Below are 57421 nucleotides of genomic sequence, written 5' to 3'. Positions count from 1 at the left end.
CGGGGTCGGACGGGTTGAAGCCAACCTCCCACGACCTCCACCAGGTGTCGGCGTCCTCGCCCATCAGCAGCGGTGCGCTCACGCCAAAGTGCGCCCGGACGTACTCACGCCATGGTTCGGGCACCGGCGTGTGCAGCGGCACCGGCCCGCCGGCCACGACGGCCATCAGATGCGACCACACCCGGGGCACCACGCTGACAATGTTGTACCCGCCGCCGCCGGTGGCGATCCACCGGTCCCCGCATAGCCGCGCCGCCAGCCCGGCTATGGTGAGTGCGGCCTCGCGCTGGGCGTCCACGCTGGTGTTCAGATTCGCCAGTTCGTCGTCGCGGTGCGAGTCGCAACCGTGCTGGCTGACAATGATGTCGGGGGCGAAGGCCTGCACCAGGGCCGGCACGACGGCGTGGAAGGCCCGGAGCCACCCGGCATCGGAGGTGCCGGCCGGCAGGGCGACGTTCACGGCGCTCCCCTGCGCGCCGGGACCGCCGATCTCGTTGGCGAAGCCCGTGCCGGGGAAGAGGGTCAGCCCCGACTCGTGCAGGGAAATGGTCAGCACCCGGGGGTCGTCCCAGAAGATGTTCTGGGTGCCGTCGCCGTGGTGGGCGTCGATGTCGATGTACGCGACCTTCCCCACCCCGGAGTCCAGCAACCGGCGGATGGCGAGGGCGGCGTCGTTGTAGATGCAAAAGCCGCTCGCCTTGTCCCGGGAGGCGTGGTGCATGCCGCCGCCAAAGTTGACCGCCCGCGGCACGGTGCCGGAAATGACGGCGTCGGCGGCCTCCAGCGACGCTCCGGCCAGCCGCGCCCCGGCCTCATGCATGCCGGCAAAGGCGGGGTCGTCCTCGGTGCCCAGTCCGCGGTCGGGATCGGACCGGCTGGGGTCCTCGCCCACCCGGCGCACCGCGGCAATGTACTCCCGGCTGTGGACGGTGGCGAGTTCGTCGTCGCCGGCCACCCGGGAGGCAAGCATCCGCACCTGCGGCCGGTCAAAAATACCCAGCTCACGGGCCAGCCGCGCGGTCAGCTCCAGGCGCTTTGGCGACATGGGATGGTTCGGGCCAAAATTGTACGCCGACATGGCCGCGTCGCAGACTATGCTTGTCGGGACGGCGGCCGGCCCCGGGCTGGCGAATGATGACATCCATCACAGGCTACCCAACTCGGGGCGCCAATGCCGTATCGCGGCTTGCACAAGACATTTACGGGCAGGAGGGGCAACACGGCGTTGGCCACTACAAATACCCTCCCGGCACGGTTCCTGACTCCGCGGGCCGTGGTCGTCACAATCCGCGACTTTGTGGACCGGTTCGCCAACAGCTCCCCCGCCCGGCTTGCACTGATCGTCTTCGCGCTGGTCATCCTGGCGTTCACGCTCACGCTCTCCCTGCCGGCGGCCGCCACCGACGGGAAGGTCACGGCCTTCCACGACGCCTTGTTCACGGCCACGTCCGCCGTCTGCGTGACCGGGCTGACCACCGTCTCCACCGCCTTGCATTGGTCGTTCTTCGGCCAGCTGGTGATCCTGATCGGCATCTTCGTCGGCGGCCTGGGCATTCTCACGCTTGCCTCCCTGATGTCCCTGATGGTCAGCAAGCGCCTGGGCGTGCGCGGCAAGCTGATCGCCCAGGAGGCCATGAACGCCGGCCGCCTCGGGGAGGTCGGTACCCTGCTGCGGATCGTGATCACCACCTCCGTGGCCATTGAGCTGGTCCTGGCCCTGGCCCTGGCACCGCGCTTCCTGATCCTGGGCGAGAGCCTGCCCGAAGCCATCTGGCATGCCGCGTTCTACTCCATCTCCTCCTTCAACAACGCCGGTTTCACACCCCATTCCGACGGCGTTGTCCCCTACGAGGCGGACCTGTGGATCCTGGTCCCGCTCATGATCGGCGGGTTCATCGGCTCGCTCGGCTTTCCGGTGCTCATGGTGCTGCTGACCGTCCGCCACCATGTCCGCCGCTGGACGCTGCACGCCAAGCTGACCATCCAGGTCTCCTTCGTGTTGCTGGTGGCCGGAGCCGTCCTGTGGGGCGCCTTCGAATGGACCAACCCGGCCACCATCGGCACCATGAGCGTGGGCGACAAGGTCACGCACTCCATCTTTGCCTCCATCATGACCCGCTCCCTCGGCTTCAACCTGGTGGACATGAATTCCATGCACACCCCCACCATGCTGCTCACGGACGCGCTCATGTTTGTGGGCGGCGGATCCGCGTCCACGGCCGGCGGCATCAAGGTCACCACGCTGGCCGTCATGTTTTTGGCCATCGTGGCCGAGGCCCGCGGCGACTCGGACGTGAAGGTGTACGGGCGCACCATTCCCCAGGGCACCATGCGCGTGGCCATCTCCGTCATCATGATGGGCGCCACGTTCGTGATGGTCGCCGTCGGGCTGCTGCTGGCCATCAGCGGCCAAAGCCTGGACCGGGTGCTCTTTGAGACCCTCTCGGCCTTCGCCACCGTGGGGCTGAGCACGGGGCTCAGCGCCGAGCTGCCGCCGTCGGGCGTGTATGTCCTGAGCGCCATGATGTTTTTGGGCCGCGTCGGCTCCATCACGCTGGCCTCCGCGCTGGCGCTGCGGCAGCGCCGCCAACTTTTCCACTACCCGGAAGAAAGGCCGATCATTGGCTGACAAAACGAGCTCCAACAACCGCCCGCCGCACAACTCACCGGTCCTGGTGATTGGGCTGGGCCGGTTCGGTGCGGCCACCGCCGACCAGCTGGTCAAGCAGGGCCGGGAGGTCCTGGCGATCGAGCGGGACCCGGCGCTGGTGCAAAAATGGGCCGGCGTCCTGACCCACGTCGTGGAGGCCGACGCCACCAACATCGACGCGCTGCGCCAACTCGGGGCTCAGGACTTCGCCTCCGCCGTCGTCGGGGTCGGCACCTCCATCGAATCCAGCGTGCTGATCACCGTCAACCTGGTGGACCTGGGCATCGCGCACCTGTGGGTCAAGGCGATCACGCAGTCGCACGGGAAGATCCTCACCCGCATCGGCGCCAACCACGTCATTTATCCGGAGGCCGACGCCGGTGTCCGGGCCGCGCACCTGGTGGGCGGGCGCATGCTGGACTTCATCGAATTCGACGACGACTTCGCGATCGTGAAGATGTATCCGCCCAAGGAGACGCAGGGGTTCACGCTGGCCGAATCCAAGGTGCGCCAAAAGTACGGCGTGACCATTGTGGGCGTGAAGTCCCCGGGCGAGGACTTCACCTACGCACAGCCGCACACCCGGGTCTCCAGCCGCGACATGCTCATCGTCTCCGGCTACGTGGACCTGCTCGAACGCTTCGCCGCCCGGCCCTGACCTCACGTTTTTTGGCCGGCCGGCGTCTACAGGGCAGGGAGGTAATGTTCACATGAGTTTGTACACAGTATTTGACTCACCCATCGGCCCGCTCACCGCCGTGGCGAACGACGCCGGGCTGGCGGCCGTGTACATGGCGGAGCACAGGCGCCGCCCGGCCTGGGAGACGTTCGGGAACCGGGTGGCCGGCTCCGCCTCGCCCGTGCTTTCTGCGACGGTGGAACAGCTGGGTGAATACTTTGCCGGCGAACGGCGGGAATTTTCCGTGCCGCTGGCCCCGGCCGGGAACCCGTTCCAGCGCCGGGTATGGGACGCGCTGCGGGAGATTCCGTACGGTGAACTGCGCAGCTACGGGGACCTGGCGGCATTGTTGGGCGACCGCTCCATGGCGCAGGCGGTGGGGTCGGCCAATGGTCGCAACCCCATCAGCATCATCGTCCCGTGCCACCGCGTGGTGGGCGCCGACGGGTCCCTGGTGGGGTACGCCGGCGGGCTGGAGCGCAAGGAGTTCCTGCTGGAGTTGGAAAACCCGTCCAGGACACACACCGAAGCGTTGTTTTGAGCGCGGCACGGCGGGGCCCGGCGGACTCGCTGCCGCCGTTTGAGGTGGTGGTGACCACCCACGGACCGGCCGTGCTGCGTGTGTGCCGGGCGCTGGTGGGCATGCAGGACGCCGACGACGTATGGCAGGAAACCTTCCTGGCGGCGCTGCGGGCCTACGAGCCGTCCGGCGGAATCGGCAACCTTGAGGCCTGGCTGGTGACCATTGCCCGGAACAAGGCCATGGACCACCACCGTCGGTCCGCCCGGCTGCCTGTCCCGGCCGGCTTCGCCGGCGACCGCGACGCTTTCGGCCCCCACGGGGCGGGCGAGGCGGGGGGTGCGGACGACGTCGTGGGCGCCGTGGAGGCGGGCGAGGACGCGGCCCTGGTGTGGGGCGCACTGGGCGGGCTGCCGCCAAAACAGCGCGAGGCCGTGGTGTACCGCCATCTGGCCGGCCTGTCGTATGCGGCCGTGGCGGGACTGTTGGGAAATTCCGAGGCCGCGGCGCGGCGGGCGGCCGCCGACGGGATGAAGGCGTTGCGGGCCCGCCTGGCGGGAACGGGTGCAGGGCACATGGCGGAAGGGATCGGGCAATGATCACGAACGTGGGCCTGCCGGCCGAGCTTGCGGCGGCGGCGGCGGATGAGGGCGAGGCGGTGGCGCGGCTGCGCCGCTCGCTGGGCGCGGCGGCACAGGCCGAGGGGCTGGTGGACGTGGCGTACCGGCTCATGGATTCGCCGGTGGGCACGCTGCTGCTGGCCGGGACCGAAGCCGGGCTGGTGCGGGTGGCATTTGCCGTGGAAGGGCACGATGCCGTCCTGGCGCAGCTGGCCGCGACCGTCAGCCCGCGCATCCTCGCCGCCCCGGCCCGGTTGGACGCCGCGGCCCGCGAGCTGGACGAATACTTTGCGGGGCGACGGCGCGGCTTTGACCTGCCGCTGGATTTCCGCCTTGCCGCCGGATTCCGGCGCGAGGTCCTGGCCCGGTTGCCCTCGATCGGCTACGGGCACACGGCCAGCTACGCGGCCGTCGCGGCCATGACGTCCAGCCCGCGGGCGGTGCGGGCCGTGGGGACGGCGTGTGCCCGGAATCCGCTGCCCCTGGTGGTCCCGTGCCACCGGGTGATCCGCTCGGACGGCAGCCAGGGGGCGTACTTGGGCGGCCCGGCGGCGAAGGCACTGCTGCTGGCGCTGGAGGCGGGCGGAGCCCCCGCTTCTTGAGCGGGCGGCCGAACCGGACATTCGCGGGCGTTATTTTCCCCCGCGAATGTCCGTACCGGCCGCGGAACCGCTACTGGCCGGCGAGTTCGGCCGTGATCTGCGCGGCCCGGGCGGCGGCAGCCTGCGCGCCGGCCGAGACAATGGCCGCCAGTCCCTGGGCATCGAAGGTGGCGATGGCCTGTTCGGTGGTGCCGTTGGGGCTCGTCACGCCGCGGCGCAGCGTGGCCGCGTCGGCGCCCGGCTCGGCCAGCATGAGCCCGGCACCGGCCACGGTTTCCCGGGCCAGGATCCGGGAAATCTCAGCGGACAGGCCAAAGTTCTCCGCCGCGGCCGCCATGGCCTCGGCCAAGTAGAACGCATAGGCCGGACCCGAGCCGCTGATTGCCGAGACCGCGTCCTGCTGGTCTTCCGGGACGTCCAGCACCACGCCGGAGCCGTCAAAAATTTCGTGCGCGGCGGCGAGGCTGTGCTCATCCACCGAGGTGCCCGGGGACAGCGCGACGACGCCGCGGCCCACCTTCAGGGGCGTGTTGGGCATGGCCCGGACCACCGGCTGCCCGGGCTTCAGGGCGCCCTGGAGCTGCTCCAGGGAGACGGCGGCGGCGACGCTGATGACCACGGCCGACGGGTCCAGGTCCCCGGCAATCTCGCGGCAGAGTTCGGCCGTGCCAACGGGTTTTACCCCGAGGATCACGGCGCCGGCTCCCAAGACGGCCTGCGAGTTGGCCCGGGGTTCCTCGTTGGAGGCCAGCGCCGTCACCCCGTGGCGCTGGGCCAGCTCCTCGGCCCGTTCGGTCCGCCGGACGGTTACGGTGACGGACTGTGGGGCGGTCCCGGCGGCAAGGAGCCCGGTCAGTATCGCCTCACCCATGGACCCGCAGCCTAGAAATACTATCTTTTTGGTCATGTCCCCATCCTTTCCTGCCCGGCAGGTGCCACGCAACCGCGGAATCGTCCGGCGCTCCGACGCCGGCGGGAGGCTGGCGCACCGGCGGCACGGTACCGGCGCGCACTGCCAGAGAATTCCCAGCCGGGCGCAAGACTTCGCTCAGGATGGGTCCCTACAGTTCTAACTACCTCATATAGGTGCAAGTGATGGCGGACCGGCTGTTGTATCCGGCAGGCGGTCCGCGCGCCGGAGGCGGCCTGGATTTTCCCCCAAGATCCAGCTTCCGCCTCCGGCGCCTTGCTTTAACAGCCCTGTTTTAACAGCCAATGCCCAGCCCGCACTCCGGTTGCTCCCAACGTCGGCTTCTAGAGTTGCATTACCTCATAAGGGTGCGAGTGATGATCGGACTGGACCTGTCCTGAAGGCCAGTCAAATCGCCGAAGAACCTGGCCAGCGTTCCCCCCGTCCGCCGGCCACGTTCTTCGGCGATTTCGCATTTAAGGCCGGTTCCGCCCCGGGCCCCGGGTTTCGCCACCGCCTACGGCAGGGTTTGGCCCAGGCTACGGCAGGGTTTGGCCCAGGTGGACGCGGGCGAATTCCAGCGATTCGGCCAGCCATTCCTCCCGCTGCCCGGCACCCTTGGCCTTGCGGGTGGAGATCTCGGCCACCACGGCGCCGTCGAACCCGTTATGGGCGATGTGGTTGAGGACCTCGACGCATTCCTGGTTCCCGTGGCCGGGAATCAGGTGCTGGTCCTTGCCGGTGGAGGTGCCGTCGGTCAGGTGCAGGTGCCGCAGGCGACCTCCCAGGGCCTTGACGGCGTCCAGGCTGGAGGCCTCGGCGGTGGCCGCGTGGGAGAAATCCCAGGTGACGTCCACATAGTCCTGCGGCACCGGGTCCCAGTGCGGCAGATAGGCCAGCGCCTCCCGGCCCCGGACGCGCCACGGGTACATGTTTTCCACCGCGATGCGCACGCCGAACGCATCGGCGATGTCCCGCACCCCGTGGGCGAAGGTTTCGGCGTAGTCGTTTTGCCAGCGGAACGGCGGGTGCACCACCACGACGTCGGCGCCCACGTCCACCGCCATCTGCGCGGAGCGCTGCACCTTGTTCCATGCACTGCCCCAGACCTGCTGGGTGAGCAGCAGCGTGGGCGCGTGAATGGCCACGATGGGCTGGTCGTACCGCTCGGCCAGGGCCATCAGGGCCCGCGCGTCCTGGCTGACCCCGTTGTGGGTGACGAGGATTTCCACGCCGTCGTAGCCCAGGTCGGCGGCCACCGCGAAGCCGTCGTGGACGGACAACGGGTACACCGAGGCCGTGGACAGGGCGACGGGGATGTGCCGGCCCGTGGGCGGTCGGCCGGGTCCGGCCGATGCGGGCCCGGGGGCCGGTGGGGTGCGCGAATCCGACGAGGAGGGTGTCATGGCTGCCTAAACTGTTGCCGAATTCGTCAGTTTACCAACGTGCGCCGGCGGGTCCAGCGGGCCGTCAAAGACGAGCTGGTCCAGGCGGCGCAGGATCAGGCCCTCGCGCAGCGCCCAGGGGCTGATCTGAAGGGACTGGACCTTGAACATCTCCAGCGCCGCCTGCGCCACGAGCGCGCCGGCGAGCACCTGCCTGGCCCGGGCCTGGGAAACCCCCGGCAGGTGCAGCCGGTCGGCGGAGGACATCGCGGACAGCCGCTGCGTCCAGAGCCCCAGGTCGGTCAGGTGCAGTTCGCGCTTGACGTAGGGCCCCATGGACGACGGCGCCGCCCCCGTGATGCGCGCCAACGCCCGGAACGTCTTGGACGAGCCCGTGACGAGGGTCGGCGGCCCCAGCTTTTGGGTGGCGGCAACGGGTGCCTTGAGCGTGGACTTGATGTGCCGGCGCAGTTCCTTGACGCTCTTGGCCGTGGGCGGGTCCTCGCTCAGCCAGTCGCGGGTGAGCCGCCCGGCACCCAGCGGCACCGAGTGGGCCAGGTCCGGAAGTTCATTGGAGCCCTGGGCGATTTCAAAGGAGCCGCCGCCAATGTCGAGGTTCAAGAGGGTGCCCGCGTCCCAGCCGTGCCAGCGCCGCACGGCAAAGAACGTCATGGCCGACTCCTCGTCGCCGGTCAGCTCCGTGAGCCGGACGGTGGTTTCATGGCGCACCCGCTCCAGCACCGCGGCACCGTTCGTGGATTCCCGGATGGCCGAGGTGCAAAAGGCCAGCAGGTCCTTGGCCTTGTGCTTGGCCGCAAATTCCCACGCCTCCAGGACAAACTCGATCAATTCGGTCTGGCCCTCGTCGGTGATGTTGCCGTCGCCGTCCAAATACTGCACCAGGCTCAGCGGCCGCTTGTGCGACGCATAGGCCTCCGGCTTCGCCCCGGGGCGGGCATCGACCAGCAGCAGGTGGACCGTGTTGGAACCAATGTCGAGCACGCCTAATCTCATGTGCCCATTATCCCGCGTTGCCCCCGGGAATACGTTCCCGTCCCCGCCGGAGCTCGCGGGGGCCCCGCGCGGGGACGCCCCGCGAGGGGCGCGCCCTATTTCTTGGCCGCGGCCTTCCGCTTCGCCGGGGCCTTCTTGGCCGGCGCCTTGGCGGTGCGCTTGACCGGCCCCCGTTCGCGCTTGTCCGCCAGCAGTGCGACGGCGGTCTCCCGGGTCAGCTCCTGGACGTCCGTGTCGCGGGGCACGGTGATGTTGGTGACGCCGTCGGTGATGTACGGGCCGAAGCGGCCCTCCTTCACCACGATCTTCTTCCCGGAGACCGGGTCCTCGCCGAATTCGGCCAGCGGGGGCACCGCGGCCCGGGCGCCGCGTTGCTTGGGCTGGGAGTAGATCGCCAGGGCGTCCGCGAGGGTGATGGTGAAGATTTCCTCCTCGGTGCCGATGGAGCGGGAGTCCGTGCCCTTCTTCAGATACGGGCCGAACCGCCCGTTCTGCACGGTGATCTCCACGCCTTCGGCGTCCGTGCCCAGCACGCGCGGCAGGCTCATGATGGCCAGCGCCTCGTCCAAGGTGACGGTGTCCACGGTCATGTTCTTGAACAGGGAGCCGGTGCGCGGCTTGACCTTCACCGGCTTCTTGGCCGGCTTCGGCTTGCCGTTCTTGTAATACTCCACCGGCTGGTTCGCGAGTTCCTCCTCGGTCGGCTCGGGGATGATCTCGGTGACGTAGGCGCCGTAGCGGCCGTTCTTGGACACGACGGTGCGCCCGCTGGCCGGGTCCACGCCGAGCACCCGCTCCTCGGGCGCGGCGGTCTCCATGAGTTCTTGCGCCTTGGCGGGCGTGAGCTCGTCGGGGGCCAGGTCCTCGGGCACGTTGGCCCGGGCGGACTCAATGATCTCCCCGGTCTTCGGGTCCACCGTGGGCACGGTGCTTTCCAGGTACGGGCCAAACTTGCCCACGCGCAGCACCAGCGTGTCGGTGATCGGCACCGAGTTGATGTCCCGGGCGTCGATCTCCCCGAGGTTGTTCACAATGCTCAGCAGGCCGTCGTCGCCCTCACCGCCAAAGTAAAAGTGCTTGAGCCACTCGGAGCCCTTGTCCTGGCCGTTGGCGATCCGGTCCAGGCCGGTCTCCATGCCGGCGGTGAACTTGTAGTCAACGTAGGACGTGAAGTGCTGCTCCAGGAGGCGGATCACCGAGAAAGCCACCCAGCTGGGCACCAGGGCGGTGCCCTGCTTGCGCACGTAGCCGCGGTCCATGATGGTGGACAGCGTGGACGCGTAGGTGGAGGGCCGGCCGATGTCCCGCTCCTCCATCTCCTTGGTCAGGGACGCCTCCGTGAAGCGCGGCGGCGCGGACGTCTCGTGCCCGGCGGCAACGACGTCGGCGGCCGTGAGCCCGTCCCTGGCCTGCACATTGGGCAGCCGGCGGTCCGAGTCGTCCGCGTCGTTGCGGGACTCGTCGCGGCCTTCCTCATAGGCGGCCAGGAAGCCGCGGAACGTGATGACGGTGCCGGAGGCGGAGAACTCGGCGTCCCGCCCGTCGGCCGTGACCGCCCCGAGCTTGATGGTCGCCGTCGAGCCCTTCGCGTCGGCCATCTGGGAGGCGACCGTGCGCTTCCAGATCAGCTCGTACAGCTTGAATTCATCCCCGCGCAGCGCACCGGCCACCTGCGCCGGGGTGCGGAAGGCGTCCCCGGCGGGGCGGATGGCCTCGTGGGCTTCCTGGGCGTTGGAGCTCTTGTTCGCGTAGACGCGCTTGGCGGCCGGGATGAACTCGGGCCCGTACAGCTCGGAGGCCTGGCGGCGGGCGGCGTTGACGGCCTCATCGCTGAGCGCGGACGAGTCCGTACGCATATACGTGATGTAGCCGTTTTCATACAGGCGCTGGGCGATCTGCATGGTCGACTTGGAGGTGAAGCGCAGCTTGCGCCCTGCCTCCTGCTGGAGGGTTGAGGTCGTAAACGGCGCGGCGGGCCGGCGCGTGTAGGGCTTGTGGTCAACGGAGCGGACGGCAAAGTCGGCCTGCTGCAGGGCCGCGGCGAGCGACGTCGCGGCGGCCTCGTCCAGGTGCGCCACGTTCCGGCCGGTCAGGGCGCCGGCGTCGTTGAAGTCCCGGCCCGTCGCGACGCGCAAGCCGTCGACGGCGGCCAGCTTGGCCTTGAAGGAGTCCCCCGCGGCCGCGGCCGGGGTGAAGGTACCGGTGAGGTCCCAGTATGACGCGGACCGGAAGGCCATGCGCTCGCGTTCACGTTCGACGACCATCCGGGTCACCACGGATTGGACGCGGCCGGCGGAGAGCCCGCGGGAGACCTTGCGCCAGAGCACCGGGGAGATCTCGTAGCCGTACAGGCGGTCCAGGACCCGGCGGGTTTCCTGCGCGTCGACGAGGTCGGTGTCCAGCTCTCGCAGGTTGCCCAGGGCGCGCTGCAGGGACTCCTTGGTGATTTCGGCAAATGTCATCCGGTGCACGGGCACCTTGGGCTTGAGCACTTCCAGCAGGTGCCACGCGATGGCCTCGCCCTCGCGATCCCCATCGGTTGCGAGGTAGAGTTCGTCGGCGTCCTTGAGCTGCGCCTTGAGCTCGGCCACCTTTTTCTTCTTGTCCGGGGACACCACGTAGTACGGCTTGAAGCCGTTTTCCAGGTCGACGGCGAACTTGCCGATCGAGGACTTTTTCAACTCAGCAGGCAGGTCCGAGGGCTGCGGCAGGTCACGGATGTGGCCGATCGAGGCCTCGACGACGAATCCCTCGCCAAGGTACTTGCCAATGGTCTTGCTTTTGGCAGGGGACTCGACGATGACGAGCTTCTTGCCGGTTTTCGGCTTGCTGGCTGCTGCCTTGCTGGGCACGGTACTCCTACATGGAATGAGAGGTGGGCGGACGGCGCCCCCAAGAGCCTAGTTCACCATATTTTTACCGCGAACGCGTATTGGGCAAGAAACCGGGACCGGATTCCGCCCCCGATTCCGGGCCCCGGCCTGGCCGCCTGCCGCACATGGCACCGGCGGCCAAACACGTTCAGGCGTGACGGCCCTGGGAGACCGGAGCGCCGCCGGGAGGTCGGCGATAGTGACGAACGTCGCAGGCGGGCCGCGCGATTCATGGCAGGCCGGGGAGGCCCTCAACCGGCAGCAGGAACCCGTCCCGCACCAGGTTGCGGATATCCCGGGACAACGCCGCGGCAAAGTCGGCGTCCTCGCGTTCGAGCAGGGCCGCGAGCGCGCCGACCAGCGCTCCGACGGTCAGCTCGCCGTCGCTGGCCGAGACAAAACCGGCCAGCTCGGTGCTGAGCAGGTTGGTGCGGCGCAGTCCGGCGCCCTGGCGCAGCAAGATCACGCCGGGATGCTCGGCGCCGGGTTTTTGGTGGCGTTCCTCCGTGACGTCATCGGCCACCACGAGCCGTTCATCCAGAAGGGAGGGGTGGGCCTCCAGCCAGTCTTCCCGGTCCAGGGCGGCCGCCAGGTGCGGGCCCACCGGCTGCTCGATCGGGTACAAGATCTCCTCGAACCGTGTCCGGCCGGCGTCCGCGGCGGGGACGAACGGAACCGGCCGGCGCAGCAGGATGTAGCCGAATCCGATCCCCGCCACGTCCCGGGAGGCAAAGTCGTGCAGGTAGTCGGCGTAGGCCAGCGCATAGCTCTCCGCGTCGCGGCCCTGCGAGGCGTCCTGCAGCCAGGTTTCGGCGTAGAGGCCGGGGCTGACCTGTTCGCGCTGGATGAACCAGGCCTCGATGCCCTCCGGCACCCACCGGCGGGGGCGCGCCGACCACGCCGCCGGGGTGCCGGCGTCGTCCGTGCGGCCAGGGGCGTGCGCCGCGATCTCCCAGTTGCCCAGCATCTGGGCGATGCCCCCCGCTGCCAGCACGTCGGGGAGCCCGCGGACCAGGGTCTCGACGATGGCGTCCCCGGCCAGTCCGCCGTCGCGGTAGGTGAACTGGTCCCGGGCCCGCTCGCCGCGGTGCCGGGGCGTGATGACAAACGGCGGGTTGGAGACCACCAGGTCAAAGGTCTCGCCCCGCACGGGGGCCAGCAGGCTGCCCAGGCGCAGCGAGACGCGCGCGCCCGGGTTGGCCGGGTCGAAATCCGCCGGGACCAGACCCAGCGCGGGGGCGTTGAGCACAAGGTTGAACCGGGTGAAGGCCAGGGCGCGGACGGAGATGTCGGTGGCCACCACGGAGCGGCAGTGTTGGAGCAGGTGGAAGAGCTGGATGCCGCAGCCGGTGCCAAGGTCCAGCGCCCGCCCGGCCGGCCGGCGGATGGTGGCCTGTGCGAGCGTCAGAGACGCCTGGCCGATGCCCAGCACGTGGTCCGGGCGCAGCACGCCGGGGCGCTGGTGGGCGCCGAGGTCGCTGGCCACCCACAAATCCGTGCCGGTCCGGTCGGGGGCCTCGGCCGGCCAGCCGTAGGGGCGCAGGTCGACGGCCGCGCGCACCGTGCCGGTCATCCCGTCCGGCCCGCCCTCGAGGAGCCCGAGGGCGGCAAGGGCCTCGAGCCCGATGCCGGGCAGCGCCGCGGCGAGCGCGGCCGCCGTGACGGGTTCGGCCAACAGCCACAGCCGGACCACGGTGGCCAGCGGTTCGGCGCGCTCCCGCAGCGCCAGCGACGCCGGGACGGTCTGGTCCCGCTCCAACGCCTGGTGGGCCTCGGCACCCAAGAGTGCCGCGACGCCGTCGACCGTGTAGTCCACGGCGGCGAAGCCGGCGGCGAGCGCGGCCAGCAGGGCGGGCCGGTCGCTGCGGGGCGCGTCCAGGACGGCGGCGAAATCGGTCATTGGACCAGCCTAGCGATTCCGGCCGCGGCCGGCTGGCCTATGATGGAGCCATGCACACCATCCAGCGATTTACCTGCCCTCGGCCGCATCCGGCCGCCTGGGCTGCTTCGCTGACGCGCTGAGTCCATCCGGTCGCGGCTGAGGGTCCCCCGCCCACCGCACCCGGACTTGAAGGATTCACCATGCACACCCACCTTTCCCTTGCCGAACTTAATGCCGCCCTGGGCATCGTTGACCTGAGCGACCCCGCCGCCGGCCACGCCCTGTCCACCCTGCTGGCCAACGTCACCGGTGCGCTGGCCTCCCGCTGGGGCGTGCCCGTTGCCGAGCACCGGCACAACCCGTTGGTGGCCACGCGGGACAACTATGACCGGTTGGGGTACGCCCCCACGGACATCACCCGGGACGCGCGCTATTCCCGCCATGTCAGCCCGACCGTCATGTTGCGCAGCCACACCTCCGCGGGCGTGCCGGCCGTGCTGGACGCCCTGCGCCCCGAGCTGGGCCGCTACGACACCCTGCACGTGCTGCCCGGGCTCGTGTACCGGCGCGATGCCGTGGACCGCACCCACGTGGGCACCCCGCACCAGGTAGACCTGTGGCGGCTGCGCTCCCGCGCGCCGCTGGGCGTGCCGGAGCTCATGGACATGCTGGGCACCGTGGTCGAGGCCGTCCTGCCGGGCGCGCGCTGGCGGGCCGTGCCCACCACGCATTCCTACACGACGGCCGGCGTCCAGCTGGACGTGCAGGTCCGCGGGGAGTGGCTGGAACTGGCCGAGGCCGGGCTGGTGGCGGCCTCGGTGCTGCGGGCGTCCGGGCTTGACCCGCGGCGCTGGGGCGGGCTGGCGCTGGGCCTGGGCCTGGACCGGGCGCTCATGCTGCGCAAGGGCATTGACGACATCCGCCTGCTGCGCTCCGCCGATCCCCGCGTGGCCGCCCAGATGGCCGACCTCGCTCCGTACCGGCCGGTCTCCGCCATGCCGCCCGTGCGGCGGGACCTGTCCCTGGTGTGCGCGGACGACGTCGATGCCGAGGTTTTGGGGGACGCGGCCCGGTCCGCCCTGGGTGCGGACGCGGAGGTGCTGGCCGGGCTGGAGGTGCTGGCCGTGACGCCGGCCGCCGAGCTGCCCGCCGCTGCCGCCGCCCGCCTGGGCCTGGTGCCGGGCTCCGGCCGGGCGAATGTGTTGGTGCGGCTGACGCTGCAGTCGCTGGAGCGGACCCTGACCGCCACGGAGGCGAACCGGCTGCGCAACCGGGTCTACCTGGCTCTGCACGACGGCCCGGCACGGGAGCTGATTGCGGTGTGAGGCCGGGCCCCGCCCGCCCGGCTCCCGGGACAACGGGCAGTGGGGCCTAGTCCGTGCACCCCTGGGGGCACTGCAGGGTCCCCGGGTCCGCGGCACAGTCGGCGCAATACAGGTTCAGGTTGCGGCAGCTGAGGTTGGAGCAGTTTTCAAACTTGTTCGTGGGCGCTGCGCAACGGACGCAGCGGCCGATCGTGGCGGCCGCGTCGCTGAATTCCATGTGCATGCGCTTGTCAAAGACGTAGAGAGACCCCTCCCACAGGCCGGCATCCTTGAAGGTTTCGCCATAGCGGGCGATGCCGCCGGCCAGCTGGTACACCTGCGTGAAGCCGCGGTTGACCATCAGCGCGCTGAGCACCTCGCAGCGGACTCCGCCGGTACAGTAGGTGACCACCGGCTGGTCCTTGAGACCGTCATATTTGCCGGAGTCCAGCTCGCCGATGAAGTCGTGGGTGGTGGCGACGTCCGGGACGACGGCGTTCTTGAACTTGCCGATCTGCGCCTCGAAGGCGTTCCGGCCGTCAAAGAACACCACGTCCTCCCCGGCGGCCTGCTTGGCTGCCACGAGTTGGTGCAGTTCCTCCGGCTCGAGGTGCCTGCCGCCACCGACGACGCCGTTCGCATCCACCACCAGTTCCCCCGGTGCGCCGAAGCTGACAAGTTCCTCACGCACCTTCACGCTCAGGCGCGGGAAGTCCGCCGCGGAGCCGTCGGACCACTTGACGTCGATCCCGTGGAACCCGGCGTATTCGCGGGTGGTTTTCACATACTGCTTGAGGGCGTTGAGCTCGCCGCCCACCGTGGCATTGATGCCGTCCGGCGAGAGCAGGATACGCCCGCGGAGCCCGAGTTTTTCACACAGGGCGCGCTGCCACAGGCGAACGGCCTCGGGATCCGGCAGGGGGGTAAAGCCATAAAAGAGCACGATTCGATTCAGGGCCACGTATTTAAGCCTACGGGGTGGCGCCAAATGCCCGGCCACCTTCGGACCGCCTTCCGAGCGCCGACCGGTTGGAAGCGGGTTGGGAGCCCGCGCGGCGGGACTTCGGGGCATAGGCTTTGACCATGACAACAGGTTCGACCGAACTTGAGGAACTTTTGGCGGCCTGGTTTACCGGGTGGACGGCGCTGCGCAGCTACAAAACCTCATTTGACACCGGTCATCCGGCCGCCTTGCGCCTTGATCGCAGCGGCGACTGGGAATACTTCATCTGCGACCCCCAGCCCGCACCGTTTGCCGCGCTGGCCGCCGTGGTGGCGCGGGCGCCGCGCCGGGCCATGAGCGTGTTGGGCCCGGACATCCACCGGTACGTCGCGCAGGCGCACCTGGCGGGGCTGGGCATGCTTTCCGCCTCGGAGCAGTTCATGGTGGTGGGCATGGAGACCCAGGACAACCAGGATCCGTTTCTCGGGGACCCCGAGCTGTCCCTTCGCGTGACCCCCATGGACGGGCGGCACACCGCCTCCGCCTGCCAGGCCCGCTATGCCATGGCCATAGTGCGCGGCGATGCCGTGCTGGCCAGCGGAACGGTGGCCATTTACGGCGACTACGCCGTGTTCGACCAGATCGAGACCAAAGCCGCGCACCGGCGTCGCGGTTACGGGCGGCTGCTGATGCAGTCCCTGTCCGCCCGCGCCAAGGAGCACCCGGTCGCCACCGGGCTGCTGCTGGCGAGCACCGACGGGCAGCGGCTCTACTACAAGATGGGGTGGCGCAGCATCAGCCCGGTGACGGTCCTGGTGCCGCGCGCCCGGCTGGAAGCGATCATGAAGGGGCGGTGACACAATGATGCAAGTGTCCGCCAACAACTCGCTGATTTCGCTGCTGGGCCGCGGCGACGCACCGGCCCAGCTTCAGCACGTCCGCCGCATCCCGGCCCGCCAGGCGGTGACCGTCCCGTGGCCGGCCTGGGCGCATCCGGATCTGCTCGCCGCCTATGCGCTGCTGGGCGTGGACGCCCCGTGGCGGCACCAGATCGCCGGGGCCGACGCCGCCCACGCCGGCGGGCATGTGGTCATTGCCACCGGGACGGCGTCCGGGAAGTCGCTGGCCTACCAGCTGCCCGCCGTGGACGCGGTTCATCGGGCCGAATTGCGGATCCTGGCCAACCCGGGCCGGCTGGAGGACGACGGCGCCGTGGCGCTGTACCTCTCCCCCACCAAGGCGCTGGCCGCCGACCAGCTGGCCGCCCTGGCGTCCCTGCACCTGCCGACGCTGCGGGCCGCGACGTACGACGGTGACACGGAGCCGGGCGACCGGCGCTGGGTGCGCGACCACGCCAATTTTGTGCTGTGCAATCCGGACATGCTGCATTTTGGCATCCTGCCCAACCACACCTGGTGGGCGCGGTTTTTTCGGCGCCTGAAATACGTCATCATCGACGAAGCGCACAGCTATCGCGGCGTCTTTGGTTCCCACGTGGCCAACCTGATGCGGCGGCTGCGCCGGATCTGCGCCCACTATGGTGCCAATCCGGTGTTCATTGGCGCCTCGGCGACCTCCTCCGATCCCGGCGCCTCCTTTTCCCGGCTCATCGGCGCCCCCGCCGTCACGGTGCAGGAGGACGAATCACCCCACGGGGCCACCACGGTGGCGTTTTGGGAGCCGGAACTGACCGACGCCAAGGGCGAGAACGGGGCCAGGTCCCGGCGCACCGCCATCGCCGAGACGGCCGACCTGATGGCCAACCTGGTCTCCGCCCACGTCCGCACAATTGCCTTCATCAAGTCCCGGCGCGGCGCCGAGACCATCGCCGCCACCACCAAGCGGCTGCTGGCGGAGGTGGATCCGAGCCTGCCGGGCCGCATCGCCGCCTACCGCTCCGGCTACCTGCCCGAAGAGCGACGGGCCCTGGAAAGGGCGCTGCGATCCGGGGAATTGCTGGGGGTCTCCAGCACCTCCGCACTGGAATTGGGCATCGACATCTCCGGTCTCGACGCCGTGCTGGTCGCCGGCTGGCCGGGCACGCGCGCCTCCCTGTTTCAGCAGATCGGGCGGGCGGGCCGGGCCGGCCAGGACGCCGTGGCCGCGTTCATCGCCAGCGACGACCCGCTGGACACGTACCTGGTGCACCATCCCGAGGCCATTTTTGACGTCCCCGTCGAGGCCACGGTCTTTGACCCGGCGAACCCCTACGTGCTGGGCCCGCACCTGTGCGCCGCCGCTGCGGAAATGCCGCTGACCGCCGCGGATCTGGAGATCTTCCCGCACTCCGCCGCCAAGCTGTTGGACCGCCTGGTCGCCGACGGGTATCTGCGCAAACGCCCCGCCGGATGGTTTTGGACCCACCCGCAGAGCGCGGCGGCCATGGTGAACCTGCGGGCCGACGGCGGCGGGCCGATCAACATCATCGAGGCCGACACCGGCGCGCTCCTGGGCACCATGGATTCGCCACAGTCGCACTACCAGGCACACCAGGGGGCCGTGTACGTGCACCAGGGCGAGTCCTATGTTGTGGCCGAGCTGAACGAGCAGGACCACTGTGCGCTGGTCCGCCGCGGCAACCCCGACTACTACACCACGGCCCGCGACGTCACCCAGATTGCCGTGCTCGAATCCCTGCAGCACGAGCTCTGGGGGCCGGTGGAGGTCCACTTCGGCGAGGTGCAGGTCACCACCCAGGTGGTCTCCTTTCAGCGCAAGGCCTTCATCTCCAACGAGGTCCTCGGCGAGGAACCCCTGGAGCTGGGGGCCCGGGACCTGTTCACCAAGGCCGTCTGGTTCACCATGGACAACGCCACCTTGCTCCAGGGCGGCCTGGTGGAGCCGCAATTCCCCGGGGCGCTCCACGCGGCCGAGCACGCCGCGATCGGGCTGCTGCCCCTGGTGGCCTCCAGCGACCGCTGGGACGTCGGCGGGGTGTCCACGGCCATCCATGCGGACACCGGCCAGCCAACGATCTTTGTCTATGACGGGCACCCGGGCGGGGCCGGGTTTGCCGAGCGCGGGTACGCGATGGCCCGCGTGTGGCTCACGGCAACCCGGGACGCCATCCGGGCCTGCGAGTGCGAGTCCGGCTGCCCGTCGTGCGTGCAGTCGCCCAAATGCGGCAACAAGAACAATCCGCTCGACAAGGCCGGCGCCGTCAGCCTGATCAACGTGCTGCTCAAGAACGCGCCCTGACCGCGGGGTCGGCGCCCCTACCGGCTGGCAGCGGCCCCTGCTCCGGCTTCGGGGCCCACGGTAGCCGGCGGCGGTCCGGCCCGGGCCCGGCCCCGGGCCGGCCACGGCAGCCCGGCACTCCGGACCTCGACCGCCACCTCCACGGTGTCCCGCGCCGCCCCGAGGACGGCGCATCGGCTCAACGTGGCGTGTTGGCGGGCGGCGAGTTCGGCTGCCCTGCGGCACGGTTCGCCGTCGGCCAGGCCGCGGGCGGTGTCCGCGGCGGCCAATGCGGCCATGTCGGCCGCCGTCGCGGCCCGGCCGGCCGCCACCACGGCCTGGCCCAGCCACACCGTGGCCAGGACGAGGAGCAGGAGTGCGACGGCCAGCCCGGCGGCCAGCACCGTTCCCGAGCCCGCCTCGCGCCGCCCCTTAGGCGCCGGCATGCGCGACGTCTCCGGGGACGGGGGACGGACGGGTCGCGGCGCCGACGCCCCGGGAAAGCGCGGCACGGGTCTCCTCGACAAACACCCAGCGCCATGGTCTCGCATCGGCGCGCAGCGGGGCCGTACACGGTGGGTACGGCCCCGCCCGCGCCACCGGATGCGACCCGGGCCGGCCGGGACCCGGCCCGCTCGGGCGGCAGGCCGCCTCTGCCGGCGCCACCTCAACCCGGGCGTCGGCCCGGGCCGATTGGCGCCACGGCACCAGGCCGGCCAGCGGGCCGGACAGCGTGCCGGTCACCGTGACGGTGGCGAAGCCGCCGGACACGCCGAGGGAGACGCTCACCTGCTCCCCGGCGGCCCGGGTGGCCAGCTCCACGGCCAGGGCGGATTCTTCGCCGCGGGCCAATGCCCTGACCCCGGCCCGGGCACCGTCCTCCAGCCGGAGCTGGAGGATCGCGGCGCCTGCCCCCAGGAACAGCAGGGCCAGCAACACCGTCAGGGCGGGCAGGACCACCGCCAGTTCGGCCGTGACGGAGCCGCGAACGGCTGTCCCGCGGCCCGGCCGAGGGCGGATTTTCCGACCGATTTGCCGCACGCGGCCGGGCCGGCGCTGATCGTGGCACACGATGCGCCGCGGCTAAAAGCTCAGCGCCGAGCGGATGATGTTCAGCAGGAATCCGCGAACCTCGTCGCTCTTGAGGATCACGACCAGCAGGCCGGCAAATCCCACGGCGGCCAGCGTGGCAATCGCGTATTCGGCCGTGGCCATGCCGGCGTCCGGGCCCCACCCGCCGCGGCGGGACCCCACGGGCGGCCAGGCGCTGGCACCGGGAAAAATCTCCCGGACGTTCTCCCGGCCGGCCTCGGGTGCGGCGGCGTCCGCCCCGCCCGCACTTCGGGAGGGTTCGATGATGTTCATGCCAACTCCTTTGGGGTTGTTCCTTGGCCGCCGCAACGGCGGCTATGGACGACTCTTCCGGCCCGCCTCCCGGCAGGAAAGAGCCCCTGCCCCATTGGTGGATCGTCCGGCGGCCGGGTACGCCTGTGGAGGGGGCGCCGCGCGAAATCCGGCCCCGGATCCCCTGCAGTCGGCCCATCTTGCCGGAACGGGGAACCGTCGCTAGAAGGTGGGGATCATGGCCAGCACCACGGGCACGACGCCGAGGCAGAGGAAGGCCGGCAGGGAGCACAGCCCCAGCGGCACCACCAGCTTGACGCCCAATGCCGCGGCCCGTTTTTCGGCGCCCCGCTGCGCCTGCCGGCGTCGTTGGGCCGCCTCCGCATACAGCAGGGGCGCCGCCGGGGCACCGGTCAGGGCCGCAAAGCCCAACGCAGCGTGCAGCTCCGCGAGTGCCTCCACGTGCCGGACGCCGGCCCACGAGTGTTCCCACGAGGCGCCGATCTGGAGCCCCGCCACCACCCGTGCCAGGTTGACCCGGATGGTCGGCGTGGCAACACGGGCCACCAGCTCCAGGGCCCCCGACAGGGACAGGCCGGCGTCCAGGGCCGCCCCGAGCAGCTCCAGCAGCAGCGGGACGTCGTCCACCGCGGCCTCCGCGAGCGCACGCGGGTCTCCGTCGCCGGGCGGGGCCCCGGCGCCGCGCCYGGGCGTGCCCGCACGGTCCCCGCCGGCCCGCCCCAGACTCTGCCAGCGGCCGGCACCGTCCGGCGCCGCGAAGCTGACGGCCGCCAGCGCCAGCAGGCCGAAGATCGCAACGGCGCCCATCACGGCGCCGGAAACCATGCGACGCCGGGCGTCCGCCCGGCCCGGCGGACCCCAAACGGCCTCCGCGTGGCGGTGCCCCGGGTGGCGGCCGCAATCAGCGTCGTGGACCACCAACGCCCCAGCCACACCAGCACCAACCCCGCGCCGAGACACCCCCAGCCCACGGGACCGCCCACGAGTACGCCGACCGGGTCCACGCCCATGGCCGTGCCCAACGCCAGTCCCACAAATGGCAGCCAGGTGAGTAGGCGGACGGTGGCCCGCGGGCCGGCCAGGGCCGTTTCCCTCAGGGCCGCCGCATCGGCCATCGCTTCCAAGCGGTCGGCCAGCCGCCGCAGGACCGCCGCCACGGGGGCCCCGCTGACCTCGCAGATTTCAAAACAGGCCGCCAGCTCCAGCCAGGTGTTCCATTGCGCGTTGGTCAGCTCGCCGGGTCGAGACCTGCCTCCGCCGCGTGGGTGTGACCCCGCTTCCTGGCGGCAGGCGGTGCGCAGGGCCGCCGCGGTGGGCAGGCCAAGCCGGCTGGCCCGCTCCGTGGCCGCCACCAGCCGCAACTCCGGCCGATCCCGTGCCCGGGGACCCTGCGGCCCGGCAGCACCGTACTCATTGTCCGCAACGACCGCGAGCGCCGTCCACAGCGCCGGCCCCGTCCGTCCGGAGGCCAGCAATGCGGCCAGCTGCCGGATCAGGCGCGGCATGTCCACGCCCGTCATCTCGCGGCTCCCCCGGCGCAGCAAGGAGCGGTACGCCGCGGGTCGGTGCGCCGCGGGCCACGGCCGCCCGGGCCGGATCAAGAGCCGGCATGCGCCGGCGGCCAGCAGGAAAATCGCCAGGGCCGTCACGACGAAGCCGGGCCCTGCGGCGGGGCGGCGATTCCGAGGCGGGCCGCCAGGGTGGGCCAGCCGGGTCCCCGGACCAGGGCGGGCTCTCCGGTTCCCGGCGGCGGCGCCGACACCGCCGGCACCACCTGCAACCCATCGGCCGGCATCCCGCCGGCGGTCGCGGCGACGACACCAATTTCGGCCACCCGGCGCCCGGCGGCGGAGCGCTCCACATGGATCACAACATCCAGGGCGCTGGCGGCCTGCAGGGCAACCGCCTGCGGGGTGAGCCCGGCCAGGGCACCGAGCGCGGCCAGCCGGGCGGGGACGTCCCGGGCGCTGTTGGCGTGGATGGTGCCCCCGCCGCCGCTGTGCCCGGTATTCAACGCCGTGAGCAGTTCCCGCACCTCCGGTCCGCGGCACTCGCCCACGATCACGCGGCCGGGCGTCATGCGCAGCGCCTGGCGCACCAATTCCGCCAGGTCCACCACGCCGGTCCCCTCCGTGTTGGCGTGGCGGGCCTCCAGGGTCAGCACATGCGGATGGTCGGGGTCGAGCTCGGCGGCGTCCTCGATGAGCACCAGCCGCTCCGATGCCGGGCACAGGCCCAAGAGCGTCGAGAGCAGTGTCGTCTTGCCGGCCCCGGTGGCGCCGCTGATGAGGAAGCTGAGCCGGGCGGCCATGATGCGCTCCAGCACACGGGCCATGTCCGGGTGCACGCTGCCGGCCTCCCGCCATTCGGCGAGGGTAAATACGGTGCGGCGCCTGATCCGGATGGACAGCAACGTGCCCGTGCAGGAGATGGGCGGCAGCACCGCGTGCACCCGGTATCCGGGGGCGATCCTCACATCGACGCAGGGCGAGCTGTCGTCCAGGCGCCGGCCGCCGACGGCGATGAGCCGCACGGCCAGGGCGCGCACGGCGGCTTCGCTCTCGAAGCCGGCACGCACCCGTTCCGGGCCGGCGCCCCGGTCCAGCCACACGGAATCGGGTGCATTGACGAATATGTCCGTGACGCGCGGATCCAGGGCCAGCGGTTGCAGGGGCCCCAATCCGTTCAGCTCAGCGCTGATGCGGTCCATGGCGGCCAGGGAGCCGGCAGCGCCCAGGAGCCGTCCGCTCCCGCGCAGGGCCGTGGCAACGCGCAAGTCCGTCACCGGGCCCGACTCGGCCAGCACCGTTTGCCGGACCGTTTCCAAGAGCGCGGGGTCGATGGGCGGACCCCCGACCGTCGCGGGCGCCCCGGGGCGGGCCGCGGGCGATGAGCCGGATCCGGCGCGATGGCGGGTCACGGCGCCGGGCTCCCCAGCCCGCCGGTACCGCCCGGCGCGCCCTCGGACATCAGCCAGTGCACAAGGTCGCCAACCAACAATCCGACGGGGCGGCGGCGTACCAAATCCGCCACCCTGCCCGCCGCCAGGGCCGCGTCCACCCGCCGCAGCCGGGGCAGCACGCCCAGCCCCGGCACTCCCACGGACCCGGCCACCAGCCCGGCGTCGATGCCCTCCGCCAGCGGGCCCCGGACCACCAGGCCCGCTGGAGCCGCCGGAAGCCGCGCCACCAGGCAGGCCGCCGCCGCGGCCGCCCGCAGCCGGGCGGGCACCACCACCACAAAACCATCGCAGTGCACGCCCAGGGCGTCCAACGAGTCCSGGGACCTGCCCAGATCCACCACCACCAGCCCGAAGCCGCCCCGGGCGGCCCGCATCACCTCGGCGGCGGCCGCCGCCACGCCGGCCGGGCCCGGGCCGGCCCCCTCCGCGCCCGAGGCGCGGGACAGCAAGGAAAACCCGGACGACTCGGGCAGCGACGCCGCCAGCTGTTCCGGGTTGATGGCCCCGGATGCGCGCAGCAGGTCCGGCCAGCGCAGGCCGGGCACGGCCTCGGCGGCCAAGGCCACCTCCAGCCCGCCGCCCCACCCGTCGCCGTCCACCAACAGCGTCCTGATGCCTCGCCCGGCCGCGCCGGCCGCCACCAGCGCGGCCAGCGTCGAGGCCCCCGATCCGCCGCAGCCGCCAACAATCCCCACCACGCCGGCCGTCGCGGCAGGGTTCCGCAAGCGGGTCAGGTGATTGGCCAGCCATTGGGCTGACTCGGGCAGCACCGCCACCCTGTCCGCGCCCAGCCGCGCCGCCTGGGTCCACATCTCCCCCGCGTCCCCGGCCGGACCCACCACCACGGTCGGTCCGCGCCAGCCCGCCAGGCCGCCGCGCACATCACTGCCAATGAGGATGGCGGCGATCCCGTCCCGGCCCGTGCCGATCCGGTCCACGGCGTCAACCACCACGAGGTCGACGGCGGCCGCCGCGCAGACACGGCCCACCGCACCCTGCAGGGTCGGCGCGGCCGAGACCAGCAGCACCGTGGATCCCTCGCCCGGCACCCATGGTTCCCTATCCGGCTGCGGGCCCATCCATTCGGCGGCCGCGGGGCGGGCCGCCGAACCGACCCTGGATCTTCTCGTCATGGCCCCACTCTGGGCCCCGGCCGGGGCGGCCGCCAGGGCCCGTCGCCGGATTGTGAACGGCACCGGGGGATCCTGTGGCTGTGGAGGAGCCCGCGCCCGCCACTATTCGATCGGCAGGCAAATCCTGCCAATTCAATCGTTCAAAGATTCGATTCGGCCCGGGGCAGGGGAGAATAGAGGAATGTACGCGCTGTTGGCCCACGCCCCCGACGGTTCCGCCGTGTCCGTTCAGCTGCTCGCCCCGGACGGCAGCCCCGCGGCACCGGCAAAAACCGTGGCACTTAACGGGCTGGCCGACGTCGTCCGGGTCCTGGAAGAGCGCCACCGCCCGCGCTGGGTGTGGGACAGGGCCCCCCACTGGTACCCGGGGCTGCTGGCCGCCAACGTGCGCGTGGAGCGCTGCCACGATCTGGCTCTGTGCCAGAGCATCCTGCTGAACGCCGAATCCGCCGCGGCCGGCGGCTACCGGCAACGGGCCATACCCGTGCCCGCGGACGACGGCCCGCTTCCGGCCGCCCAGGCCCAGGCCAGCCTGTTCGAGCGGCCGCCGGCCGGCTCGGGCTGGGACCAGGCGACCACGATGACCGAACTCATGAGCCAAATGGCTGCCATTGCGTCCTCCACACACCCCGCCAGGCTCACTCTTCTCCTCGCCGCCGAATCCGCCTGCGCCCTGGTCGCCGCGGAGATGCAGTATGAAGGTATCCCGTGGCGCGAAGACCTGCACAGGAGGTTGCTCAATGATCTGCTCGGTCCCGAGCCGGCCGGCCATGGCCGGCCGGCAAAGATGGACGCGCTCGCCGGCGCGCTGCGGACCGCCCTGGACGCGCCCGCCCTGAACCCCGACTCCCCCCAGGATTTGATGCGGGCCCTGCACCGGGCGGGGATTGAGGCAAAGTCCACGCGATCGTGGGAACTGGCGGAATTCAAACACCCGGCGATCGAGCCGTTGCTGGCCTACCGAAAACTCAGCCGGCTCTTCACCACCAACGGATGGGCCTGGCTGGAACAGTGGGTGCACGACGGCCGGTTCCACTCCGAGTATGTGGTGGGCGGGGTGGTCTCCGGGCGGTGGGCCTCGCGCGGCGGCGGGGCCCTGCAGATCCCCAAGCAAATCCGCGGGGCCGCGTGTGCCGAGCCGGGGCACAAATTCATCGTGGCGGACGCCGCCCAATTGGAACCGCGGGTGCTGGCGGCCCTGGCGCAGGATTCGGCCATGGCGGCCGCGGGCCGGGACAAGGACCTGTACGCGGGCATCGCCGCGCAGGGCTTCGGCGGCGAGCGGGCCATGGCCAAGGTGGCCCTGCTGGGTGCCATCTACGGCTCCACCAGCGGCGAATCGGGCCGGCTCATGCCACAGCTGACTCGCATGTATCCTCGGGCCGTGGGTTTTGTGGAGGACGCCGCGCGGGCCGGGGAACGCGGCGACACCGTCTCCACCCGGCTGGGCCGCAGCACCCCGCCCGTGTCACCGGAGTGGCGGGAGGGCCAGCGCAGCAGCAGCGCCGAGGAGCCGCGCAGGGCGGAATCGGCGGCCCGGTCGCGCGGCCGCTTTACCCGCAACTTTGTGGTCCAGGGCACGGCAGCCGAGTGGGCCTGCTGCTGGTTGGCGGAACTGCGACGCCGCTTGCGCGCCCTGGTGCCCGATTCCGGCGCCGCCGACGGCACGCCCCGCCCCGAATTGGTGTTCTTCCTGCACGACGAGGTGATGGTCCACTGTCCCGATGCCCTGGTGGACGCCGTGAGCGACATTGTCCACGAATCCTCACGGGCGGCCACCCGGTTGCTGTTCGGCGACATTCCGTTGGAATTTCCGGTTAATGTCACGGTCGTCGAGTCCTACGCCGACGCCAAGTAAGATGCCGGGGCCGGCGGGCCGGGCCCGGAGGCCCGGCGCAAGCGGCGCCTAGATGGGCGCGGGGATTTCCCGTCCCTCATTCCAGGGGACGGACCAGCCAAGCTCGTCAAAGACGTGCGTGATGATGCCGGCGGTGAAGCCCCACACCACTACGCCGTTGACCGTGAACGCCGGTCCCCGGTAGGTGCGCCCGGACCGCGTGAGCGTGGCCGTGACCCGGTTGTCCGGGTCCAGCAGGTCCCGCACGGGCACCCGAAACACCTGCGCGGATTCCCCGAAGTCCACCACATCCACGGGCGTCTGGCGCGCCCACCAGCCCAGCACCGGGGTGACGATGAAATTGCTGACCGGGACCGGGACGTCCGGAAGCACCCCCAGGATTTCGACGCCGGACGGGTCCAGCCCGGTCTCTTCCTCGGCCTCACGCAGGGCCGCGGCCAGCACCGACGCATCACCGGGGTCCACTCCGCCGCCGGGAAAGGCGATCTGCCCCGGATGGGCGGACAGTGTCGCCGCCCGTTCCACCAAAAGCAGGTCCAAATCGGCCGAAACCAGGGGCTTGCCGGAGGCCGCCGGCACGGTGTCCAATGCCCCGAACAGGAGCAGGACGGCCGCCGGGCGGGCGGCCGCCCGGTCCATGGGCACGTTCCACAGGGCGGGCCGGGGCACCCGGAAGTCGCCGGATCGGGCCCGCTCGGCCAACTTCTGCAGGTCCGCGTAGGCCGTCACGTGCCGGCTCCGGCGGGGCCGGCGCTCAGCCGGCCCTCAACACCACCGAGCCGGGCCGCGCGCTGCGACTCCTGCCGGTATTCGGCGGCCCGGCCGACGTCGGCCCGCATGCGGGCCAGCAGTTCTTCCTGCCCGGGCGCCAGCTCATACTTGAGCAGCTTGGCCGCCTTGACCGGATCGACCTCGCCGTCGCCGTAGGCCGGGCACAGGTGCGCGATGGGGCACGCCCCGCAGGCCGGCTTGCGGGCATGGCAGATCCGCCGGCCGTGGAAGACCACCCGGTGCGAAACCATGGTCCAGTCCCGGGGTTCAAAGAGGGCGGCCACGTCGGCCTCGATGCGCACCGGATCCGCGGATTCCGTCCAGCCGAAGCGCCGGGCCAGGCGGATGAAGTGCGTGTCCACGGTTATCCCTGGGACGCCAAACGCATTGCCGAGCACCACATTGGCGGTCTTTCGCCCGACGCCCGGCAGGGTGATGAGAGCCTCGAGCGTGCCCGGCACCTCGCCGTCGTAGTCGTCGACAATCCGCGTGGCCAGGGCCAGCAGGTTCCGCGATTTGGCCCGGAAGAAGCCGGTGGCCTTGATGAGGGTTTCCAGTTCCACCGGGGCGGCCTCGGAGAGGGCCCGGGCATCCGGGTAGCGGGCATACAGCGCCGGGGTGGTGGCGTTGACGCGCACGTCCGTGGTTTGCGCCGAGAGCACCGTGGCCACCAATAGCTCAAACGGGTTCCGAAAGTCCAGCTCCGCGTGCGCATAGGGGTACAGCAGTGCCAGCTCGCGGTTGATTTTCCGGGCCCGCCTCTTGCGCGCCAGCGCCGACTCCCCGGTTCCCACAGGTGTCAAGGTCTACTGGCCCTCGGGGGCACGCTCGATTCCGACCAGATCCAGCAGCACACCCGTCTTTCCATGGCTGTCCTGGACCAGGAAGCTGCTGCCCCGGTCCTCCAGGGCCAAAATCCAGGATCCCGGCGTCAGCTTGAACGCGAACTGGAGGGTGTGCTCATCCAACACGTTTTGCGGGCGGTCCACGGCAAACCAGAACGGATCGTATGCCACCGGGGCCGCGGTACGGGCGGCGGGGTCCACGGTGGCGCCGATGCTTTCGCGCGGTTCGGCGATTTGCGGGTTGATCATCGTGGCCGGGGCCGATTGGGCCGGCGTCGGCTCCGGGCCGGCGGGCGTGTGGGACGCCCCGGTGGCAGGGGCGACGCCGTCACTTACGCCGGTGCCCGGTTCGGCTGGCCCGGGCGTGGTCTCGGCCGGAGGAACCCGTGCCGGGTCGGCCGCGGGGTTCGCCCCGGCCAGGGGGGCGGCGGACTGCCCGCCCGGGACCGCGGCTTGGTGCATGGCGGTCTCGGGGACGGCGGAGTCGTGGGTGGTGGGGGCGGGCCCGGCGCCCCCGTCCGGTGTCGGGTTGTCGGGGGCGGGCGTGAAGATCTGTCCGGCCGGGACATGGAGGCCGGCTCCGGCCGGCTGGCCGGCATTCCAGCCGGACTGCACCGGGCCGGCCGCGGGCGCGCCGGCCGCATGGCCCGTTCCGGGCTGGGCATAGCCGGGCTGGGCGGCGTCGGGCTGGCCGGCGTCGGCCTGGACATAGCCCGGCCGCCCGGGCCCGGGGCGGCCGCCGGCGGCCGGCAGGGACAGCACCGGCCGGGGCGCAGCCGGCTTTCGCGCGGCGGGGAAGGCGTCACGGGCGACCGGGTGGGCCGGGAACTCGGTGCGGTCGGTGAAGTCGGCGGCAAAGAATGGAATCCACGGGGCCAGCACGGTCCCGGACAACAGGAGCAGTGACCCGGCCAGCCCCACCAGGTAGGAGGCGTGGAAGCTGGTGACCGTGGCCAGGAAGAAGAAACCCGTGGCAAAGCAGGCCACCACGGAACCGAACTGGTCCACGGACAGCGAACCGATGCGCGGTTTGGCGCCGGGAATCACGCGGCGCAGCACAAACAGTGCGCCCACCACGAGGGGCAGGAGCACCCCAATGCCCAGAAAATAGAGCGGCAGGTAATTCCACATATTGCCCGTCACCGCGAACCTGAACACGATCGGCAGGAGCGAGGCCACCAGGATTGCCACGACGGCGCCAAGGACGGCCACGTCTCGCGCAGTCAGGGGGCCAGCAACGGCGACGCTCCCGCGCGCGCCCTTGCCTCCGGACACCACCGCGGTCGTTGACGGATTTTGCTCAGTCATTTGGTCACTCCTCAAAGTCACGGTTCGTTTACAGCCTAATGAACGTGGGGAAGCAACACTAGCCAACCACGGCCGTTTGTCCGAAAGGCACCCCTCGGCGCGGCGGGGGCCCAATAGTCGCAGAACCGCCGAAACGTGCAATTGAGCGCAGATATGACCCCGTTGACCCCATGGGGCTGTGACGGCAAACACGTTTTGACCGCCGAAGCGTTAGAGTGAAAACAGGAAATACAACGATGCGCCGCCACGACTTTTCCCGTGCAGGAAACCAGTGCAGGAATCCATGTGCGCCGGCGCCCGCAGAGAAGGAAATAAGGGGTTAGAAGATGTCCAAGGACACCACCACCGCGGATCAGAGGACCGGCGACGCTCTCGAAAATCTCCTCCAGGAGAACCGCCAGTTCCCGCCAAGTGCCGAATTTGCCGCCAATGCGATCGTCAACGGCGACGAATACGAGGCCGCCAACGCCGACCGTCCCGCGTTCTGGGGCCGCCAGGCACGCGAGCTGCTGACCTGGAGCAAGGACTTCACCAAGACCCTTGACTGGACCAAGCGGCCGTTCGCCACCTGGTTTGAGGACGGCGAACTCAACGCCGCCTACAACGCGCTGGACCGCCACGTGGAGGCGGGCAACGGCGACCGCGTCGCCATCTACTTCGAGGGCGAACCCGGCGACACCCGCACGTACACATACGCACAGCTCACCGAGGAGGTCAAGAAGGCCGCCAACGCCTTTGAGTCCCTCGGCGTGGCCCGCGGCGATCGCGTCGCCGTGTACCTGCCCATGATCCCCGAGGCGGTCATCACCCTGCTGGCCTGCGCCCGGATCGGCGCCATCCACTCGGTGGTGTTCGGCGGCTTCTCCGCCGAGGCCCTGCGCAGCCGCATTGACGACGCCGAGGCCAAGTTGGTCGTCACCGCCGACGGCACGTTCCGCCGCGGCAAGCCAAGCCCGCTCAAGCCCGCCGTGGATGAGGCGCTTACGGCTTCCGGGCACTCGGTGGAGAACGTCATCGTGGTCAAGCGCAACGGCGAGGACGTCCACTGGGTCGAGGGGCGCGACCGCTGGTGGGACGACACCGTGGGGGCGGCCTCGACCGAGCACACCGCCGTCGGGCACCCGGCCGAGCACCCGCTGTTCATCCTCTACACCTCCGGCACCACCGGCAAGCCCAAGGGCATCCTGCACACCACCGGCGGCTACCTGACGCAGACCGCCTACACGCACAAGGTCGTCTTCGACCTGCACCCGGAGACGGACGTGTTCTGGTGCACGGCCGACGTCGGCTGGGTCACCGGTCACTCCTACGTCACCTATGCCCCGCTCATCAACGGCGCCACCCAGGTCATGTACGAGGGCACCCCGGACTCCCCGCACCAGGGCCGCTTCTGGGAAATCGTGGAGAAATACAAGGTCTCCATCCTGTACACGGCCCCGACGGCGATCCGCACGTTCATGAAGTGGGGCGAGGACATCCCCGCCAAGTACGACCTCAGCTCGATCCGCGTGCTCGGCTCCGTGGGCGAGCCGATCAACCCGGAGGCGTGGATGTGGTACCGCCGCGTCATCGGCGCCAACCTGGCCCCGATCGTGGACACCTGGTGGCAGACCGAGACCGGCGCCATCATGATCGCCCCGCTGCCCGGGGTCACGGCCACCAAGCCCGGTTCCGCCCAGACCCCGCTGCCCGGCATTGCCGTGGACGTGGTGGACGAGCTCGGCGCCTCCGTGCCGGACGGCCACGGCGGCTACCTGGTGATCCGCGAGCCCTGGCCGGCCATGCTGCGCGGCATCTGGGGCGACAACGACCGCTACAAGGACACGTACTGGTCCCGCTTTGACGACATGTACTTTGCCGGCGACGGCGCCAAGAAGGACGAGGACGGCGACGTCTGGCTGCTCGGTCGCGTCGACGACGTCATGAACGTCTCCGGGCACCGCCTCTCCACCACCGAGATTGAGTCGGCCCTGGTCAGCCACCCCTCGGTGGCCGAGGCCGCCGTGGTGGGCGCCGCCGACGAGACCACCGGCCAGGCGGTCGTGGCGTTCGTGATCCTGCGCGGCTCGGCCGTGGATGATGACGACATCGTCACCACGCTGCGCAACCACGTGGCCAAGGAAATCGGGCCGATCGCCAAGCCCAAGACCATCCTGGTGGTGCCGGAGCTGCCCAAGACCCGCTCCGGGAAGATCATGCGCCGCCTGCTCAAGGACATCGCCGAGGGCCGCGAGGCCGGGGACTCCTCGACGCTGGCGGACAACACGGTCATGAACCAGATCTCGGAGTCACTCAAGGCCTGACCCGCACGGCAGCTGACCCGCAATAGATGTCGAAAACGAGCGATTTTCCGTCATTTTTCGACATGTATTGCGGGTCAGTTCTGCGTGGGGAGGGGAATTTGGTGGGGAGGCACGCGGGCTTATGCCGCCACGCCGAGCCGGCCCATCAGCCAGTCCATGTTTTGGTACACCCCGTAGCGCCACGCCGGCCAGGCGTGCCCGCCGGGGGCCTCCTGCAGCCGGACCCCAATGCCGGCTTGGAGCATGGCCCGGTACACGTCCAGGCCCTGGGGCCGGTAGTGCGCGTCGGTGGCGCCCACGGTCACGATCCCCTCGACGCCGTGGTAGCTGCGCCGCGCCAACACATCCAGCGCGTTTTGGCCGGCAAAGTCCGCGGCGCTGTTGCCGAAGTACTTGCTCAGCAGGACCGCGTGACCCTGGCCGATGGTGGGCCGGGACTCCCCGGAACTGTCGATGAAGGTCGGGTACGCCTCGGGGTGGTTGACGGCCAGTGACATGGCGCAGGTGCCGCCGTAGGAAAAGCCGCCCACGGCCCACTGCCGCGGCGATGCCGTCCCCGCCCCAAACGTCGCCTTGACCCAGTTCGGCACGTCCCGGGTGAGGTACGTGGCACCCTGCCCCTGCCGGCTGTCCAGGCACAGTGGCGGGTACTGCGCCCGCCGGGCGCCGGCGTCGGGCATCACCACCACCGGCGCGAGCCCCCGGTGGGCGGCGGCGTACCGGTCCATGAACTGGTAGATCTGCCCGCCGCGCAGCCAGTCGATCGAGCCCCCGGGCACGCCGTGGATCAGGACCAGCACGGGCAGGTTGGCGCGCGGACTGCCCAGGTAGGCCGGCGGCAGGTACACGTAGGCGTCCGAGGAAACCGCATGGGAAATGGTTCCCGGAATGTGGACGGCCAGCACCTCCCCGTGCGCGGGCATGTTGGCCGGCGGCACCCAGGTGGCCGCCGTGGTCGCCCGCGCGGTAGCCGGCCGGGCCGCCAAGCGCCCGGTTTCGGCCTGGAACTGGCTCAGGCTCTTGATGGACGCCCCGGTGTCGCCAAATAGCGATCCCACGGTGGGGTAGTACTCAAAGCCCTGGTTCACCAGTCCCGCCCCGGAAAGCAGGACGACGACGGCGGCCGGCACCACCAGCAGGCGTGCCCAGGTGCGGCGCAGGGACAGGACCTTGGGAACCACCAGCAGGACGGCGAACAGTCCCAGCCCGGCGAAGACGTAGTCGCGGCCCGGCAGCGGTTCGCCCCATAGGTTCCACACCCGCTCCGCCAAGAACCAATACGTGCCCGTAGCCGCGATGGCCACGGCGAGGGCGGCGGGCACCCGCCGCGTGAGATGGCGGCGGTTCCCCACCGCCAGCCACAGCAGAGCGAGCAGGCCGACGGTGGTGAGGGTGCCCGGAATCGCTCCGGTGACAAGGGACAGCTGGGCAAGGGTGTGCACCTGCCAAGAATAGTGGCCGTTCCATGGTGCCCGGCTGGGAGTTTCCCGCGCGGACGGTCCCCGGCGGGCGGACGCCCGCCAATGTCACGAAATTGTGATCGAAAACTTTCTCTTTTGGGTCTTGACGTTCTTTTTTGGGAGTTTCATGATTGCTGTATGTGAACCACTTCACACTTTTGCGTTTCAAGGGAGAGATCATGGCACCAAATCAAGACCGGTCCCCGTTCGGCCCCAACCGAACCGGCATGGACCGGCGCACGCTACTGAAAACGTTGGGCATCGGCGCGGTCAGCGCGGCCGGCCTTCCCCTGCTGGCCGCCTGCACCGGCGGGGCCGGCCCCGGCGGCGCCGCCACAACGTCCTCGTCCCTGACGTTCGGCTCCGGCTCCTCTGACGATGTCCCCAAGGCCGCCTACAAGGCCGTCACCGATGCCTTCACCGCGAAGACCCAGATCAAGGTCACCACCAATGTGGTCCCGCACAACGACTTCCAGAACAAGATCGCCACCTACCTGCAGGGCAGCCCGGATGACGCCTTCACCTGGTTTGCCGGCTACCGCATGCAGTACTACGCCAAGCAGGGACTGCTCGCACCCATCGACGACGTCTGGGCAAAGATCGGCGCCAACTACTCCGACGCCATGAAGAAGGCCTCCACCGGCCCCGACGGCAAGATGTACTTTGTGCCCAACTACAACTACCCCTGGGGCTTCTTCTACCGCAAGAGCTTCTGGGCGGCCAAGGGCTACGAAGTCCCCACCACCTTCGATGCGCTCAAGGCCCTGTGCGTGAAGATGAAGGGTGACGGGCTGGTCCCGATCGAATTCGCCGACAAGGACGGCTGGCCCGCCATGGGCACCTTCGACTACATCAACATGCGCCTGAACGGCTATCAGTTCCACATGGACCTGACCGCCCACAAGGAATCCTGGGACCAGAAGAAGGTCAGCGACGTCTTTGACACGTGGAAGGCGCTGCTGCCCTACCAAAATTCGGCCGCACTGGGCATGACCTGGCAGGATGCGGCCATCTCCCTGGGCCAGAAGAAGTCCGGCATGTACCTGTTGGGCTCCTTCGTCACCCAGCAATTCACGGACAAGGCCATCCTGGACGACATCGACTTCTTCGCCTTCCCGGAGATCGCCATGGAGGGCCAGGACGCCGTCGAGGCACCCATTGACGGGCTGCTGCTCTCCAAGAAGGGCGGCGGCAACCAGGGCGCCCGGGACTTCCTGGCGTTCATGGGCACCGCGGAGGGCCAGGACGCCTACGCCAAGGTGGACCCGTCCAACATCGCCACCGCCAAGGGCGCGGACACCTCCTCCTTCAGTGCGCTGAGCAAGAAGTGCGCGGAGACCATCGCCAACGCCAAGAGCATCAGCCAGTTCTTTGACCGCGACGCGCTGCCGGCCATGGCCACCAATGTGATGATTCCGGCCCTGCAGGGCTTCATCAAGGACGGATCCATCAACGTCAAGAACCTCGAAGCCCAGGCCAAGGCACTCTACGCGGCCCAATAGGCAGCCCGCCAGGCAGCCACCGCGGCGGCGGGATCCAGCCCGCCGCCGCCCCCTGCCCCCACCGTTCCATTGAGGAAGCCAGTCATGAGCACGCCAATCCCGATTTCCGACACCTCATCCGCGCCGACCCGGGCCGCCGGCAGCCGGCGTGGGGGCTCCGCCGTCGCGCGCAAGGTCCGGCGGCTGTCCACCCGGGACAAGATTGTCCTGGGCTTCATGGTCGGCATCCCCACGCTGGTCCAGCTGGCCTTCGTGTGGATCCCCACCGTGCTGTCCGTGATCCTCTCCTTCACCCGCTGGAACGGCCTGGCCCTCTCAGACATCCGGGCCGCCGGGCTGGCGAACTACAGCTACGTGTTCAAGGACAGCCCCGCCTTTTGGCCGGCCGTCCAGCACAACGTCTTGTGGCTGCTGTTCCTGGCCGTCATCGCCACCCCGCTGGGCCTGCTCCTGGCCGTCCTGCTCGACCAGCAAATCCGCGGCAGCAAGATCTACCAAAGCATCTTCTTCATCCCGGTCATGCTGTCGCTGGCATTGATCGGCATCATTTGGCAGCTGTTTTACCAAAAGGACAACGGCCTGCTGAACTTCCTGCTCGGCACCGCCGGGACCCCCGATGCCGTCGACTGGTTCGGCAACTCGTCGATAAACATTTGGGCGGCCCTCATCGCGGCCACCTGGCGCCACGCCGGCTATGTCATGATCCTCTACCTCGCCGGGCTCAAGGGCGTGGACCCGTCGCTGAAGGAGGCGGCCTCCCTCGACGGCGCCAATGCCGGCCAAACGTTTTTCCGCATCGTCTTCCCGGCCATGGCGCCGATCAATATTGTCATCGTGGTCATCACCATCATTGAGTCGCTGCGCGCGTTCGACGTCGTCTGGGTGATCAACAAGGGCACCAATGGGCTGGAACTGATCAGCGCCCTGGTCATCACCTATCTGATCGGCGAGGGCCAGTCGATCGGGATCGGCTCCGCATTCGCCGTCATCTTGCTGGTCATCTCCCTGGTCCCCATCACCATCTACCTCGCGCGCACCTTCCGGAAGGAGACGTTCTGATGTCCACCACCGTCCGCCCGCCGCGTCCGAAGCACGACGCTGCCACCCGGCACAGCGGCAGCCTTGCCCGGCCGCACTACGGCACCCACCTTTTCCTGGCCGTCATGGCGGTCATGTGGCTGATCCCCCTCGGCTGGGCGTTGTTCACGGCGCTGCGACCCAAGGCGGACACCGACAAATACGGCTACTTCAGCCTGGGCGGGGCCTTCAACTTCGGCAACTTTGTCCAGGCCTGGAACCAGGGCGGCTTCCCGCGCTACTTCCTGAACTCGCTGATCATCACCGTCCCCACCATCATCCTGGTGCTGCTGTTCAGTTCGATGATGGCGTTCGCCGTCAGCCGGGTGAGCTGGAAGTTCAACATCACGCTGCTGATCATGTTCACCGCCGGAAACCTGCTGCCGCCGCAGGTACTGGCCACGCCGCTGTTTGAAATGTTCAAGTTGATCTCGCTGCCGTATTGGTTCAGCGATTCGGGCAGCCTGCTCAACACGTACATCTCGGTGATCATCGCCAACACGGCGTTCCAAACCGGTTTCTGCACGTTTGTGCTTTCCAACTACATGAAGGCCCTGTCCATGGACCTCACCGAGGCGGCACTGGTGGATGGGGCCGGAATCTGGCGCCAATACCGCTCGATCATCATGCCGCTGTGCAAGCCCGCCATCGCCGCCCTCGCCACGCTGGAACTGATCTTCATCTACAACGACTACTTTTGGCCGCTATTGTTCATTCAAAGCGGCGACCGCCTCCCGGTGACGACGGCCATCAACAACCTCCAAGGGGTGTTTTTGTCCAACTACAACCTGCTGGCGGCCGGCGCCACCATCACCGTCATCCCCACCCTGGTGGTCTACCTGCTGCTGCAGCGCCAGTTTGTCGCCGGCCTGACGCTGGGTTCCAGCAAGGGCTGATCCCCCTTCCCGGCCCACCGCTGGCCGACGAGCCGCCCCTACCGAAAGGAACACCATGCTCGCAGATGTCCGACGCAATGAAATTCTGGCCGCCGTGAGCCGGGAGCGCGTGGTGCGCGTCGCGGCCATGGCCGAGATGTTCGGGGTCTCGCTCATGACGGTGCGACGGGACATCGAGCTCCTGGACGAGGCCGGTCTGGTGCAAAAAATCCACGGCGGCGCGAAACTGCCCAGCGGGGCCAGCACGCACGAGCCCGGCTTCGAGCTGAAATCCACGCAATACACGGCGGAGAAGCGGGCCATCGCCCACGAGGCCGCGACGCTGGTCCGGGACGGCATGGCGATCGGGCTCAGCGCGGGCACCACCACGTGGGCGCTGGCCAGCATCCTGGCCCAGCGCAAGAAGCTGACCATCGTGACCAACTCGGTGCGCGTGGCGGATGTCTTCCACACCTCCGGGTCGACCCTGCCCGTCATCCTCACCGGCGGCGAGCGCACGCCGTCGGACGCCTTGGTGGGGCCCATCGCCGTCCAGTCCGTCCGCTCCCTGCACCTGGACCTGCTGTTCATGGGGGTCCACGGCGTGGACGTGGAGGCGGGCTTCACCACGCCCAATCTGCTGGAGGCGGAGATGGACCGGGCCCTGATTGCCGCGGCCCGAAAGGTGGTGGTGGTGGCGGACCACAGCAAGTGGGGCACGGTGGGGATCAGCACCATCGCCGAATTTGAGGACGTCGACGAGTTCATCTGCGACGACGGCCTCGGCGCGGACGCGCAGCGGCAGTTGCGCGACCGCATGGCACGGCTCCGGCTCGCCGGCGTGGCCGGGGCGGGTGCGCCGCAGACCCAGCAGGCCGCGCGGGCCGGGGCCGCGCAGGTCGGGGCCGCCTTCCCTTAGGCGCCGGCCCGGTTCGTTCATGGTGGAGCAATGATTGTCTTGGAGGCGTCTTCCCAATGGAGCAACACATGCAGCCCCTGTACCTTCGGTCCGCCGCGGTTGGCCTTGTCATCGACCTCAATGGCGGGTCGCCGCAGATCCTGCACTGGGGTGCCGATCTTGGCCCGGAACTGCCGGACCTGGCCGTCCTGTCCGACGCCGTGCCCCATTCGGCGATCGACTCCCCCGTGGCGCTGGAGCTGGTTCCGCAGGCTTCCTCCGGCTGGCTGGGCCGGCCGGGCCTGCGCGGGCACCGGGGGGGCCCGGGCGGGTTTTCGCCCAGGCTGCGACTGGTCGACGTTGCCTCGGGTCCGCAATTCGCGCACATCACCGCGTCCGATCCCGAGCTGGGCGTGACGGTGGCCAGTGCGCTGCGGCTGCACGACGGCGGGCTGCTGGAGGTGCGCCATACGGTGGCCAACGATTCCGACTCCGCCTTTGCCCTGGACGAACTCGGCATCGCCGTGCCCGTGGGCCCGGCCGGCACCGAAATCCTGGACCTGACCGGGCGCTGGTGCCGCGAACGCCACCCGCAGCGGCGGTCCGTCCAGCAGGGCACCTGGGTGCGCAGCGCCCGGCACGGCCGCACCGGGCATGATTCCTCCCTATTGGTGGCGGTCGGCACGGCCGGGTTTGGAAACCGGCACGGGAAGGTTTGGGCCGGGCACTTTGCCTGGAGCGGGGATCACGAATCGTTCGTCGACGCCGCGGCGGATGGGCGGACCGTGATGGGTGCCGCGGAACTCCTGGGCTCCGGCGAGGTGGTGCTGGCTCCCGGCGAAACGTACGCGACGCCGTCGTACTTTGCCGCCTACTCCGACCATGGCCTGGACGGGATCACCGCCGCGTTCCACGGCTGGTTCCGCGCCCGGGACCACCACCCCGCCACGCCGCGCCCGGTCGTCCTCAATACGTGGGAGGCCGTCTACTTCAACCATGACCTGGGCGTCCTGACGGAGTTGGCGGAATCAGCCGCGGACCTGGGTGTGGAGCGTTTTGTGCTCGACGACGGCTGGTTCCGGCACCGCCGCGACGATCACGCGGGCCTGGGCGACTGGTACGTGGACGCCGACGTGTGGCCGGACGGGCTGCACCCGCTGACGGAGGCCGTCACCTCCCGCGGCATGCAGTTTGGCTTGTGGGTGGAGCCGGAGATGGTCAACGTCGATTCCGATGTGGTGCGGGCACATCCGGAGTGGATTTCCGGCCCGGGTCACGGCCCCGGCCGTGTGCCGCTGGAGTGGCGGCACCAGCAGGTGCTGGACCTGGTGCACCCGGAGGCGTGGCAGTACGTCTTTGAGCGCATCGACGCCTTGCTCACCGAGTACCCCATCGCCTATCTGAAGTGGGACCAAAACCGGGACCTGGCCGAGATGGGCCACGCCGGCCGCCCCAGCGTGCACCGGCAAACCCTCGCCGCGTACCGGCTCCTTGAGGCGTTGAAGGCCGCCCACCCGGGCCTGGAAATTGAGAGCTGCTCCTCCGGCGGGGCCCGCGTGGACCTGGGCATCCTGGACCGGACGGACAGAATCTGGGCCTCGGACTGCAACGACGCCCTGGAACGGCTCACCATCCAGCGCTGGACTGGGCTGGTGGTGCCGCCGGAGCTGGTGGGCTCGCACATCGGGCCCCCCACGGCGCACACGACCGGGCGCACCCACGACCTGTCCTTCCGCGCCATCACGGCGCTGTTTGGCCACTTCGGGATGGAGTGGGACATCCGCGAGGTCACCGGCCCGGCCCGGGACGAGCTGCGCGAAGTGATCGGCCTGTACAAGAAACACCGCGGGCTCCTCCACACCGGCCGCGCGGTCCGCGCCGATGTTCCGGACCCGTCCCTGATGCTGCACGGCGTGGTGGCCGGGGACGGCGCGCAGGCGCTGTTCGCGCTGTCGGCGGTGGCGACGTCGTACTCGCAGCGGCCGGGCCGCCTGGCCGTCCCGGGGCTGCTCCCGGACGCCATGTATCGGGTGGCGGCGGTCTACCCGCGGCCCGGCGGGCACACCTACCTTCAGGCGGCCCCGCCCGCGTGGATGGCCGACGGCGCCGTGGCCTCCGGGCGCTTTCTGGCGGAGGTGGGGCTGCCGATGCCGATCCTGAACCCGGAACACGCGCTGCTGCTGGAGATTACGGCGCAATGAGCGGGCGCCGGCAGTTCCTGGGGCATTATTAAGCCATGACCTCCACGACTGCCGGCAGCGCCCGGGGCTCCCTGCTCATCCTCAACGGACCCAACCTGAACCTGCTGGGCACCCGCGAGCCGGCCATCTACGGCAGCGCCACCCTGGACGACGTCGCGGACCTCGCCGCGGCCGCCGCCGCCGCGGCCGGATTCAGCGCCGAGTGCATCCAGTCAAACCACGAGGGCGACCTGGTGGACGCCATCCACGCGGCGCGCGGCACGGCCGTCGGCATCATCATCAACGCCGGCGCCTACACGCACACCTCGGTGGCCATCCGGGACGCGCTGGCCGCCGTCGGCCTGCCGGCCGTGGAGGTGCACATCTCCAACGTGCACCGGCGCGAGGAATTCCGCCACCACTCCTACTTGTCGCCCGTGTGCGATGCCGTCATCGTCGGGGCCGGCATCCACGGCTATGAGCTGGCCGTCAGCTACCTGGACAAGACGCTGGCGTAGCGCCCGCCAACGGGAGCGGCCGGCCTTATTTGAGGCTGCACATTCCGGAACCCACGGAGCTGCTGAGCATGGGCGCGGCCGCGATGACGGGACCCACCTCGTCCATGGTGAACGCGAACCCGACCGGCTCCGAGGTCGTTGATTTCGCGAAGATGACCCCTACCACGTGCCCGGACTTGTCCAGCAGCGGGCCCCCTGAGTTGCCCGACTGGATGGTGCCCGCCAGCTGATAAACATCCAGCAGGGACTTCTTCGTGCCCGTAATGTCGGGAATCAACAGCGGCCCGGAGGTCATGACCGTTGCGGGGCGGACCTGTAGCGGCCCACCCAGCGGGTATCCGGCGAACGCTGCGGGGGAGTTGAGCGGCAAGGTGGCGGCCGTCGGCAGCGGCGGGACGGTGAGGCCGTCGACGGCGAGGACGGCCAGGTCCCGGATCTGGTCGAAGTACACCACGCGGGCCCGCAGCGAGCCCTGCGCGGGGGTCTGGACCACCGGCATCTGCACGCCCGCGACCACATGCGCATTGGTCAGGACCCGCCCGGGCGCCACCACAAATCCCGTGCCGGTTTGGTTTTGCCCGCATTGAAACGCGGTCCCGGAAATCTTCAGGACCGACTGGGCCGCGAGGTTGAAGGCCGGGGTGTCCGTGCTGGCGTGGGGCGCGGCCACCTGCGCATTGGGCCCGGCCGGATTGAGGATCTGCGGAATGCCCTCATCCAGCACCAGGGCGCGCAATTGGGCGGCCGCGGACTTGACCGGGTCAGGGGTCCAGGCGTCGATTCTGCCGATCACCACGGAGTCGCTGAGCTGCTTGGACACGGTCGGGATGCCCAGGTTGGAGACGCCGAACGCCAGCATGGAGATGACCAGGGCGCCAACCACCAGGTTCACCGCGCCGCCGAGAACCCGGTTCACGGACCGGATGGGCCCGGACTTCACGCGCCGCCCGACCGCCTGGCCAATGCGAATGCCCACCGCATGACCGAGCACAATCAAGATGACCGTCACACCCACCACGAACGCCGTCCGCCAGCCCGGACTCGGGGCGTATTGGTTCGCAATCGGGGCGGCGAAGAACGCGGCCACGGCGCCGGCGATGAAACCGGCGATCCCGCCGAGGCTCACCAGCAGCCCGGCGTTGAGCCCGTGGATCAACTGCCACAGCAGCCACAGGATCAAAACGGCGTCCAACCAGGAGAAACCGAACATGTACCCCTCTACTTTCTCCGGCGGCACCGCACCGGCGCCCGCCGTGCACATATTACCGGGCACACCGGTGCATTCGCTGAGTCCGAACCGGTCAAAACGCGGCGGGGGAACACCGCAGATGCCAGATTGGTCACAAAACGGGCAAACTTCTGAAAGAATCAGTATTAGGTCACAGCTGTTTAGTTAGATACTGAAGGAGATTTCATGGACATCGAGGTACTGCGCCGCGCACCACTTTTCACGACGCTCGACGACGAGGCCTTCCGCCTGTTGACGGACGAACTGGCCGAGGTGGACCTTTCCCGTGGCGCATCCGTTTTCCGTGAGGGCGACCAGGGCGACCAGCTGTATTTCATCGTTTCCGGCAAGGTCAAGCTCGGGCGCACCTCTCCCGACGGCCGTGAGTCCCTCGTCGCCATCCTGGGCCCGGGCGAGCTCTTCGGCGAGATGGCCCTCTTTGATCCGGCCCCGCGCAGCACCACGGCCACGGCCGTCTCGGAGACGCGCTTGGCCGGGCTGAAGAACGAATCCCTGAACGCCCTGTTGCGCAACCGCCCCGAGGTCTCCATGCAGCTGCTGCAGGCCCTGGCCCGCCGGCTGCGCCGCACCAACGACAACCTCTCGGACCTGGTCTTCTCCGACGTGCCCGGCCGCGTGGCCAAGGCCATCCTCGACCTGGCGGATCGCTTCGGCCGCCCGGCCACCGACGGCATCCTGGTGGCGCACGAGCTCACCCAGGAGGAACTCGCCCAGCTGGTCGGCGCCTCCCGGGAGACGGTCAACAAGGCCCTGGCCGAGTTTGTCCAGCGCGGCTGGCTGCGCCTGGAGGCCCGGGCCGTGGTCATCCTGGACGTCAACCGCCTGCGCCAGCGCTCCCGCTGATCCGCACCGGCCCGGTCACCCTGTGGTGACCGGGCCGCTTGCCCCCCGTTGAACTGACAGCACCTGCGGGTGCCCGCCCGTCCAACTGACAGCACCTGCGAGTGCCCACCCGTCCAACTGACAGCACCTGCGGGTGCCCACCCGTCGAGCTGACAGCACCTGCGGGTGCCTGTGGATAACTTTCTGCAAGAACCTTGAATCCGTTCCAGACTTTTTCTATGTCTAAACGGGCAGACCTTCCAGAAGAATTATTGCGTCGATCCTTCACTTGGATTGAGGGCAGGGCGCTTGGCCTGTCCGCGGGGAGGCTGCGGGCCATGGACCTGTCGTCACCCGGGAGGTAGATCCGCATCCCGCAGGGCGTCAAACAGGTGCTTCTGGATCAGGTTCGTCCGTATACCGCGTTGGGAATCGAAAGCTACGTATCCCACGTCACTGCCGCCCAATTGCACGGGATACCGTTGCCGCCATGGTTTGCTCATGAGGAGTCCATCCACTTAGCGCGGCCGGCGAACGGTTCCATTGCGCGGCGTCGCGGTGTAAAAGGACACCTCAATGTCCTGACACCGTATGAAACCATGCTCTTGGACGGTGTTCCCGTGACGACGCCGACCCGGACATTGCTGGACTTGGCCGCGCTGCTAACCCTGGACGACCTGGTCGCGGCAGCCGATTTCCTCGTCTGCGAGCATGACCGATTCTTTGAGGAACCAAAGACGGCCATCGTCACGGCCAGTGAGCTGCGAAGCTACGTCGACACGAAACACCGGCTACGCGGCCTCGTCAATGCCCGCCAAGCCATGGAGCTCATGCGCATCGGAGTTGATTCGCCGCCGGAAACCAAACTGCGTCTCATGCTCGGTCGATCCGGGCTCCCGGAGTTCACAACGAACTACGTCATGAGGGGTCAGTCCCACGAAGTCGAGGTCTACCCGGATCTTGCCTGCGAAGAGTACAAGGTGTGCGGTGAATATGAGGGGGCCATCCACGAAACAGCGGAGAAACAACGTTCGGATGCCCGGAGGGACCGACGCACCCGGGAGCGCGGATGGTTGCAGGTCAGGATCTACAACGCTGACATGCTCCGTGGCGACAATTGGGTGGTCGACAAATTTGCCAGGGAGTTGCGCAAGCGCGGTTGGCGGCCGTCGTAGCCGGCGTGAACCCACGCGTACTGCCACCTCAACGAGGACGCACCCACGGGTACTGTCACCTCAACGAGGACGCACTCACGCGTACTGCCACCTCAACGAGGACGCACCCACGGGTACTGCCACCTCAACGCTCGCGGCAGGCCGCGCCCTCGGAGGCGGGCGAGGCCTCCACCTCCAGGGCGAAATTGCCGTCATGGTCGGCGACCAGCGTGGGCTGGTATTCGTTGATGGGGCGCTTGTGGTTCAAGTACGCGATGCAACCGCGCGCGGTGGCCAGCTTTTCCAGGATGATCTCCACCCCGGGAACCAGCAGCTCCCCCAGGGTCAGCCCCACTGTGCTCTCCAGGCCGATCTCGTCACCGAGCGCCGACGTGGACCGGGCGGCCAGGATGTCGGCCGCGGACACCCACCGGCCCCAGACACCCTTGCTTGCCAGCAGTTCCGGTTCCTGGTTGACCGGGCGCGCTGCGGCGAAGTAGCGGGTGTCGAAGCGGCGGTGCGCAAAGTCGGGGCTCAGCCAGTGGCTCAACGGCTTGAGCAGATCGGTGCGCATGGCCAGGCCGCGGCGATCGAGCAGCTCGGCAAAGGTGGACTCCTGGGCCGCGATGGATTCGCGCGCCTTCATCCACTCTGGCCCGGACACGTCTTCAACCAGGGAGGAGGCGTCGTCGCCGGCCAGTAAAACGCCGGTTTCCTCAAATGTTTCGCGGATGGCGGCCACCACATGGCGCTTGGCCACCTCCACCTTCGCGGTCCCCAGGCTCTTGGCCCATTGCACGGGCGACGGGCCCACCCAGTCGGTGACGTCGTCGTCCGCGGGCTCCACGGTGCCGCCCGGGAAGGCCACAAGTCCCAGCGGCGACCCGCCCGGCCGGTAGGTCAAATACGTCTGCACCCCGGTGGGGCTGTCTTTCAACAGCACCACCGAGGAGGCAAGGCGGGGTTTGCTGGGCGTGCGTTCGCCAAAATCAACCCAGGCCTGTGCGGCGTCGCGTTGATCGGCGTTCAGCGGAAAACTCCGCTTGCCTGCGGGCCGTATGCCCGCGGGGGTGTTACTGGAACTCGGCAATCAGCTCAACCTCGACGGGTGAATCCAAGGGCAGGACGGCAACCCCGACGGCGGAGCGTGCGTGGACGCCCGCCTTGCCGAATACTTCCACCAACAGCTCGGAGGCACCGTTGATGACCCCCGGCTGGCCGGTGAAGGAGGGGTCCGAGGCCACGAACCCGACAACCTTCACGATCTGGGTCACCCGGTCCAGATCGCCGATGACGCTCTTGAGCGCGGCGATGGCGTTCAGGGCACACGTGGCGGCCAGGGTTTTTGCGTCCTCAGCGGAAATTTCGGCGCCGACCTTCCCGGTGGCCGGGAGCTTACCGTCGCGGAAGGGCAGCTGGCCCGAGGTGTGGATGTAGTTGCCCGTAATGACGGCCGGGACGTAGGCCGCGACGGGCGCGGCCACCGCCGGCAGGGCCAGGCCGAGCTCGGCCAGACGGGCTTCAATGCGGGCCGTCCCTTGATTCTGTACGGTTTCCACGGCTATGCCTTCTCTCGCTTCAGGTACGCCACGAGGCCGTTTCCGTCCGGTCCGGTGACAACTTGAACTAGCTCCCAGCCGTCTTCACCCCACTGATCCAAAATCTGCTTTGTCGCATGGATAATCAGCGGAATCGTGGCGTACTCCCATTTGGTCATGCTTCAAAGCGTAGCCCCTGCCGGTAAACTGGGAAAATGGCAGCAAAGAAGAACCCTCTGTTCGATACCGCCACGACCCTTGGAAAGTTAATGCTCTTCCTCGGTGTGAGCTCGATTTGCGGTGTCCTGGTGGCGGGACTGATGGTCCCCGCGGTGGCCCTGACGGGCACCACCGCCACATCCTCCATCAACTTCTTTGACGACCTGCCGGCGGAAATGAGCGTCGGCACGCCGGCGCAATCCTCCAAGATCCTGGCCGCGGACGGCTCCGTGCTGGCCACGTTCTACAACCAGAACCGCACCGAGGTAAAACTCGCCGCCATCTCCCCGTTCATGAAGAACGCCGTGATCGCCGTTGAGGACGCCCGCTACTACGAGCACGGCGGCATCGACACCAAGGGCCTGGTGCGCGCCGTCACCTCCATGTTGGGCGGCGGTGACCGCCAGGGCGCCTCCACCATCACCCAGCAGTATGTGAACAACGTCATCATCCAGACGTACGCCGCCAACGGCGAAGACAAAAAGATCAAGCTCGGTTCCGACAAGACGATCGGCGACAAGGTCCGCGAAATCAAGCTGGCCATCGCCATGGAGAAGAAATACTCCAAGGACGAGATCCTGCAGGGCTATCTGAACTGGGTGTACTTCTCCAACAACAACTACGGCATCGAATCGGCGGCCAACTTTTACTTTGGCGTCCACGCCAAGGATCTGGCCCTGCCGCAGGCCGCGCTGTTGGCCGGCGTGGTGAACAGCCCGTCCTACTATGACCCGGTGGCCCACCCGGACAATGCGCTCTCCCGCCGCAACATGGTGCTGGACCGCATGCTGGCCCAAAAGATGATCGACCAAAAGCAGTACGACGCCGCGGTCAAGTCCAAGGTCGCCCTGAAGATCAGCCCCAATAAGAACGGCTGCACCACCGCCGTCCGCGGCGAATACTTCTGCGAGTACGTCACCAACCTCATTGTCAATGACCCTGCCTACGGCAAGACGAAGGCCGATCGCGAAAAGCTGCTGTACCAGGGTGGGCTGACCATCAAAACCACCCTTGAACCGAAGCTGCAGGATACCGCCCAGGCCGCATTCAACGCCTACGCGCCCCTCACCAACAACCCGGACAAGGTGGGTCAGTCGCTGGTGACGGTCCAGCCCAAGACCGGGAAGATCTTGGCCATGGCGCAAAACACCAAGCTGAACGCCCCCAAGGGCCAGTGGAGCACCGAATACAACTTCAACGTGGACAAGTTCGACACCAAGGGCCAGTCCCTGGGCGGTTCCGGCGGCTTCGACGTCGGCTCGACCATCAAGCCGTTCACGTTTGCGGAGTGGCTGAACTCGGGGCACAAGATCAACGAAATTGTTGACGCCTCGGTGCGCAAGTACCCGCTCGGGTTCCCGTGGCGGAACAGCTGCGGGGTGTCCTCCGGTATTTATGACAACAATTACCCCGGGTCCAGTGATCTGCAGAACGCCGAGAACAACTTCTACCAGCGCCTGACCGCCCGGGAAGGCCTGTACAACTCGCTGAACACGGCCACGTTTGCCACGGCCGCGCAGCTGGATTTGTGCAACATCCAAAAGATGATGACGGCGGCGGGAATCCACCTGGGCGCGGACCCCAACAAGCCCTACGACCTGGCCAATGTCAGCAGCCTGTTGGGCAGCGGCGAAGTGGCCCCGCTGACCATGGCGACGGCGTTTGCCACCTTTGCCAGCGGCGGCGTCCACTGTGACCCCATCGCCCTCGTGTCCGTCACCAATGCCAAGGGCAACAAATTCCCGGTCCCTGGTGCCAATTGCAAGCAAACCATCCGGCCCGAGGTTGCGGCCGGCGTGGTATCGGTGCTGCAGGAAGTCCTGGTGCGCGGTTCCGGCTACCAGATCGGCCTGATCTACCCGGCGGGTGCCAAGACCGGTACCACCAACGATTCCCAGCAAACGTGGACCACCGGCTTCACCAAGGGCCTGGTCACGTCGTCGTGGGTTGGCAGCCCGGACAATAAGAACCGCTCCAACAACGGCCTGTTGATCGCCAACCAGCGCATCCCCTACGTTGACGGCGCCACGTACGCGGGCCATGCCTGGCAGTCCTACATGAACCAGGTGGCCGGCGGCTTCGATACGAGCGGATTCGATGCCCCGCCCGCCAGCATGCTGAACCCGATCGTCGTCACCCCGCCGCCCAGCAAGGACACCGGCAAGGATGCGGGCACCAAGGACGCCCCGAAGAACAAAGACAAGAAGGACTAGACCGCGGCCGCCATGACTGTTCATCGCACCGTCAGCCCGCGTCTTAACGCGCTGGGCCGGGCCGCCGGCGTTGCCGCTGCCGCCGGCGCCGGCGCCCTGGCCTATGGAACCTTCATTGAGCGCAATTGGTTCACCGTCCGGAGGGAGGCCCTGGCGATCCTCCCCGCCGGCGCGGCGCCGTTCACGCTGCTGCATCTGGCCGACATCCACCTCTCCCCCGGCCAGCAGCGGAAGACCCGGTGGCTGCGGGAGTTGGCGGAGCTGAAGCCGGACCTGGTGGTGAACACCGGCGACAACCTCAGCCACGCGGACGCGATCCCGCCGCTGCTGGCGGCCCTGGGGCCGCTGCTGGACTTTCCCGGCGTGTTTGTGCCCGGTTCCAACGACTACTATGCGCCGCGCCTAAAGAACCCGCTTGGCTACTTCGCCGGCCCGTCCCGGCTGCCGTCCGGGACGGGCGGGCGCCGGCCTGCGGTTTTGGACACCGCGGCCCTGCACGCCGGCTTTGGCGTGCGGGGCTGGGTCAACATGACCAACCGGGCGCAGTCCATCCCGCTCAGGGGCATCCGCTTCGACTTCAGCGGCGTGGACGATCCCCATCTCAACCGCGAGCGCTATGCCGGCTGGCCGCGCGGTTCCTCCTCCCAGGACAGCGCCCCGCACGTGAGGATCGCCCTGACGCACGCCCCCTACCAGCGCGTCCTGGACCACTTCACCGCCGAGCGCGCCGACCTCATCCTGGCCGGCCACACGCACGGCGGCCAGGTGTGCCTGCCCGGCTACGGCGCTCTAGTGAGCAACTGCGACCTCCCCACATGGCGGGCCAAGGGCCTGAACGACTGGGAAGTCAACGGCAGCACGACGCCGGTCAACGTCTCGGGCGGCATCGGCACCTCCCGCACGGCCCCGTTCCGCTTCGCCTGCCGGCCCGAAGCCGTGCTGCTGACGTTGATGGCCAAAGCCGCGGCCTAGTTGTACTGCCTCGCCCGACGCCGGGCGAGGACGTCGGACGGCTGACGTAGTCTGGAGTCCCTACGGACCATCGACGCGTTGGGCAGTCAAAGAATCGGCATGACGGACAAAGACACCACCACACTCTTCACCTCACTGGGCAGGCTGGCTCCGCAGCTGAAACCCGTCCTGTGGCCGCTGCTCGGGGGCCTGCTGTCCGCGCTGGCCGCGAGCATCGTGGCCCTGCTCATCCCGCAGGTGTACCGCGTGCTGGTCAACACCGCCCTGCTGCCCGGCAACGGCCGGGCGGGCATCGTGGCGGGGGCCGGGGTGGTGCTGGCCCTGGGGGTCCTGGAGGCCGGGCTCATCGCGCTGCGCCGCCAGTTTGTGATTGTCCCGGCCACCACCGTGGAAACCCGGATGCGGACCTCCTTTTACCGGCACCTGCAGTCGCTCGCCGTCGAATTTCACGACCACTGGGGCTCGGGGCAGCTGCTCAGCCGCGCCATGAGCGACCTGAACTTCATGCGCCGCTGGATGGCCTTTGGCGCCATCATGCTGGTCGTGACGGCCCTGACGGTGGTCATCGGCGTGTGCCTGATGTTCGCCATGAGCTGGCAGCTGGGCCTGATTTTCCTCGCCGCCGCCGTGCCCATCGTGATTTTCGGGTTCCGGTTCCGGCGCTCCTACGGCCGGGTCAGCCGCAAGAGCCAGGACCAGGCCGGGGATCTGGCCACCGCCGTGGAGGAATCCGTGCACGGCATCCGCGTGCTCAAGGCCTTTGGGCGCGGCCAGGAGGCACTGGAGTCCTTTGCCGGGCAGGCGCAGGAGCTCCAGGCCACCGAAATCCACAAGGCGAAGTCGCTGGCCGTGTTCTCCCTGGTGGTGACGCTGCTGCCGGAGGTGGCGCTGGGCACCGGGCTGGTGGTGGGGGTTGCGCTCGTGGCCGGCGGACGGCTCGACGTCGGCGCCCTCGTGGCGTTTTTTGCCACGGCCGCCGTGGTGGCCGGGCCGGTGGAATCCATGGGCCCGCTGCTGGCCATGACGCTGGCGGCCAAGACGGCCATCGAGCGGCACTTTGAGGTCATGGACGCCGTGAACACCATCACCGACCCCGCCGAGCCCGTCCGGCTGGGCGCCGCCGGCGACCCGGTGCGCGGGGAGCTGGAATTTAGCGGGGTGCACTTCCACTACCCGGATGCCGCCCCGGGCGCCGCGGACCTGCTGGACGGGATCGACCTCACGCTGCGCGCCGGGGAGACCATGGCCCTGGTGGGCGTGACCGGCTGTGGGAAGAGCACGCTGCTGCAGCTGGTGCCGCGGCTCTTTGACGTGAGTGCCGGCGCCATAACCCTCGACGGCGTGGACCTGCGCCGACTGTCCCTGGCCGAGCTGCGAACGCACGTGGCCGTCGCCTTCGAGGACACCACCTTGTTCTCCAACTCCGTCCGCGAGAACGTCCTGCTGGGCGCCGCGGACCACCCCGGCATGGCGCCCGCGGACGTCCTGGCCCAGGCCTTGGAGGTGGCGCAGGCCGGGTTCGCGTACAGCCTGCCGAACGGCGTGGACACGTTGATCGGCGAGGAGGGCCTGAGCCTCTCCGGCGGGCAGCGCCAACGCATCGCCCTGGCCCGGGCCATCGCCGCCCAGCCGGCCGTGCTCGTCCTGGACGACCCCCTCTCCGCCCTGGACGTGAACACCGAGGAACGCGTGGCGGCCCGGTTGCGCACGGTCTTGGCGGGCACGACGACGTTGATCGTCGCCCACCGCCCGTCCACCGTGGCCATGGCGGACCGCGTGGCCCTGCTGCGCGACGGGCGCATCGCCGCCGTCGGAACCCATGGCGAGCTCCTGGCCGGCAACGACCACTACCGCTACGTCCTGGCCAGCCTCACCGAGGAGCCCCGGGACCTGGACAGCGGCCTCGACGAAGGCCTCGACGACGCCCCCGGCGACAACTCCTCCGCGGAATCCGCGCCCACGGGTTTCCGCGGAACCCCGCCGGCGCCGCGGGCGCCGAGCGGCACGTCCGCGAAGGGAGCACCGGCGTGAGCGCACCCGCCCAGCAGCCGGAAGGTCCGGCGTCGAACGGCATTCCGACAGGCAGTCCGAAGGGCAGTCCGAAAGGCACCGCCGGCGAGGACCGCGTCGAGCTCAGCCGCGCGGACAGCCGGGCCGTGCGGCGCCGATCGGTGAAGCTGCTGGGCGCCCTCCTGCGCCCGGTCCGCGCCCGGTTCATTGTCACCGTGGTCCTGGTGGTGCTCTCGCAGGCGGCGAAGGTGGCCGGCCCGCTGCTCATTGCCTACGGCATCGACACGGCGCTGCCGGCCATGCGGGCCGGCGGCAATCCGCTGCCGCTGCTCGTCACCGGCGGCGGCTACCTCGTGGCGGCGCTGGCCAGTTCCGCACTGACCGCCGCCTACCTCACGGCCACGGCGCGGCTGAGCCAGGCCATGCTGCTGGACCTGCGCATTCAGGTGTTCCGCCACACCCAGCGGCTGAGCCTGGAATTCCATGAAAACTACACGTCCGGGCGCATCATCTCCCGGCAGACCTCGGATCTGGAGGCGTTGCGGGAGCTGCTGGACTCCGGCATATCCTCGCTCGCCTCGGGGCTGGTGTTCATGGTCCTGACGGCGGCCAGCATCTTCGCGCTGGATTGGATCAGCGGCCTGCTGGTCCTGGCCGCCGCCGTTCCCATGTATTTCCTCTCCCGCTGGTACCAGCGGCGCTCGCAGGTCGCCTATCGGGCATCGCGCGTGGCCTCGGCGAAGCTGATTGTGCACTTCATCGAAACCATGGCCGGGATCCGCGCCGTGAAGGCCTTCCGCCGCGAACAGGACAATGCCTGCCGGTACGAGCAATTGGCCGAGGACTACCGGCGGGTGACGGTGCGCTCCATCAACCTCAACGGCATCTTCCAGCCCGGCCTGGTGTTCATCGGCAACGCGGCCGTCGCCGTGGTCCTGCTGGTGGGCGGCTTCCGGGTCCTGGACGGCGCCCTGGCGGTGGGCGCCCTGTTGGCCCTGCTGCTGGCCACGAACCGGTTCTTCCAGCCCGTCAGCCAGATGGCCATGTTCTACAATTCGTTCCAATCGGCGCAGGCGGCGCTGGAAAAGGTGTCCGGCCTGCTCGAGGAGGTGCCCACGGTCCGCCCACCGCGCAACCCCGTCCCGCTGGCCCGCGCCCGCGGCGACGTCGCGTTCGTTGGCGTCGAGTTCGGCTACGGCGGCGGCCCGCTCATCCTGCCCCGCCTGGACCTGCACATACCGGCGGGGCAGACGGTCGCCGTCGTCGGCCAAACCGGGGCGGGCAAGTCGACGCTGGCCAAGCTGATCGCCCGTTTCTACGACGTCACCGCCGGGTCGTTGACGCTCGACGGCGTGGAGTTGCGGGAGCTGTCCACCGCCGACTTGCGCCGGGCGATCGTGATGTTGACGCAGGAGGCGTTCCTGTTCAGCGGCACCGTCGCGGAGAACATTGCGCTGGGCGACCCGCAGGCCAGCCGGGCACAGATCGAGGCGGCCGCCCGTGAGGTGGGCGCGGACGAATTCATCCGCGCGCTGCCGGAGGGCTACGACACCGATGTGAATAAGCGCGGCGGCCGGGTGTCCGCCGGGCAGCGCCAGCTGATTTCCTTTGCGCGCGCATTCCTGGCGAACCCGGCCGTGCTGATCCTGGACGAGGCCACGTCCTCGCTGGACATCCCTTCGGAGCGGCAGGTGCAAAACGGGCTGCACAGGCTGCTCGGGGCGGACGGCTCCGGGCCGGGCCGGACGGCGCTGATCATCGCGCACCGGCTCTCCACGGTGGCCATTGCCGACCGCGTGCTGGTGGTGCACGAGGGCCGGATCCTGGAGGACGGCGCACCCGCCGAGCTGATCGCCGGCGGCGGCCGTTTTGCGGCGTTGCACGGGGCCTGGCGGGAGTCGCTGGTTTAGCCGCCCCGGGCTCCGTGCCCGCGCCGCCGGGGCTGCGCCGGGCGATTTCGCGGAACCGGCATGCGTCCGCTATTCTTGAGGGGTTGCTTTTCCGGATCGTCACAGGTCGCGGGAAGTCAATGGATCGGGGTGTGGCGCAGCTTGGTAGCGCGCGTCGTTCGGGACGACGAGGCCGCAGGTTCAAATCCTGTCACCCCGACCAGTGTGATGTGTCGAGACATACTTAACAGAAGCTCTCTCCTTCGGGAGGGGGCTTTTGTTATTTTTTGGGTTGGTAGCTTTTGCTGGGGTCGATGGTGTGTTCGGCCAGGAGTTCGCCGGTGAGGGTGTCGGCGATCATGATTTCGGGTCCGGCGATGAGGATGATGACGTGTTCGCCTTTGTGGATTCTCCTTTGTGGATTCTGCCGACGGCTAGGTGGCGCATGGCCCCTTCATAGCTGGCTGACCGTGCCAACACCGTCAATTTTGTCGTGGCGAACCCGCCAGTGAAGTTCATGTGATACCGCCGGTGCAGCTTTGGGTAATGGGGTGTAAACCTCTGCCGGCGTCTTGCGGTCCAGGGCCCGGTGGGGTCGTTCTTGGTTATAGAGGTGTTGGAAGCGTGCCAACTGTTGATCCAGCTTGTGGCAGGTATCCGCTGAGGGTTGGAGTGCGGGCCATTTCTTCAGGGTTGGGTGGAATCGCTCTATTTTCCCTTGGGTTTGCGGGTGGTACGGCGAGCCATTCTTTTGGGTGATTCCTAATTTTTTGAGCAGGTATTCGAAGGCGTTCGGACCGCCTTTCCCGTGGGCGAAACGGGTCGTGTAGACCATGGCCGTTATCTGTCAGGGTTGAGGCCGGGTACCCCTACTCCTGCGCCGTGGTGGTGAACGTGGCGGTCACTGTTATCCCGGAAACACGCGGGTGAGTACTGATGTGGAGCAGCTAGCGGGAGCAGTCATCTAGCCAGGAAATGATCTCAACATCGATGCCTCCGTGCAGGGTCCAGTGGGTGAAGTCCGACTGCCAGGTCTGGTTGGGTTGGGCTGCTTCGAAGCGGTGCCATGACGAGCGTGGCCGTTTCTGCGGTTGTGGCATCACGAGGGCTGCGTTGCGCAGGATCCGCCAGATCGTGGAAACCGCTGAAACCGTTGCCCCCTCACGGCCCAGCCGGTCGGCGATGGATTCGGCACCAGCATCCAGGCGGGAATTCCGCGGGATTCCGCGGAATCTCCGGGCCAGGCGTGCTTTGGCCAGCGGCTCACAAATATTGGACCTCCGATCGCCGGACTCGCGGATTCGTATTAGAGGTCGGTGACCCGGAGCCCGGGCAGATCAAGCACTGCCTCGGATCCAACAAGTTCACCGGCGGTGATGACACCCAGTGTTGTGGGGCGCATGAGCTGCAGTGCTGCGAGCACGGCTATCCGTGCGGCCAATTCATTCCCGCTGTCGCCGTGGATGCAGCCGGCTGCCGTCTCGCCCTGCGGGTTGGCGGCCTGAATCCATACCTGTATTCCGTCTGGGCCGGGCGGGCCGGCCTTGCTTCGGGCGCGGGGCTCCGGCCACCCGCCGAGCCTGCCCGCGCGGATGAATCGGCGGGCCAGGGGAAGTGCAAGGCGGGCCAATAGCGGGTTCATTGTGATCGTGGCATAGGTCCTTACCTGCGGAATGCCCGTGGCCCGGGCGACCGCGAAAGCGTCGCCCAGTCCCACTGGGACACCGGTGCGCCTGCCGGCCGGCAGGTCGAAACAGACGGTCCTGTTGCCCTGCACCTGCCATTGGCCGTCCGTGACGCCCGCGCCGGGTTGGGCCAGGATTTCCCGTGTGGTCCGGGCCGTCCCCAGGCTCTTTGCCCCGGGTGCGGAGGTGCGCACGATCGTCAAGGTGTCCGCCTCGTTGACTCCTTCAAGCACGCGGGCGGCCAGGGCCTGTGTGACCGCCGTCCCGAAACCGGCTCCCGGGACAATCACCACCCCGGCCTCCCGCGCGTCGCCGTCCAGGGACCACGCGTCCTGGAAGGTGGCGGGTTCGTTTGACAGGTCCAGGTAATGGCATTCGTTTCGGAGGCAGGCACGCATGAGCTCGGCTGCCGTTCGGACGAAGGGGCCGGCCGTATTGATGACGATCTGGACGTCATTGAGGATGGAGTCAAGCTCCCTCGGGTCCGTCAGGGTCGACCCGCGCCACTTGACGTGGAGGCGCTGTGCCGCGGTCGTGAGCTTTGGTGACGGGCGCCCTGCCAAGACCGCCTCAAACCCGGACTCGCTGGCGAGGGACGCGATCCGCGTCCCCATGGCCCCGCAACCATAGACCAAAAGGATGGAGATGCCCTTCCTTTGTTGTACGCCGCCATCTGGCCCGCTTACCGTTACACTGTGTATCACTATGATCCCACCAATTGGACGTCCACGAAACGCCGAGTTGGATGCCGCCCTGCGACGGGCAGCTGAGGGCCTCATTCTTGAGCGCGGCTTCAGCGCGCTTACCGTGGAGGCGGTCGCTTCCCGGGCCGGCACAACCCGCCCTGCTTTTTATCGGCGCTTTGACGGCATCCCCCATCTTGTCCTTGCCTTGCTCCTGGACCGCTTCGCCATTGATCTTGACCACGGCGTCGATTCCGGCAACCTGCCGGAGGACCTTGAATGGGTCCAGCGCGACCAGGTAGAGCTGTTCTCGAACCCGCTGGTCGTTGGCTGCCTGGCCGGATTCCTGGACTCCCTTCACACCGATGCTGAGCTGCGGAAGGTGTTTGTGGAGGAGTTTCTGGCCCCTCGCCGGTACGGGGCGGGCATGATCATCAGCCGGGCCGCAGCCCGGGGGGAGATCCCACCAAATCCAGATCTGGAGTGGGTCCTGGACCTTCTCACCGGCCCGCTGTTGCTGCGAGTCCTGATGCCGGGCCTGCAGGGATTGGACGAGGCGCTCATTTCCCAAACGGTGGCCAGCACGTTGATGGCGCTGGGCTACCAATTTCCCTAAGGAGAAATGGTTTCCATGTGGCACCCAGTTGACAGCGCACTCGTCCATAAGAAATCGGCATGCCAGGTCCTGCCGGTTGCCGCGAAAGATCTCGAGGACGGTTCCTTGGGGTTCGACGTTGTACTCTCCCCCGATCACCCCTTGGCGGGCCACCTGCCCATCAACGCAACGCTTCTCGGCGTGGAGATGATGCGCCAATGCGCCATCGCGTTCGCTCACCTGGGCGGCGGCGTTCCCCTGGGTTGGGCATTCTTGATGAACGAGCTCACCTTCAGCTGGCACGCGGACAAGCTGCCGGAATCCCCGGGGCAGTTCGCCGGGCGGGTCAACATGCGCCTGTGCGACGCGAGGATGCGCAAGGGCCAGGTGAGCGACCTGCAGCTGGAAGCCGACTACGTCTCCGGAAACGTGATCCTGGGAAGTGGCCACGGGGACTTGTCTGTCCTGCCACCCCAGGCCTTCCGGGCTATCCGGCGCAATGCGCCGGCCGTGACCGGAGAAGACACCGGCTCCCTGGGGGTGGTGCTGGCAAATATTGACCGGATGCCGGGGGTGCTGGATGCCCGGCTGGTCTGGAATTTCAGGGACCCCTTCATTTTCGACCATGTCAGCGACCACCTCTCCGGAATGCTGTTCGCCCGAGCCGCTCTTCAATCCCACCTGCTGGTCTCCGGCGCCCAGGCCCTGGGGTTCAGCCTGAGGTGCGAAAACTTCGCCGAATACAACGATGCCGTCCACGTTTCCGCCGCTTCTGACGGGCCTGGGGCGACCCTGACCACCATCACCCAGTCCGGGAGAAACATCGCCTTTGGGCGTTGTATCGGTCCGCGGGTCGCGGACGTGGCCTGGCCTGCTGCCGGCCGGTTCCATCGCCAGCTCACTCCGGCGCTGTAGCGACCCAAAAATGCCGCCCAGGCCCATTGCCAAAAAGGCTTCGGCGTTCCTACACTTTGATTACAGGGTGTTACGTAACACATGTAGAGGTTAAGTCACCCAACGAAAGAGGAGAGAGTGATGGCAAACACGGAAGTAGTGGAGCGGCATTTGCAACAGAGCTTGGACGTTTCGAACTTTGCGGCACTTGCTGCGAACGAAAGTAAGCCGATCGCGAACGGAGTTGAGCTTAAGTCCGCAAGTGAGCAGGCCGTCCACACGCAGATCGACCAGATCAAGCAGTATGCCTCACTTGTTCCAGACGGCGAGTTGGCGCAGGCCAACAGCCATCTCCTGGTTCCAACCGCAACTGCAACCGCGGAAACCTGGACCGCCGGCCCTGGAAACTTCAGTGTAAGTTCCGCCTACGGGTGGGCGATCGGCGGAGGGGTTCCTTTTCTCGGCCAAGCGCCCTTGTCCTTCTTGTTCGGCGGCACTGGGACGAGTTGGAAAGCATGGGCAACCGGCACCTGTGTGACCTTGGGGTCATTTGTCGTGGACCCAAACAAGATTTGCCTGTCCAAGGATTTTCACGACGAGGACAGCCCGATCGGCAAGGTCAGAAAAGGCTTTTGCAATTTCACTTCCAGTGGGGGCGGAGCCGGAATATCTGAAGTGAATATCAGCTTCTACTCGACCGGCGGAGCCTACTGGGGTACGTTGTCGGGGACGGGCGCCCTAATCGGCGGCTTCAGCGTTGAAGGCCAGCTTGAATTGGTCTGGCAGGGCTGGAGGTAGGCCCCAAATTAGGCGGTTCGCCGATGGCCCACTCATCATGCATGAGCGGGCCATCCTCTGTGTGTACCGCTCCTCCAACTTTGCCGCGGCCTGTGTCTCGCCAACAGGGCCGGCAAAGTAGTTATGCGTGGCCAGGAGCCGACCAGGCGGCGGCCTCCGGCATGATGTCGTGGCGACCTTGGCGTGCCTGGCCCATGCTCAGCTAGCACTGGACAGAAATAGAAGATAGTGGCAGGTTCCCTGCTGAGGATTTCTGGGGTCTCGTGGCCAGGAGCCATATGGCCATCAGGTCTAAGGCCTGTCACCAATGCTCCCGTCATCGTCGTCACCCGTTCCCTTCTTGGCAATCCCCGCGGGTATTCCGCGACCTCCTAACTTACTGTTCGCAATTTGGCCTACAGACTTGATCCCAACTTGGGTTGACCGGGTCATGGTGGATAGCGCTCCACTCCCCCGACAAAGAGTCACCGATGATCATTTTTGCTGCTGATCTTGGCCACACGTCCGGCGGGACTCAAATCACACCCCGAACAACACGAATTATTGAGGCCGGATGGCCGTCTATTCACAACCGGTGACATGCCGTCCATTGTGTCGATGAACCTGCAAACCGCCACCAGACAGACCGTTCGGCACTGCGTTGCAGGCCTAGGTCACGTTTTACTCACGTTTTTCAACGTATACCCCCGCCAATAGTTGGCATGTCTACAGGGCATTGTTGGCCCACACTCACCCGGAATTTGCCGGTTTTCGGCGCTGAATGGCAGCCAATGGAATGAAGTTTCTGGGTTTCTCTTGGTCGTGGGTTCAATTCCCGCCCGGGGACACTGTCACCCCGACCACATACACAACAGCGGCATCCATCACGGATGACGCTGTTGTTTTTTGTCACCCCCTCTCAACTAGCCCGCAATAGATGTCGAAAAATCGCGGATTTTCGGCTCTCCTGACGCATCCGTGGGTTCGTTTGGCGTGGCTTAAGGAAAAACACGCCGCTTTCCGTCTAGGTTTCTGACTGTCTAAGAAAAGAAACTGAAGAACGGAAAGCGGCGTGCGAGAAGCAACTCTATGGGGAACTCTGCTCGG

At 68.5% G+C, this 57421-nt stretch carries 49 protein-coding genes and 1 tRNA gene (1 of these 50 cut by a window edge); 26 read left to right on the top strand and 24 right to left on the bottom strand.

Annotation, left to right across the window (positions count from 1 at the left end; all coding sequences use genetic code 11):
• Positions 1 to 1141: the 5' portion of an acetoin utilization protein AcuC gene (locus AB4Y80_RS02615; RefSeq protein WP_442211758.1), read on the bottom strand. 71 nt of this gene lie to the left of the window's left edge; 1141 of the gene's 1212 nt are visible here — the first part of the coding sequence; it begins with the start codon at positions 1139 to 1141; the stop codon falls past the left edge of the window.
• A 30-nt stretch (positions 1142 to 1171) separates the two neighbouring features.
• Here AB4Y80_RS02615 and AB4Y80_RS02610 point away from each other — a divergent pair, with 30 nt between their 5' ends.
• The 5 genes from AB4Y80_RS02610 to AB4Y80_RS02590 are packed head-to-tail and all read left to right on the top strand — an operon-like array spanning position 1172 to position 5071.
• Positions 1172 to 2629, top strand: coding sequence for a TrkH family potassium uptake protein (locus AB4Y80_RS02610; RefSeq protein ID WP_442211757.1), 1458 nt, complete (start codon positions 1172 to 1174; stop codon positions 2627 to 2629).
• Positions 2622 to 3308 (top strand): potassium channel family protein, encoded by a 687-nt coding sequence (locus tag AB4Y80_RS02605; RefSeq protein ID WP_442211756.1) that lies wholly within the window; start codon positions 2622 to 2624, stop codon positions 3306 to 3308. The genes AB4Y80_RS02610 and AB4Y80_RS02605 overlap by 8 nt, the downstream gene beginning before the upstream one ends.
• Before the next feature lie 52 nt (positions 3309 to 3360).
• Complete coding sequence (locus AB4Y80_RS02600) at positions 3361 to 3870, top strand: methylated-DNA--[protein]-cysteine S-methyltransferase (RefSeq protein WP_442211755.1); 510 nt, start codon at positions 3361 to 3363, stop codon at positions 3868 to 3870.
• The gene (locus AB4Y80_RS02595) at positions 3867 to 4448 is read left to right on the top strand and encodes an RNA polymerase sigma factor (protein WP_442211754.1); all 582 of its coding nucleotides are present in this window, start codon (positions 3867 to 3869) and stop codon (positions 4446 to 4448) included. Before AB4Y80_RS02600 ends, AB4Y80_RS02595 begins: the two co-directional genes overlap by 4 nt.
• Positions 4445 to 5071 carry a methylated-DNA--[protein]-cysteine S-methyltransferase gene (locus tag AB4Y80_RS02590; RefSeq protein WP_442211753.1) on the top strand — a complete coding sequence of 209 codons (627 nt, stop codon included), beginning with the start codon at positions 4445 to 4447 and terminating at the stop codon, positions 5069 to 5071. The genes AB4Y80_RS02595 and AB4Y80_RS02590 overlap by 4 nt, the downstream gene beginning before the upstream one ends.
• A 70-nt stretch (positions 5072 to 5141) precedes the next feature.
• Here AB4Y80_RS02590 and proC read toward each other — a convergent pair whose 3' ends face one another.
• The 5 genes from proC to AB4Y80_RS02565 all read right to left on the bottom strand — a co-directional run bounded on the left by proC (position 5142) and on the right by AB4Y80_RS02565 (position 13153).
• Entirely contained in the window at positions 5142 to 5978 is an 837-nt protein-coding gene (gene proC / locus AB4Y80_RS02585) for a pyrroline-5-carboxylate reductase (protein ID WP_442211752.1), read from the bottom strand.
• A 542-nt stretch (positions 5979 to 6520) separates the two neighbouring features.
• Positions 6521 to 7387: a sugar phosphate isomerase/epimerase family protein gene (locus tag AB4Y80_RS02580; protein ID WP_442211751.1), complete on the bottom strand. Its 867-nt coding sequence runs from the start codon at positions 7385 to 7387 to the stop codon at positions 6521 to 6523.
• Positions 7388 to 7393: 6 nt separating this feature from the next.
• Positions 7394 to 8380 (bottom strand): Ppx/GppA phosphatase family protein, encoded by a 987-nt coding sequence (locus AB4Y80_RS02575; protein WP_442211750.1) that lies wholly within the window; start codon positions 8378 to 8380, stop codon positions 7394 to 7396.
• A 95-nt stretch (positions 8381 to 8475) separates the two neighbouring features.
• On the bottom strand, positions 8476 to 11232 hold the full coding sequence (gene topA, locus AB4Y80_RS02570; RefSeq protein WP_442211749.1) for a type I DNA topoisomerase: 2757 nt from the start codon (positions 11230 to 11232) through the stop codon (positions 8476 to 8478).
• A gap of 250 nt (positions 11233 to 11482) precedes the next feature.
• A complete protein-coding gene (locus AB4Y80_RS02565; RefSeq protein ID WP_442211748.1) occupies positions 11483 to 13153 on the bottom strand; it encodes a DUF7059 domain-containing protein in 1671 nt (556 codons plus the stop codon).
• Positions 13154 to 13335: 182 nt separating this feature from the next.
• Between AB4Y80_RS02565 and srmL the strand changes: the two genes are divergently transcribed.
• Positions 13336 to 14460, top strand: coding sequence for a PheS-related mystery ligase SrmL (gene srmL / locus AB4Y80_RS02560; protein ID WP_442211747.1), 1125 nt, complete (start codon positions 13336 to 13338; stop codon positions 14458 to 14460).
• A 46-nt stretch (positions 14461 to 14506) separates the two neighbouring features.
• Here the strand turns inward: srmL and trhO are convergent, their stop codons facing one another.
• Positions 14507 to 15400, bottom strand: a complete 894-nt coding sequence (trhO, locus tag AB4Y80_RS02555) for an oxygen-dependent tRNA uridine(34) hydroxylase TrhO (protein WP_442211746.1) — start codon at positions 15398 to 15400, stop codon at positions 14507 to 14509.
• A gap of 122 nt (positions 15401 to 15522) precedes the next feature.
• Between trhO and AB4Y80_RS02550 the strand changes: the two genes are divergently transcribed.
• Positions 15523 to 16239, top strand: a complete 717-nt coding sequence (locus AB4Y80_RS02550) for a GNAT family N-acetyltransferase (protein WP_442211745.1) — start codon at positions 15523 to 15525, stop codon at positions 16237 to 16239.
• Positions 16240 to 16243: 4 nt separating this feature from the next.
• Positions 16244 to 18580: a DEAD/DEAH box helicase gene (locus AB4Y80_RS02545; RefSeq protein WP_442211744.1), complete on the top strand. Its 2337-nt coding sequence runs from the start codon at positions 16244 to 16246 to the stop codon at positions 18578 to 18580.
• A gap of 17 nt (positions 18581 to 18597) precedes the next feature.
• On the opposite strand, the gene AB4Y80_RS02540 is transcribed toward AB4Y80_RS02545, so the two are convergent.
• The 7 genes from AB4Y80_RS02540 to ssd form a co-directional block, all read right to left on the bottom strand.
• Complete coding sequence (locus AB4Y80_RS02540; RefSeq protein ID WP_442211743.1) at positions 18598 to 19005, bottom strand: Rv3654c family TadE-like protein; 408 nt, start codon at positions 19003 to 19005, stop codon at positions 18598 to 18600.
• Entirely contained in the window at positions 18992 to 19600 is a 609-nt protein-coding gene (locus AB4Y80_RS02535) for a TadE family type IV pilus minor pilin (RefSeq protein ID WP_442211741.1), read from the bottom strand. The genes AB4Y80_RS02540 and AB4Y80_RS02535 overlap by 14 nt, the downstream gene beginning before the upstream one ends.
• A gap of 42 nt (positions 19601 to 19642) precedes the next feature.
• Positions 19643 to 19924 carry a DUF4244 domain-containing protein gene (locus AB4Y80_RS02530; RefSeq protein ID WP_442211740.1) on the bottom strand — a complete coding sequence of 94 codons (282 nt, stop codon included), beginning with the start codon at positions 19922 to 19924 and terminating at the stop codon, positions 19643 to 19645.
• 201 nt (positions 19925 to 20125) lie between these two features.
• The gene (locus tag AB4Y80_RS02525) at positions 20126 to 20749 is read right to left on the bottom strand and encodes a type II secretion system F family protein (protein ID WP_442211739.1); all 624 of its coding nucleotides are present in this window, start codon (positions 20747 to 20749) and stop codon (positions 20126 to 20128) included.
• Positions 20731 to 21573, bottom strand: coding sequence for a type II secretion system F family protein (locus tag AB4Y80_RS02520; RefSeq protein ID WP_442211738.1), 843 nt, complete (start codon positions 21571 to 21573; stop codon positions 20731 to 20733). Before AB4Y80_RS02520 ends, AB4Y80_RS02525 begins: the two co-directional genes overlap by 19 nt.
• Positions 21570 to 22844, bottom strand: coding sequence for a TadA family conjugal transfer-associated ATPase (locus tag AB4Y80_RS02515; RefSeq protein WP_442211737.1), 1275 nt, complete (start codon positions 22842 to 22844; stop codon positions 21570 to 21572). Before AB4Y80_RS02515 ends, AB4Y80_RS02520 begins: the two co-directional genes overlap by 4 nt.
• Positions 22841 to 24019: a septum site-determining protein Ssd gene (gene ssd, locus AB4Y80_RS02510; protein WP_442211735.1), complete on the bottom strand. Its 1179-nt coding sequence runs from the start codon at positions 24017 to 24019 to the stop codon at positions 22841 to 22843. The genes AB4Y80_RS02515 and ssd overlap by 4 nt, the downstream gene beginning before the upstream one ends.
• 181 nt (positions 24020 to 24200) lie before the next feature.
• On the opposite strand from ssd, the gene AB4Y80_RS02505 reads away from it, so the two are divergent.
• Positions 24201 to 25877, top strand: coding sequence for a bifunctional 3'-5' exonuclease/DNA polymerase (locus AB4Y80_RS02505; protein ID WP_442211734.1), 1677 nt, complete (start codon positions 24201 to 24203; stop codon positions 25875 to 25877).
• Positions 25878 to 25925: 48 nt separating this feature from the next.
• Here the strand turns inward: AB4Y80_RS02505 and AB4Y80_RS02500 are convergent, their stop codons facing one another.
• The 3 genes from AB4Y80_RS02500 to AB4Y80_RS02490 are packed head-to-tail and all read right to left on the bottom strand — an operon-like array spanning position 25926 to position 28801.
• Positions 25926 to 26606, bottom strand: coding sequence for an NUDIX hydrolase (locus tag AB4Y80_RS02500; protein WP_442211733.1), 681 nt, complete (start codon positions 26604 to 26606; stop codon positions 25926 to 25928).
• Positions 26603 to 27451, bottom strand: a complete 849-nt coding sequence (nth, locus tag AB4Y80_RS02495) for an endonuclease III (protein ID WP_442211731.1) — start codon at positions 27449 to 27451, stop codon at positions 26603 to 26605. The genes AB4Y80_RS02500 and nth overlap by 4 nt, the downstream gene beginning before the upstream one ends.
• Before the next feature lie 3 nt (positions 27452 to 27454).
• Complete coding sequence (locus AB4Y80_RS02490) at positions 27455 to 28801, bottom strand: hypothetical protein (RefSeq protein ID WP_442211730.1); 1347 nt, start codon at positions 28799 to 28801, stop codon at positions 27455 to 27457.
• Positions 28802 to 29127: 326 nt separating this feature from the next.
• On the opposite strand from AB4Y80_RS02490, the gene acs reads away from it, so the two are divergent.
• Entirely contained in the window at positions 29128 to 31104 is a 1977-nt protein-coding gene (gene acs / locus AB4Y80_RS02485; protein WP_442211729.1) for an acetate--CoA ligase, read from the top strand.
• A 119-nt stretch (positions 31105 to 31223) separates the two neighbouring features.
• On the opposite strand, the gene AB4Y80_RS02480 is transcribed toward acs, so the two are convergent.
• Positions 31224 to 32546, bottom strand: coding sequence for an alpha/beta hydrolase (locus AB4Y80_RS02480; RefSeq protein WP_442211728.1), 1323 nt, complete (start codon positions 32544 to 32546; stop codon positions 31224 to 31226).
• 197 nt (positions 32547 to 32743) lie between these two features.
• Here AB4Y80_RS02480 and AB4Y80_RS02475 point away from each other — a divergent pair, with 197 nt between their 5' ends.
• The 6 genes from AB4Y80_RS02475 to aroQ all read left to right on the top strand — a co-directional run bounded on the left by AB4Y80_RS02475 (position 32744) and on the right by aroQ (position 39614).
• On the top strand, positions 32744 to 34066 hold the full coding sequence (locus tag AB4Y80_RS02475; RefSeq protein WP_442211727.1) for an ABC transporter substrate-binding protein: 1323 nt from the start codon (positions 32744 to 32746) through the stop codon (positions 34064 to 34066).
• An 84-nt stretch (positions 34067 to 34150) separates the two neighbouring features.
• Positions 34151 to 35125, top strand: a complete 975-nt coding sequence (locus tag AB4Y80_RS02470) for a carbohydrate ABC transporter permease (protein WP_442211726.1) — start codon at positions 34151 to 34153, stop codon at positions 35123 to 35125.
• Positions 35125 to 36039 carry a carbohydrate ABC transporter permease gene (locus tag AB4Y80_RS02465; protein ID WP_442211725.1) on the top strand — a complete coding sequence of 305 codons (915 nt, stop codon included), beginning with the start codon at positions 35125 to 35127 and terminating at the stop codon, positions 36037 to 36039. The genes AB4Y80_RS02470 and AB4Y80_RS02465 overlap by 1 nt, the downstream gene beginning before the upstream one ends.
• A gap of 55 nt (positions 36040 to 36094) precedes the next feature.
• Complete coding sequence (locus AB4Y80_RS02460) at positions 36095 to 36937, top strand: DeoR/GlpR family DNA-binding transcription regulator (RefSeq protein ID WP_442211724.1); 843 nt, start codon at positions 36095 to 36097, stop codon at positions 36935 to 36937.
• Positions 36938 to 37005: 68 nt separating this feature from the next.
• The gene (locus AB4Y80_RS02455) at positions 37006 to 39117 is read left to right on the top strand and encodes an alpha-galactosidase (protein ID WP_442211723.1); all 2112 of its coding nucleotides are present in this window, start codon (positions 37006 to 37008) and stop codon (positions 39115 to 39117) included.
• A gap of 35 nt (positions 39118 to 39152) precedes the next feature.
• Positions 39153 to 39614, top strand: a complete 462-nt coding sequence (aroQ, locus tag AB4Y80_RS02450; RefSeq protein WP_442211722.1) for a type II 3-dehydroquinate dehydratase — start codon at positions 39153 to 39155, stop codon at positions 39612 to 39614.
• A 25-nt stretch (positions 39615 to 39639) separates the two neighbouring features.
• On the opposite strand, the gene AB4Y80_RS02445 is transcribed toward aroQ, so the two are convergent.
• Entirely contained in the window at positions 39640 to 40824 is a 1185-nt protein-coding gene (locus tag AB4Y80_RS02445; protein ID WP_442211721.1) for a MarP family serine protease, read from the bottom strand.
• A gap of 204 nt (positions 40825 to 41028) precedes the next feature.
• Between AB4Y80_RS02445 and AB4Y80_RS02440 the strand changes: the two genes are divergently transcribed.
• Together AB4Y80_RS02440 and AB4Y80_RS02435 are read left to right on the top strand one after the other, a co-directional pair.
• Positions 41029 to 41706 carry a Crp/Fnr family transcriptional regulator gene (locus tag AB4Y80_RS02440; protein WP_062007784.1) on the top strand — a complete coding sequence of 226 codons (678 nt, stop codon included), beginning with the start codon at positions 41029 to 41031 and terminating at the stop codon, positions 41704 to 41706.
• A 371-nt stretch (positions 41707 to 42077) separates the two neighbouring features.
• Positions 42078 to 42860: a DUF559 domain-containing protein gene (locus tag AB4Y80_RS02435; protein WP_442211720.1), complete on the top strand. Its 783-nt coding sequence runs from the start codon at positions 42078 to 42080 to the stop codon at positions 42858 to 42860.
• 124 nt (positions 42861 to 42984) lie between these two features.
• On the opposite strand, the gene AB4Y80_RS02430 is transcribed toward AB4Y80_RS02435, so the two are convergent.
• Genes AB4Y80_RS02430 through AB4Y80_RS02420 form a run of 3 tightly spaced genes read right to left on the bottom strand, consistent with a single transcriptional unit; the run spans position 42985 to position 44556 of the window.
• Positions 42985 to 43899 (bottom strand): NUDIX hydrolase, encoded by a 915-nt coding sequence (locus AB4Y80_RS02430; RefSeq protein ID WP_442211866.1) that lies wholly within the window; start codon positions 43897 to 43899, stop codon positions 42985 to 42987.
• A gap of 13 nt (positions 43900 to 43912) precedes the next feature.
• Positions 43913 to 44398 (bottom strand): RidA family protein, encoded by a 486-nt coding sequence (locus AB4Y80_RS02425; RefSeq protein ID WP_442211719.1) that lies wholly within the window; start codon positions 44396 to 44398, stop codon positions 43913 to 43915.
• A 2-nt stretch (positions 44399 to 44400) separates the two neighbouring features.
• Complete coding sequence (locus AB4Y80_RS02420) at positions 44401 to 44556, bottom strand: DUF4177 domain-containing protein (RefSeq protein WP_107503899.1); 156 nt, start codon at positions 44554 to 44556, stop codon at positions 44401 to 44403.
• Between the two features lie 36 nt (positions 44557 to 44592).
• On the opposite strand from AB4Y80_RS02420, the gene AB4Y80_RS02415 reads away from it, so the two are divergent.
• The 5 genes from AB4Y80_RS02415 (at position 44593) to AB4Y80_RS02395 (ending at position 51903) form a co-directional block, all read left to right on the top strand.
• Positions 44593 to 46809, top strand: coding sequence for a transglycosylase domain-containing protein (locus AB4Y80_RS02415; protein WP_442211718.1), 2217 nt, complete (start codon positions 44593 to 44595; stop codon positions 46807 to 46809).
• A gap of 12 nt (positions 46810 to 46821) precedes the next feature.
• Positions 46822 to 47781 (top strand): metallophosphoesterase, encoded by a 960-nt coding sequence (locus AB4Y80_RS02410; protein ID WP_442211717.1) that lies wholly within the window; start codon positions 46822 to 46824, stop codon positions 47779 to 47781.
• A 99-nt stretch (positions 47782 to 47880) separates the two neighbouring features.
• A complete protein-coding gene (locus tag AB4Y80_RS02405) occupies positions 47881 to 49812 on the top strand; it encodes an ABC transporter ATP-binding protein (protein WP_442211716.1) in 1932 nt (643 codons plus the stop codon).
• 41 nt (positions 49813 to 49853) lie between these two features.
• Complete coding sequence (locus AB4Y80_RS02400) at positions 49854 to 51701, top strand: ABC transporter ATP-binding protein (RefSeq protein ID WP_442211865.1); 1848 nt, start codon at positions 49854 to 49856, stop codon at positions 51699 to 51701.
• 125 nt (positions 51702 to 51826) lie between these two features.
• Positions 51827 to 51903, top strand: a tRNA-Pro gene (locus tag AB4Y80_RS02395).
• Positions 51904 to 52134: 231 nt separating this feature from the next.
• Here the strand turns inward: AB4Y80_RS02395 and AB4Y80_RS02390 are convergent.
• Positions 52135 to 52515 (bottom strand): integrase core domain-containing protein, encoded by a 381-nt coding sequence (locus AB4Y80_RS02390; RefSeq protein ID WP_442211715.1) that lies wholly within the window; start codon positions 52513 to 52515, stop codon positions 52135 to 52137.
• Between the two features lie 471 nt (positions 52516 to 52986).
• A complete protein-coding gene (locus AB4Y80_RS02385; protein WP_442211713.1) occupies positions 52987 to 54144 on the bottom strand; it encodes a saccharopine dehydrogenase NADP-binding domain-containing protein in 1158 nt (385 codons plus the stop codon).
• On the opposite strand from AB4Y80_RS02385, the gene AB4Y80_RS02380 reads away from it, so the two are divergent.
• The 3 genes from AB4Y80_RS02380 (at position 54071) to AB4Y80_RS02370 (ending at position 56335) form a co-directional block, all read left to right on the top strand.
• On the top strand, positions 54071 to 54664 hold the full coding sequence (locus tag AB4Y80_RS02380) for a TetR/AcrR family transcriptional regulator (protein ID WP_442211712.1): 594 nt from the start codon (positions 54071 to 54073) through the stop codon (positions 54662 to 54664). The two genes, AB4Y80_RS02385 and AB4Y80_RS02380, sit on opposite strands and share 74 nt — an antisense overlap.
• A 15-nt stretch (positions 54665 to 54679) precedes the next feature.
• Positions 54680 to 55558, top strand: a complete 879-nt coding sequence (locus AB4Y80_RS02375) for an AfsA-related hotdog domain-containing protein (RefSeq protein WP_442211711.1) — start codon at positions 54680 to 54682, stop codon at positions 55556 to 55558.
• Between the two features lie 120 nt (positions 55559 to 55678).
• Positions 55679 to 56335 carry a hypothetical protein gene (locus AB4Y80_RS02370; protein ID WP_442211710.1) on the top strand — a complete coding sequence of 219 codons (657 nt, stop codon included), beginning with the start codon at positions 55679 to 55681 and terminating at the stop codon, positions 56333 to 56335.
• Positions 56336 to 57421: the final 1086 nt, after the last annotated feature.

Source organism: Specibacter sp. RAF43, assembly GCF_052114065.1.
In the GTDB taxonomy this organism is placed as follows: Bacteria; Actinomycetota; Actinomycetes; order Actinomycetales; family Micrococcaceae; genus Specibacter.
The sequence above is the reverse complement of the archived record's forward strand: the minus strand, read 5'-3'. Positions and strand labels throughout refer to the sequence as shown.

What these genes read in the sequence shown, in the direction of transcription:
- AB4Y80_RS02580 (WP_442211751.1), bottom strand. Translation starts at nt 7,387, where the DNA reads ATGACACCCTCCTCGTCGGATTCGCGCACCCCACCGGCCCCCGGGCCC.
- proC (WP_442211752.1), bottom strand. Translation starts at nt 5,978, where the DNA reads ATGACCAAAAAGATAGTATTTCTAGGCTGCGGGTCCATGGGTGAGGCG.
- AB4Y80_RS02410 (WP_442211717.1), top strand. Translation starts at nt 46,822, where the DNA reads ATGACTGTTCATCGCACCGTCAGCCCGCGTCTTAACGCGCTGGGCCGG.
- AB4Y80_RS02390 (WP_442211715.1), bottom strand. Translation starts at nt 52,515, where the DNA reads ATGGTCTACACGACCCGTTTCGCCCACGGGAAAGGCGGTCCGAACGCC.
- AB4Y80_RS02540 (WP_442211743.1), bottom strand. Translation starts at nt 19,005, where the DNA reads ATGCCGGCGCCTAAGGGGCGGCGCGAGGCGGGCTCGGGAACGGTGCTG.
- AB4Y80_RS02440 (WP_062007784.1), top strand. Translation starts at nt 41,029, where the DNA reads ATGGACATCGAGGTACTGCGCCGCGCACCACTTTTCACGACGCTCGAC.
- AB4Y80_RS02470 (WP_442211726.1), top strand. Translation starts at nt 34,151, where the DNA reads ATGAGCACGCCAATCCCGATTTCCGACACCTCATCCGCGCCGACCCGG.
- AB4Y80_RS02460 (WP_442211724.1), top strand. Translation starts at nt 36,095, where the DNA reads ATGCTCGCAGATGTCCGACGCAATGAAATTCTGGCCGCCGTGAGCCGG.
- AB4Y80_RS02375 (WP_442211711.1), top strand. Translation starts at nt 54,680, where the DNA reads ATGTGGCACCCAGTTGACAGCGCACTCGTCCATAAGAAATCGGCATGC.
- AB4Y80_RS02415 (WP_442211718.1), top strand. Translation starts at nt 44,593, where the DNA reads ATGGCAGCAAAGAAGAACCCTCTGTTCGATACCGCCACGACCCTTGGA.
- AB4Y80_RS02455 (WP_442211723.1), top strand. Translation starts at nt 37,006, where the DNA reads ATGCAGCCCCTGTACCTTCGGTCCGCCGCGGTTGGCCTTGTCATCGAC.
- AB4Y80_RS02380 (WP_442211712.1), top strand. Translation starts at nt 54,071, where the DNA reads ATGATCCCACCAATTGGACGTCCACGAAACGCCGAGTTGGATGCCGCC.
- srmL (WP_442211747.1), top strand. Translation starts at nt 13,336, where the DNA reads ATGCACACCCACCTTTCCCTTGCCGAACTTAATGCCGCCCTGGGCATC.
- AB4Y80_RS02575 (WP_442211750.1), bottom strand. Translation starts at nt 8,380, where the DNA reads ATGAGATTAGGCGTGCTCGACATTGGTTCCAACACGGTCCACCTGCTG.
- aroQ (WP_442211722.1), top strand. Translation starts at nt 39,153, where the DNA reads ATGACCTCCACGACTGCCGGCAGCGCCCGGGGCTCCCTGCTCATCCTC.
- AB4Y80_RS02385 (WP_442211713.1), bottom strand. Translation starts at nt 54,144, where the DNA reads ATGAGGCCCTCAGCTGCCCGTCGCAGGGCGGCATCCAACTCGGCGTTT.
- AB4Y80_RS02465 (WP_442211725.1), top strand. Translation starts at nt 35,125, where the DNA reads ATGTCCACCACCGTCCGCCCGCCGCGTCCGAAGCACGACGCTGCCACC.
- AB4Y80_RS02445 (WP_442211721.1), bottom strand. Translation starts at nt 40,824, where the DNA reads ATGTTCGGTTTCTCCTGGTTGGACGCCGTTTTGATCCTGTGGCTGCTG.
- AB4Y80_RS02550 (WP_442211745.1), top strand. Translation starts at nt 15,523, where the DNA reads ATGACAACAGGTTCGACCGAACTTGAGGAACTTTTGGCGGCCTGGTTT.
- AB4Y80_RS02475 (WP_442211727.1), top strand. Translation starts at nt 32,744, where the DNA reads ATGGCACCAAATCAAGACCGGTCCCCGTTCGGCCCCAACCGAACCGGC.
- AB4Y80_RS02590 (WP_442211753.1), top strand. Translation starts at nt 4,445, where the DNA reads ATGATCACGAACGTGGGCCTGCCGGCCGAGCTTGCGGCGGCGGCGGCG.
- AB4Y80_RS02505 (WP_442211734.1), top strand. Translation starts at nt 24,201, where the DNA reads ATGTACGCGCTGTTGGCCCACGCCCCCGACGGTTCCGCCGTGTCCGTT.
- AB4Y80_RS02530 (WP_442211740.1), bottom strand. Translation starts at nt 19,924, where the DNA reads ATGAACATCATCGAACCCTCCCGAAGTGCGGGCGGGGCGGACGCCGCC.
- AB4Y80_RS02610 (WP_442211757.1), top strand. Translation starts at nt 1,172, where the DNA reads ATGCCGTATCGCGGCTTGCACAAGACATTTACGGGCAGGAGGGGCAAC.
- AB4Y80_RS02370 (WP_442211710.1), top strand. Translation starts at nt 55,679, where the DNA reads ATGGCAAACACGGAAGTAGTGGAGCGGCATTTGCAACAGAGCTTGGAC.
- AB4Y80_RS02545 (WP_442211744.1), top strand. Translation starts at nt 16,244, where the DNA reads ATGATGCAAGTGTCCGCCAACAACTCGCTGATTTCGCTGCTGGGCCGC.
- AB4Y80_RS02565 (WP_442211748.1), bottom strand. Translation starts at nt 13,153, where the DNA reads ATGACCGATTTCGCCGCCGTCCTGGACGCGCCCCGCAGCGACCGGCCC.
- AB4Y80_RS02490 (WP_442211730.1), bottom strand. Translation starts at nt 28,801, where the DNA reads ATGACTGAGCAAAATCCGTCAACGACCGCGGTGGTGTCCGGAGGCAAG.
- acs (WP_442211729.1), top strand. Translation starts at nt 29,128, where the DNA reads ATGTCCAAGGACACCACCACCGCGGATCAGAGGACCGGCGACGCTCTC.
- AB4Y80_RS02420 (WP_107503899.1), bottom strand. Translation starts at nt 44,556, where the DNA reads ATGACCAAATGGGAGTACGCCACGATTCCGCTGATTATCCATGCGACA.
- AB4Y80_RS02600 (WP_442211755.1), top strand. Translation starts at nt 3,361, where the DNA reads ATGAGTTTGTACACAGTATTTGACTCACCCATCGGCCCGCTCACCGCC.
- AB4Y80_RS02405 (WP_442211716.1), top strand. Translation starts at nt 47,881, where the DNA reads ATGACGGACAAAGACACCACCACACTCTTCACCTCACTGGGCAGGCTG.